We start from the raw sequence: 57,671 nt of genomic DNA on the forward strand, positions 1-57,671 counted from the left end.
TTGCAAAAAGATCAACTTGATAAAAGAAAACGCCGTACAGACTGCTGCTTAAAACCCACCAAGGCCAAGTGATTCTTTTTCCAGTTGTTCCTAAGTAAACGCCTACCAACGATGTGGTTGCTGCAATAAATTCCAGAATAGATACTTCATAGCCCCAGGCAGTAAACAAAGTGGATGACATAGTTAAATCCTTTCCGCATCCGCATTACCGGATGGGTCAATCGGTCGGTCTGAATTTCAGACCCTCTCAGCCTTGTGGGCTCCCGTAGCTGTTACTTTAGCGTGAAATCAGTTGGCGTTTGATGAAAGCGCCACCGGCAACACGAATCCTTCGTGCCTTTGAAGTCTTGGCACGGTGGTTAAAGATGTCGTATCCAATCTTTTCGACCTCATCAACGATTCCACAGTACAAAGTACTTGCCGCTTCAATGCATGGGCGACTAGAGGCTTCTAACATTGCGATTCCAGGAGCAGCTTCAGCTTGTAACTGGCGCACACGTGCGATTTGGAACTTTAGCGCTTCAATAATTTCAGGAGTAAGTACACGCTCTTCCAGCATTTCACGGGTAACGCCAAACTGACCTAACTCTTTCAGCGGCAGGTATACACGGCCACGATCCAAGTCTTCATCCACATCTCTAATGAAGTTGGCTAACTGAAAAGCAATACCTAACTTTTTAGCTGCTTCAAATGCATCATTGTGAAGAGGTCCAAGAATTGGAACCATTTCAAGACCGATAACCGCAGCCGACCCATAAACGTACTCAGTTAAATCTTCGTAACTTTCATATTCCTGAACAGTTAGATCCATCGTCATTGAATGCAAGAAAGCTTCAAAATGTTCGTGGGGGATATCAAAACGATTGACGGTATCGATCAGTGCTCGACCAACATGATCCTGACTTGTTCCCTTCTTTAAATCCGCCAGAACCCCATTGCCCCAATTGCTAAGGACTTCAGCTTTTTCTTCAACACTTAATTCTGAAGCTAAATCATCAACGATTTCATCGGCATACCGCGCAAAACCGTACAGCGCATGTACAAATGGACGCTTTGCTTTTGGCAACAGCAAAGTCGCCAAGTAATAAGTCTTTCCATGCAAAGCATTGAGCCGCTTGCACTCTTCGTATGATGCACGAAGATCGGGATCGGTAATCCCTGCAGCGGTAAGTTCATCCATTTACTTAACCGGACCCACAATTCGTTCTGCAGCAAGGCGACCAGAAATCAAAACCATTGGTACACCAACACCTGGTTGTGTTCCAGATCCGGCAAAGACAACATTTTCAATTCCAGCAGCCATGTTGCGGGGTCTAAATGGACCGGTCTGGAAGAAAGTATGTGCGCTAGCAAATGGTGCACCTGCTTCCATACCTTGGTTTTTCCAATCAAGTGGCGTTGTTACAACTTCGGTTTCGATTGCATCTCCGAAACCTGTGTACCCACGCTGTTCAAGAGTTTCAACCATGTGATCACGATATGGCTTGGTCTGCTTAGTCCAATCAATATCTGCGGTCAGGTTTGGGGTAGGGAAGAGAACATAGTAAGAAGTCTTACCTGCAGGAGCTAAAGCTGGATCATCTAGTGAAGGAATTGTTACAAGCACACTTGGATCGCTCATCAACTGCTTCTTCTTGATCAATTCATCAAAGACGCCATCCCATGATTCGCCGAAGTGAATATTGTGATGTGCGGCAAAGTCATACTTCTTGGAAGAGCCCACCAACATAGTCACACATGATGGGGAATAGTTAAGGCGCTTTACATTCAGCGGGGTCTTACCCAATAGATCGCGCCAAGCTACAGGTAGATCTGGGTTCAGAATGATTGCATCGCATTCGATTCGCTGACCATCTTCTGTAATGACCGCCTTTGCGCGACCATTTTGTACATCTACCTTTGAAACTGTTGTGCTGTACTTGAATTCAACACCGTGCTTTTGAGCAGCTGCCGCCATTGCGCGCGGAACTGCGTGCATTCCACCCTTAGGGAAGAACACGCCATTGACTGAATCCATGTAAGCGATAACCGCATAAATAGCTAATGCTTGCTGCGGGCTAACACCGGCATACATTGCCTGGAATGAGTACACCTTCTGTAAACGTGGGTCTTTCATAAACTGATTGACCTTCGGAGAAAGTCTGCGGAAACCACCAAGTGCAATCAATCGTGCAAGGTTGGGAGTTAAAAGATTAAAAGGTGAATCAATATTGCGATCAATGAAATCATTCATTTCATACTTGTATAGCTTGGTCACAAAATCTACATAGCGTGCATAACCTGCGGCTTCTTCAGGGCTGATCTTGTGTGCAATTTCAGCTTCCATTTGCGCGGTATTTGCATGAACATCTAATTGAGAACCATCTGCATAGAAGGCGCGGTACAAAGGAGAAACGGGCATCAGTTCAACCCAGTCCTTCATATCTTCACCGACGCAACTAAATGCATCTTGAATCAATGAAGGCATTGTTAGAACAGAAGGACCGGTATCAAATGAGTAACCATCTTTTTGTAGCAAGCCACTTCGACCACCAGGAACCGCTTCACGTTCAATCACAGTTACTTTGCGTCCGGCACCTGCAAGTCGCAGGGCAGCACTTAAGCCGGCATAGCCAGCTCCAACGATGACAACGTGATCAGTAGGACCTTTGACGCGAGCAGGCATTTACGCACTCCTTTTTGTTGCGATGTTAGCTAGCTCTACGAGCAAAGCCTTTCCATCGGTGGTGAAAAGTGAAGATTCCGCTGCTGCTAAAGCGGCATCGGTAAGTGTTTCAATCGTTGATTCAAGTTCAGCGCGAGCACCTGTTGATTCAATAATTTCTTGCAAGATAGCAACACCCTGAGCATCAAGATCCGGGCGGCCAAAGTACTTTTTGCATTCTTCGGCTTGGGCCGCAGTTTGGCGTTCATGAGTCATAGCGATCAATACGGTTCGCTTTCCTTCACGTAAATCATCTCCAGCAGGCTTACCTGTTACAGATGGATCTCCAAAGACTCCCAAAAGATCATCACGTAATTGGAACGCTTCTCCTAACGGCAACCCATATGCAGATAACGCCGGAAGAATTTCATTACTGTATTTTGAACTTAACGCTGCGCCCATATGGAGGGGACGCTCAATTGTGTATTTTCCAGACTTGTATCGTGCGATCTTCATAGATCGTTCAGTATCGGTGTCTTTTTGAGTCTGCTCGTGAATATCTAAAAATTGTCCGGCCATTAACTCAACTCGCATCTCGTTGTACAACGGAATCATGCGCGCGTATTGCTCAGCCGGCAACCCTGCGCTGTTAAGCATTTGATCCGACCAAACAAGAGCTAAATCTCCGAGCAGTACTGCGGCAGATAATCCATATTGAGGCGCAAAACCATCTAATTCATCTTGGACATGCATAGTTTCAAAGTGGCGATGTATTGATGGTTTACCGCGACGAGTATCAGAACCATCCATCAAATCATCATGTATCAGTGCACACGCTTGCAAGAGTTCTAATGCAGCCATTGCACGAGTTGTAGATTTTTCAATAGAACCACCCGCGGCGGCATAGCCGGCATAAGCAAACAGGGGGCGAAGTCGCTTTCCACTATCTAGTAAGAAGGATGTCAACGCATCTGAAACCGGTGACAAATCCAATGAGATCGAATTCAGATAAGCGCTTTCGCGGTTCAGGAAGATGCTTAACTCTTCCTCAACGGCACTTCGCACGCTCTTTAATGTCGCCTTTGGCTCTGAACTCACTCGGTAACGATATCCTCACACCGTGGTTCTTCGCACTTCGTATTCATTCGAGTTCTTCCCTCCAAAGGATGTTGAGGGTGAAGATCGTCTCTGGGCTGCCATCGATGGGCTTAAATCAATCGCCCCAGACTTTGTATCAGTGACTTATGGGGCCGGTGGTTCCACCCGTGATCGTTCGATTCGGATTGCTCAAGAAATTACAAAGCGGACAGGTATTTCAACCGTTGCTCACCTGACATGTGTTGGATCTACACGTGATGAATTGATCGCAATTTTGCACAGCTATAAAGAAGCCGGCATCACAAGTATTTTGGCACTTCGCGGAGATCCAACTGGGGGACCAAGTGCGCCGTGGACTCCAACACCAGGTGGTTTCAATCATGCTGATGAGTTAGTGCAATTGGCCGATGAATTCGGTGGATTCACAATCGGAGTTGCTGCATTTCCTGATGGTCACCCTGCATCTAACGGAGATTTTGCTAAAGATGTAGATGTATTAATTCGAAAAGAACAACTAGGTGCAACTTTTGCCACCACGCAGTTTTTCTTTGAAGCACAGCAGTACACCCGATTAGTTGAAGCTCTGGCTGCTCGAGGTTCGAAGTTGGTAATTATTCCAGGAATTTTGCCGGTCACCAATGTGAAGTTATTGCATCGCATGGCTGAACTTGGTGGAACGCCCATTCCGCCACAGATCGCAGACGCCTTTGCAAAAGTAGAAAACGATCCGCATGCGGTGCGCCAACTTGGCGTAGAGATAGCAACATCACTGTGCCAAGAGCTATTGGAAGCAGGAGCTCCAGGCTTACACTTCTACACAATGAATAGTTCGACAGCCACACAAGAGATCTATAGAAAGCTAAACAATGTTAAGTAAGCAAGAGTTCAAGGCAAAGTGGAGTTCTTTGCATAGTGACGCCGAAACTAAAGGCATTGTTGGTGCGTGGCTCAACATCTCTTACCGCTTTGGCTTGATTTGTACATTGCTTCGCATTTCTCCTAATGCGCTTACCTACTTAGGTTTATTGGGTGCGGTCGGAACCGCACTAACTGCACAAACCTGGTGGTCAATTCTCTTCCTTGTTTTCTCATTGTTTTGCGATGGAATTGATGGAAGCGTTGCCATATTTCAGCAGCGAGATAGCAAGTGGGGCGCGACCCTTGATTCGGTTGTAGATCGCATCAGCGAAGCGCTTTGGTTCTATACCTTGTATGCGATCGGTGTACCTGCTTGGATTCCTATTACTTTATGGAGCGTTGCAGCTTTCCAAGAGTATGCACGTACAAAGTTGATCTCATTAGGAGTCAGCGACATCGGCGTTGTAACTCCGGCAGAGCGTCCAATGCGTGCAAGTTACATATTTATCATTTTGGTAATGGGATTACTTGATTTCCCTGGCCTGACAGTTGTTTCAATAATTTTCCTTGCAATTCAGTGCTACAGCTTTATCAGTGTCGTGCGTTTTTCTCGTAGCCAATTGCTTCCGTAACTAAATCACCGCTGATTCCGACAAGGGGCAGCCCGCCACCTGGATGAGCAGAACCTCCAACTAGATACAAGCCTTTAATTGGCGAACGGTTCTTAGCGCGCATAAAGGCGGCGCGCGCACCATTACTTGAAGTTCCATAGATAGCACCGCCTGGAGCAAGAACTGCAGCTTCCAAATCTGCCGGTGTTCTAACTGTTAAGGATTCCAAACGATCACGCACTGAAATGCCACGTGCTTCGATTTGATCAATAATTGTGTTGGCATAGTTTCGAGCAAACTCTTTATCGTTCCAATCGAACTGTCCATGTGTTGGAGCATTGACTAAAACAAACCAACCTTCAAGGGTTTCATCTTTGCTCATCAATGGATCTTGCGGGGCACAGATGTAAATCGTTGGCTTTTCAACCGGCTTTCCATCGGTAAAAATGGCATCAAATTCAGCATCATAATTTTCTGGAAACAAAATTGTATGGTGGTTAAGTACCTGATCTGGGTCCTTACGCATCCCAAGTAACAAAGAAAAACCAGCCACAGAAACATCAGCACTTGCAATGTTTTTTCGCACCTTCTTCAAAGTTCGCTTATGTCCTGAAATCAGTTTGTTGTACACAAGTGATGCATCAGCATTTGCAACAACAGCATCTGCCTGTACAAAAGTTCCATCTGCCAGAACAATCCCTGTCACCTTCTTGCCCTCAGTAGCAATTGATGCAACTGGGGTGCTCAAATGAAACTTAACCCCAACATCTAAAGCCCGCTGATAAACAGTGGCGGTCAGTTGGCCCAAGCCACCCTTTACATGCCAAGCACCAAAGCTTTCTTCCACGAATGCAATAGTAGAAAGCACGGCTGGCGCTTTGCGTGGATCGGATCCACTGTAAGTGGCGTAGCGATCCATGATGTAACGCAGGCGTTGATCTTTAACAATCTCATCTGCGTGCGTGCGTAATGTTTTCCACGGCGCAATGATTTTCATGTCCCGCAAAAAAGTGAAGGGCTTCATCAGCGAGATAGGGGATTTCAGTTCGGATTCAATAAAGGGTCCACGGCTGACATCCCACATACGTTCTGCGCGTTTCATAATGCGATCCCACTGGGCGGCGCTTTCTGGACCAAAAGATTGAGTAATCGAATCCAGGGTTTCTTTTCTAGAAAGATTGGCAAATTTCACATTGCTGCCATCTGCAAAGCGATAATCAAAAGATGGATTTACTGATTCGATAGGGCAGACCAAGCCCATTGGTTTGCCAGTTCGCTGAAAGAAATCTTTGTAGACCGCTGGCAACGTTAGTAACGAAGGTCCAGTATCAAAGGCAACTTTTCCAATCCATTCAGTGCGACATTTTCCGCCAACTTGATCAGATGCTTCATACAGATCAACTTGGTGTCCTCCGCGTGAAAGACGTGCAGCAGCGGTCATGCCACCCATTCCTGCGCCAATCACCACGATCTTCATACTGTGCGACCTTTCCATGTCACTGACTTGCGCACTAAGTATGAGTAAACAATCAGGTAAATCAGCGCAGCGATTGATATCGGATGCAACACACTATCTAGAACACTGCCACGACTCTTGATTGCACTTAGTACCCGGGTTGCAACCATGGCGGCAAAACCAAGCCAACCGTATGGATTTCCTGCAAGCCCCACAATCAATGTTCCGATACTTGTCGCAAACAGAAATGCCACTGCACATACGGCACCAACCACAGATCCAAAAGCCTTGTTTAACGACTTTCCATATCCAGCCTTAATCTCTTTCCAGGATGCATACATTCGAGTCTCGGCAATATCCGCACCGTTTATGACCGTTCCAGCTGATCCACTGGCAATCAATTCACGAGCTAAGAAAACATCATCGATAACTGAGTGTTTAACGGATTTGTATCCACCAATTGCATCAAGAGCCGAACGACGCACGACAAAGAACTGCCCGTTGGCCACAGCCATAGATTTGCGTCCTGAACTTTCTGCATAACGCAGCGGAACAGTTGTAAGCCACGACCACTGAAGCAAAGGCTGAATCAAACGCTCAGCAAAAGTTTGTGCAATCTGGCGGGGATACGGTGAAACAAAATCCAATCGTGCACCATGCAGAAGCGTGACCGCCTTATTGATCGCATCATTGCTCAGGCGAACATCTGCATCAATTGAAACAAGCACATCTTCATTGCTTGCTTCGTACAACTGCTGCAAAGCCCAGGTCTTACCTATCCAGCCATCAGCAAGTTGTGCACCTTTAATTACTGTAAAGCGTGAATCACCCGCAGTTAGTCTTTGCAGAAGCTCATACGTTGAATCTTCTGAGTTGTCATCAAGTAAGTAATAGTGAAAAGGGCCGTCTTGAGCCGAAAGAGTCGTAACAATGCCTTCAACATTTTCTGCCTCATTGCGCATCGGAACCACAACACCGACAGAGTCCAACAATTGTGAAGTGGCTCTAGGTGTGCGAATTTGGACAAAGTTAACCGCTGCAATTGTGAGCAGAATTAATGGAATTAAAGATAAGAGGATCATCAAAAGGCTAGGGTCTTCCGACCCATCGATTAAAGAAGTAAGGAGCTAGTAGCACTCCAAGGATTGCACCAGAAAACAGTGCGACTCCGGGACGACCAAAGAAGAACAAGTTGCCAACAACGCCTGAAAACCAAGTCCAGAAAAGTAGAACATCTGCAGCAAGTAAAGATCCGCCAACCTTGCGACGATCACGTGGTGTAGCAAAGTGCAGAATAGTTATCAGCGTCATTCCAGACAACAGCCAACCAAAAGTGTTGGACAATGGAATTTCAGGTTGAAAGGGAACATGTGCACCATTAACAACCCATGTCCAGCGACCAGCAGTAACCATTAGAGGATCCAAGAATAAATCCCAAGCCATCATCAATAATCCGCCATACAAAAACACCCATGATTTACCAATGCGTCGTGCAGCAACTAAACATGGGTGAGCGATCATGACCCAAGCAAAAGGCACAACTAAAGGCACATCAAATAACTTTGGACCTAATGTTGATGAATACGAATACTCACCAAAAGGCCAACTTGTTGAAACACCTAGTTGTTCAATGAAGTATCCAAAGGGAAGCGTGATTGCCAACAAGCTCCAGCCGTAGCGCGCACCAAAAGCTGCAACTCCGTGGAGAAACATGGCAAAGGCGGCGGTTAAAACAGATGTGATTGTGATGAATTGCAATACATCGCCATCAACTAATGGATAAGCAATCTGCATCAAAATTGTTAAGCCAAGTGCAACACCCATGATCTTGATTAGCAGGGGAGATGCGCCACCTCTAGCCCTGCGACGGGGTGTGTAATGGCGGATGGACATAGGTATAAGTCTGCCTTATTCCATTTATTTAAGACAGTTACTGCAAAGATCCGCGCACTTCACGCACAGCAAAGCGCGCGAAAAGCTCTTCTGAATACCAGTTATAGGCCGATGTATCTGCAATCGCCTTTTGATGCGCAGCCCCTTTGTATGCAAAGTCGCGAATCGCGGCGGCAGATTCCCACAGTGAAAAAGTTCCCTGTAATCCAATGGGAGCTTCACCAATTCCGATGGCTGCAACTAAGCCGGGTGCTGCTTTTAGCGAAACGGTAACGGGTGGGACTGAACTCCAAAATCTAAAGTTCTGGCTCCATTTAATTCGCGCACGTGTAATTGCTGCGACCTGTCCATCCCAATCTTTAACTGTTGCAACAAAAGGTTCTGTGCCCGCCCATTTTCCGTGTGAAGAAATTGGATCTAATACTGCACGAAATTCAGTTACTGAATTTTTACGCCAGCGCTTGATTACTGTTGAAGAATCAAACTTTTCAATGTCCTCAACGACCGCAACTAAACCCCATTGCAAAGCATGAGCATCACTGGGGGTAAAGGTTTCACCTTTGCCGGTTCCTAAAGATTTATGAAAAGAAACATTCTTATCTGCCCATAATGAAAAGCGATCAAAGCCCATTGCTGTAATCGCGAAAGGTAGTTTCGACGGTTTGATCTTCCAGAAGTAAGCAACGATCAATTCTCACCAACAATCATTGGCTTTGCGCCAGTGCATTCAAGAAGTTCGGTAAAGGTAGTTGGATACACCGCATGTGGGTGGCCAGCAGCTGCCCAAATAACCTGGTAATCATTGAGCGCTTGATCAATAAGAATTGTTGCGGGGGACACCCAGCCAATTGGAGCTACGCCACCAATTGAAAACCCTGATTTTTCCTTTACATAATCGGCATCTACTCGGCCAAGCTTTTCAATCCCCAAGTGCTTTGCAACTAATTCTGTATCAACTCGGTGGCGACCGCTTGTAATAACAAGCAGGGGAGAATCATCCGGAAGTTTGAATATAAGTGAGGACGCAATCTGTCCGACTTCAATACCTAATGCAGAAGCAGCTTCTTGCGCGGTGCGGGCGCTATCTGACAGCACGTGAACTTCTCCAGTTAAACCGTGTTCGGCAAGGGCGGCAATGACTCGCTTGACCGCTGCTTTTTCCTTTACGCCTTCCACCTTCGTAGATTATCGAACTATTCAAGTACTCTCAGCACAAGATGAATACAGATTTGTACGCAATGGGTATGCGCGCCCGCAACGCTATCTATAGCTGCTTCTTTCTTTTAGGCTTTTTGGGACTTGCATGGATTCCACGTATTCCAGAGATTAAAGACTCTCTGAATTTAAGTGATGGTCAGTTTGGGCTAGTTCTATTGGCAAGCACCGTTGGCTCAATTCCTGGCGCACAAATTGCCGGGCGAGCAGTGCACTCGTATTCATCAAAGTTAGTTGTTCGAATATCTGGAGTCTTGTTACCAGTTGGTGTTTTTGTGATTGGCATGGCTGACACTGTCCAGATCTTGTTACTTGGGCTCTTTATAACAGGTTTCAATGTTGCATTTATGGATATTGCAATTAACGGCCAAGCTGTTGAGATCGAAAAACACACTAAAGGTCGATGGATGTCTAGTTTCCATGGCTTCTGGAGTATCGGAGCTTTTGCTGCAACTCTAGTCGGGGGACTAATCGCTAACTTTGTTTCACCTCGTGACAACCTGATTGGCATAGCCGTGATTGGCTTACTTACATTTCAGTTTGTGGCTAACTTCATGTTGCCTGCCGAACATGATGGTCACTTAGGTGAACCCGGAAAAGATGACGCTGGCAAAGTAAAACTTGTTGGTAAAGAGTCACTTATTTTATGGGCCCTTGGAATTGGATTGATGTGTTCCTTGATTCCCGAAGGTGGTGCTTACGAATGGAGCGGAATTCTTCTGCAAGACCATATGGGCATTGGTAAAGGTTTAAATGCCGCGGCAGCCACAACTTTCTCCTTAGCCATGATTGCTAGTCGTCTATTGGGTGATCGTGCATTTGAAAAGTGGGGCCATGTAAACACGGTTAAATATGGTGGTTACTTTGGTGGTGGCTTATGGGGTCTTGGACTTTTTGTAGGAATGAGTATCTCAGATTCAAATCCAACAGCAGGTTTGATAATTGTGTGCCTAGGTTTTGGTGCAGCGGGGTTTGGAATGGGGCCATTCTTCCCAGCATTTAATTTAGCGGCTGCATCTATTCCAGGAATCGCGCCATCAGTCGGATTAGCTCGAGTTGGATTGATTGCGATTGCTGCTTATTTTGGCGGCCCAACATTGATCGGTTTACTTGCTGAAGTAACCTCTTTGCCAGTTGCCTTTGCTTTTCCTGTGGTGCTCTACATGATTGTTGGGTTGCAATCTAAATACATCAAAGTTCGTGAGATTAAGCAATAACCCACGTCTGTAGCAAGGTAAAAACTGCAATCATGTACAAAAGGATCGCAAAGCCCTTTTTCATCAGCACAGGGTTTAGCTGACCACTTTTTATAGAAGCCATGCGGGCAATAGTTACAGCAGCAATCGCCATTACTAGTGGAATCTTCCAGTCGACATCATTCCAACTTTGATAGTGCCCAAAGAAAGCAGTAATCGAGTTAATTGCGATAATTGCAAGGGAGGTCCCTGCAGCTTTACCTTGTGGCACTTTAAAGAATAAGACCAAGATTGGAATTGCAAGAAATCCGCCACCGATTCCAAACAACCCTGTGATCATTCCAATTACTAAAGAGATGAGAATTAACCATAAGAGAGGAACTCTCTTTTCTGTTCCAGCAATTGGTTTGATGAGCATGGAAGTTCCAGCAATAGTCAACACCAAGGCTAATCCTGTCGTCAGTACCGAATCACTTAAGCGGTAGGCCAAGATTGAAAAAGTAATATTTGTAGTTAAGCCAAGTGCCCAAATTATTAAGGTCTCTCGAAAGAGAACTTCTTTACTTTTTATCTTAGGTAATAGTCCAGATATCGCAGCGGTTAGGACCACTGCCAATGCAGCAGTGGTCGCAGTCTGTGGTGTGAAATCAAAAATATAAAGCAGAATAGGAACAGTGATCATCGCTCCACCTGCACCGATGAATCCCAGAACTGCCCCGATGAAACCACCTGCAATTATTCCAGCGACGATTTCCATTGGCTAATCATGGTACAAAAAAGCCCGCCGGCAATAAACCGACGGGCTAATTTGTTTTTTAATTACAGGCTAAGCATCCTTTTTATAGGTTGAAAAAGGCCCCTGTTATTGATGGACCGAAATCTGTACCAGTTGAAACTAGTGCGAAGATGATCAAAGCAGCACCTGCAAGTGAGAGGTTCTTGAAGAACCCGACTGTCTCATTTTGCTTAGCTGTTGCATCTGTTTCCTTCCAGAATGCGTGCATCAAGAATGATGTTGGGATCAAAAATAGCGCGATAAGTAGTGCGCCTAGATCTGCGTACACGCCGAATGCGATGTAAAGACCACCGATAAGGATCATCAGACCTGATAGGACCACACTGAACTTTGCCGCTGGAACCTTCTTGTACTGGGCGTAGCCAGTCATTGCCTCAAGCTTTGTCAGATGTGAAACGCCAGATGAGATGAAGAGCAGTGCGAAAAGCACGCGACCGATGATGAGGACGATGTCCATTGAGACTCCTTGAAATATTGGGTGATTGAGAACTTACTGGGTAATAGTAGTTGAAATTTCAACTAATTTTGACCACGACACGCTCACGCACTTGCCATTTGTCGGTGGTGAGGGCTATTTTTCGAACATCTGTTCGAATACCCACAGCTTTGAAAGGTCTCCTCAAAAATGTCAGCCACACAGGTTAACTCCGCCCTCGATGTCACTATCGATGGGGCAACAACTCCTATCGAGTTCACCTATAAAGGAAAACGCTTTCGCATCCATGCCGTTCTATCTCGTTGGTGTGAAGCAGGTGGTTGGTGGAATCGAATCAGCGATGGAAAGTATCGCCCTGATGATCAAGCACGAGCTGTGTGGCGGGTAGAGGCGGCGCCTATAGGTGCGTTAACAACCTTTGAACTAGAGCGTGATGAAGTAACAGGTCAGTGGATTATTCGTAACGTATGAGTTTTATTCATCTCAATGTTGCCAGTGGGTATTCATTGAAATACGGAACAACGCACCCTCATGATCTAGTCCAACGCGCAGCCGAATTTGAAATGCCAGCGCTGGCGTTAACAGATCGTGATGGGTTAGCTGGCGCGATCCGTTTTACGCAAAGTTGTGTTGATTACGGGATCGCACCGATCATCGGTGTTAATTGTGCAATCAACCTGGGTAACGCAAAGGGACGCATCACATTGCTGGCACATAGCGATGGGGGATGGCGCTCGCTGTGCAGATTAATGACATCGCTAACCATGACAAGTGATACCCGCGTCCCAGTTTTAACTTTAGATTTTCTGCAACAGTTCAGTCAGTACAGCACCAATGTCTATGCGATGCATGGCCCTGAATCACCGATCAGCGATGCGATAAACAATCATCGCTTTGATCAAGCGTTATCCATCTTTAATCAAACCCGTGATCTATTTGCTAATAATGCAATTGAATGTGTTTCACACCTTGTTGCAGGTCGTGGCCCACGATCGACTGAACATGCTGCTCGGTCCTTAATCTTTGCCCGCGATAACGATATTGATGCTGTTATCACTAACGCGGCGCGGATGAAAGATCGCAGCGATGGGCCAGTGGCAGATGTTTTAGATTGCGTGCGCCAGCTAGTGCCTTTGCATGATCGTCATATTGAACGCCGTAACGCTGAAGGCTTTTTGAAATCCAGCGATGAAATGATTTCACTGGCCGCTGAAATTGCACGCGCTGCAGGCGAGCGAACACCACGAGCATTGCTAAAGACAACTCGCGAATGGGCTGAACGTTCTTTGCTATCGCCCCAACGCGATATTGGTTTAGGGGGAGCCCACCTGCCAGAACCGCATGTTGTGGGCGTAAATACCGCACAAGAGATGCGGACATTGCTACGCAGCCGCAGCGAAGCTGGAATCAATTGGCGCTACAGCAGCAGCGATCAAATCAGTAAGGCCCGTGCGCGTTTAGATGATGAACTAGCAACCGTTGCAACCCTTGGCTTTGAATCATATTTTTTAACCGTTGCAGATATTGCAGACATGGCAAGGGATGCTGGTATCCGAGTTGCAGCACGTGGCAGCGGTGCAGGTTCCTTGATTTGCCACCTACTTGGAATCTCAGGTGTTGATCCGATGCAGCACGGTTTATTGATGGAGCGTTTTTGTTCTCCCTTGCGCCGTGCTCTGCCAGATATTGATATCGATGTGGAATCTGCACGACGTCTAGAAATCTATGACATGGTCTTTAAAAGATATGGCGATAACGATTGGACATCATCTACTAATCAATCACGATGCGCAGTTGTTTCGATGGTCGATACATACCGCGCACGACATGCAATCCGTGATGCCGGAGCCGCACTTGGTTTGCCGGGTATGGAGATCGATATGTTGGCTAAATCCATGCCACATGTGCGTGCACGCAATATTGCAGCAACCCTTGAATCTTTGCCTGAACTACGGCGTATAAATACTTCAACCCCCTTGATGGCCGCGACAATTGAAATGGCTCAGCGCCTAGATGGTTTGCCACGACACCTTGCAATGCACCCATGTGCAATTGTTTTATCAGATGGTGGTTTTCTAGATCGTGCGCCGCTCATGAGCAGCGCAGGCGGTTATCCCATGGTGGCCTTTGATAAAGATGATGTCGAAGCGGTGGGATTGTTAAAGCTAGATGTCTTAGGTGTTCGGATGCAATCGACTATTGCTTATTCAATGAAAGAGATTCAACGAGTTCACAAAGAAGTAGTTGATATTGATACCGTGCCACTAGATGACACCGCGACCTATGAATTAATTCAATCAACGCGGACCCTTGGAATCTTTCAGGTGGAAAGCCCAGGACAGCGCGAACTTGTTGGAAAACTTGCACCTAAAACCTTTACCGATTTAATTATTGATATCTCTTTGTTTAGACCAGGTCCGGTTAAAAGCGACATGATCACGCCGTTTCTTAAGGCTCGTCATGGGTGGAGTCCAGCACAGATAATTCACCCTGATTTATATGAGATTTTGGCCCACACCGAAGGCGTTGTTGTCTTCCACGAACAAGTTATTCAGATCATCGCAACGATGACCGGGGTTTCATTGGCAACGGCTGATGAAAAGCGCAGATCGTTAGGCGATCGTGCGGGTCAGCAAGAGGTCTGTGATTGGTTCTTTCCGGCGGCAACTGCCAAAGGGTATGAGCCACCAATTATTCAAGAGATCTGGGATGTACTGCGCGCCTTTGCATCCTTTGGTTTTTGCAAAGCACATGCTGCAGCTTTCGCCCTGCCTACATATCAATCTGCTTGGCTTAAGACCCATTACCCAGCAGCTTTTCTTGCAGCGGTTTTAACCCATGACCCAGGCATGTATCCCAAACGTTTGATTGTTGATGAAGCCAGACAAATGGGAATCACTATTGCGCCCATTGATGTCAACGCATCTGATTCGCTCTACCGAGTAGAAGATCACGGCAATGCAATCCGTATCGCCTTATCAACTGTTGCTGGAATCAGCGACGGCGAAGTCCAATCAATTATCGCTGGCCGTCCCTACATTGATTTAAATGATTTTGTCCGCAGATCTGGTTGCAGTACACCGGTTACTGAAAGCTTGATTCTGACGGGTGGCTTTGATTCTTTGCACGCCGATGTTAATCGCAGGGACCTGCTACTTCATTTTTCTGATCTACAAAAGTCGCCAAGTGCTGCGGTTTCTGGTGCCCAAATGAACTTAGGCTTTGACCCACCTGCGTTAATAAGTAGCGGGTTGCCAGCGATGTCGGCGGCCGAGAGTGTGAAATACGAGGTCGATCGATTAGGAATCGATATGTCCCGTCACATGATTGAATTTTACGGAGATTTTCTTAATGCAATCGGTGCGGTTCGATCTAGTGATTTACTAAAGCAGCGATCCCAGTCATCGGTATTGGTTGCAGGGATCAAGGTTGCGATGCAGACACCGCCGGTGCGTTCGGGTAAACGTGTAATTTTCTTAACGTTAGATGATGGATATGGGCTGAGCGATTCAACATTTTTTACCGATGTTCAGGGCGAGTACGCCAATGTTTTGTATTCAACATCGCTGTTACTTGTTAGGGGCGTAACCCGCAGAACTGGGGCCAGAGGCATATCCATAAGAGCCACTGGGGCATGGGATTTACGCGCCGCTTACGAAAGTTGGAGCGCTAAACAAAGTACGCTCGCAATATGACAACGGATGACGAGCCAACCCAGGCAACGATTCTGCATGTCGATATGGATGCATTCTTTGCATCGGTGGCTGAAAAAGATAACCCATCACTAAAGGGCAAGGCCGTTGTTATTGGAATGGGCACTCGCGGTGTTGTATCTGCCGCCAACTATGAAGCTCGCAAGTTCGGAATTCACTCTGCCATGCCAGTGGGACAAGCCAGGCGATTGGCTCCACATGCAATCTTTCTGCCCGTCGATATGGCCCGCTATCAAGAGGTCTCTGGCCACATCATGGAGATCTTTGAAAGCTTTACTCCAAATGTTGAACCAGTATCAGTTGATGAAGCTTTTCTTGATGTAACTGGTGCAAAGAAGTTATTGGGCACAGGTCGCGAAATCGCTGCTGCAATCCGCGCGAAGGTAGAAGCACAAGAAGGCATTACTTGTTCAGTTGGAATCGCGCCTTCAAAGTTCATCGCAAAGTTAGCATCCACACATTGCAAACCCAATGGCATGCTAGAAATCACTAGCGATCGAATTCTGGAATTCCTACACCCACTGCCAATTTCTGCGATGTGGGGAGTAGGCCCAAAGACTGCCGAAGTTCTAGAACGCCTAGGGCTTCGCACTATCGAAGATATTGCAAAATTGCCCCGCACAACTTTGATCCGCGCAGTAGGTGAAGCAGCTGGCGCCACCTTGCATGAACTTGCATGGGGCCGCGATTACCGAGATGTTGCGCCGCAAGATGCGGAAAAAAGCATTAGCGCTGCAGAAACCTTTGCAACTGATCTCGATAACCCTGAAGAAATTCTGCGCGAATACTTACGGTTGTGCGAGCGCGCAACATCAAGGCTGCGTGACAAGGGTTTGTTTGCCAAGACGATTTCTATCAAGGTTCGCTTCGGAGATTTTTCTACGATCAATCGTTCGAAGACTTTGCCACTTCCAATAGATAGCACTCACGATGTGTACGAAGTCGTAAAAGGGCTATACGAAGCGTTACGTATTGAACGCGCTCGATTGCGATTGGTAGGTGTATCGCTAGAGAACTTAAGTGAAGGTGCACCCGTGCAAATGATTCTGGGGGAGCGCGAAAAGGGTTGGCGCGAAGCCGAAGGGGCCATGGATAAAGCCCGCGAGCGTTTTGGCCACGGTTCGGTGCGGCCAGCGCGTTTGATCAACCCTTCCTCCGAAGAAGATGATTAGAAGATGCTGAAGAATAAGTAAAGAAGTAGCGGGCAAGCAGAATCTGTTCTATTGTGGGCCCGTGCCACTATCAGATCGTGAAAAGCGCCTCCTGGAAGAGATGGAGGCTGCCCTTTTAACTGAGGATCCACGCCTTGTTTCAGCTCTGACCTCAAAAGCGCCAGTTTCACCTTCGCGTAACCGCATCATGGTTGGCGCCGGACTAGTGCTTCTTGGCTTGATTACCCTCTTCGGTGGTCTGATTTCCCAGGTAACACCGATCGGAATCCTGGGCTTTGTCATCGCACTTAGCGGCGTAATCACCGCAATCTCTTCGATCTCACCTATGGTCGGTCGCGGCCCACGCAAGCCATCTTCACGCTCAAATTTAAGCGCTCGCCTTGAGCAGCGCTGGGACAACAGAAATCAGGATGAGCGGTAACCAAGAGTAAGACGGCGCTTTAGCTCCTCTTAAGCCCCTCCTTGTGAGGGGCTTTTTTCATGCTCGCAACCTTTTTCAGGCTCAGCTTTCGGTGGGGTGGAATGGGGGCCAAAAGGGATAAAAGTGGCAAAAGGTGGTTGAAAAAGGGGAAAAGTGGAGTAAAGTGGGGAATTAAGCGGGCACGAAAGCTCGCGGCGAACCTGGGGAAGGGGGCGTCAAAGAAATGTTTCTAGGCACCCACGAGCCACGTCTTGATGACAAAGGTCGCTTAATACTTCCCGCGAAATTCCGCGAAGAACTTGCTGCAGGTTTAGTTATTACTAAAGGACAAGAACGTTGTCTTTATGTTTTTCCATCTAATGAATTTTCAGTAATTACAGAGACGCTAAAACAAGCGCCAGTCACTGCGAAATCAGCACGTGATTACAGCCGTGTGATGTTTGCTGGCGCACACGATGAAATTCCTGATCGTCAAGGTCGCGTAACAATTCCACAATCACTTCGCACATATGCAGGATTAGAAAAAGAGTGTGTTGTTATTGGTGCAAATACTCGCGTTGAAATTTGGGATGCAACTTCTTGGAATGAATATTTAGCAGATCGCGAAAAGAGCTTCGCTGATGTTTCAGAGGAGGTCTTTCCAGGTTTGTTCTAACTCTCATTTGTGGCCACTGCCGACCCTTCGAACGCAGCGACACCCCTTCCCCGGTGCCGTTGCTAAACCAAGATCCGTCGGCCGGCAGTGACCAGAGGTGAGAGTTGAAAAGTTAGTTCTATCAATACACGAGAGGGGGAAGAGATGACAAGTACGACTGAACATATATCGGTAATGCGCGATCGTTGCGTTGATCTCTTGTCCCCGCTAATTGCAACTTCCAGCAACCCAGTCGTTGTTGATGCAACCTTGGGTCTTGGGGGACACACAGAAGCTTTGCTACAAAAGTTCCCACACTTAACTGTTATCGGAATCGATCGCGACCTAGATGCAATTGCAAAAGCAACAGCGCGCCTTGCGCCATTTGCAGATCGCCTAAAGACTGCGCATTCAACTTTTGATGGCATTGCCGATGTAGTTGCAAGTTTTGGATACGAGCACATCGATGGCGCTTTGTTTGACTTAGGTGTTTCTTCCATGCAACTTGATCAGACCGAGCGTGGTTTTTCTTACTCACAGGATGCACCCCTTGATATGCGTATGGACCGCACACAGTCACTGACTGCGGGGGAGATCATCAATACTTACGAGCCAGGGCAATTAGTGCGCATTCTTCGCACCTATGGTGAAGAAAAGTTTGCTACACGAATCGTTGAATCAATTGTAAAACAGCGCGCAATCGCACCCATGAATTCAACGGCTCAACTTGCAACATTAGTTAAGGAAGCAATTCCAGCTGCTACTCGTCGCACCGGTGGAAACCCTGCAAAGCGCACTTTCCAGGCACTTCGCATCGAAACCAATGACGAACTTGGCACCATTACACGCGCACTTCCGGCAGCACTAGACCTGCTTAATGTTGGCGCACGTTTAGTTGTGATGTCTTTCCAATCCCTTGAAGATCGCATTGTTAAGCAGTTATTTGTTGCATCTACAACATCTGGCACACCGCGCGATCTTCCATTTGATCTTCCTGAATTAGCGGCAAAGTTTTCAATGATTACTCGCGGCAGTGAAACACCAACCGATGCCGAACTAGAAGAGAACTCACGTTCTCAGTCTGTGCGTCTTCGCGCGATCGAAAGGTTGGCCGCATAATGGCTATGACCGCGCTGGCGCCAGCGATTACTCGCTCAAAAGAAATTTTCGCCGAAAAGACATCACAAGTTGCACTCAAAATTGTTCCCAATGTCTCCGACGGAAAGCAAGCCGATCGTAAATTCTTCGCAATCTTTGTATCAATTGTTGGCGGTATTGGTCTAATGCTTCTTCTCCTGATCAATACCTTGTTAGCACAAGATGCATTTGAATTAACTAACCTCAAGTTAGAGGCGAAATTAGTTAGTGATGAGCGAGAAGCTATTGCACGACAGATTGACAAGCTCTCTTCCCCAGAGGCTCTTGCAAAATCTGCAACAGCATTAGGCATGAAGCCTTCAGAAAATCCAACTTTCTTATCTCTCGATAAGCCAGTTATTGAGGTACCGGTTAAAAATGGGTAATTTTTCATTAGCGCATAAAAGAATCAGAGGTCTGGTTCTAATCCTTGCACTTGTCATGTTTATGTTTGGTCTTCGTTTAGTTCAAGTTCAAGCTCTACAAGCGGGGGACTATCGTGAACGTGCCGTTAATGAAATGGAAAAGGTAAGAACTCTTCAAGCACCTCGTGGAGACATCACCGACATTAATGGAGTTACCTTCGCTCGTAGTGTTGCCGCAACAAGCATTGTCGTAGATCAAACCCAAATCACTGACCCGGCCAAGGTTGCAGCATTTGTTGCCCCTATTCTGGGAATGAAAGTTGAAGAAGTTCAAGAGTCTCTCACCGGTACTCGTAAGTGGAACATGGTTGCCCGCAATGCAAAACCTGCAACCTGGCTCAAGCTTTCGGGCGCGCTAGACCAGTACAACTCACGATTTAAGGCCATGAGCCCTGATCGAATCATCGGTTTCTTTCCAGAGCGCAGTTATGTACGCGAGTATCCATCTGGAAATTTAATTGCATCTTTAATTGGCTTCGTAAATCACGACGGTGTTGGTGCCACGGGACTTGAATCAAGTATGAACTCTATGATCAAAGGTGTCGATGGTAAGTATTCATATGCCAATGGTTACAAGGCTGAAATTCCTGGTTCACAATCCGAAATTATCCCAGCACAATCAGGTACTTCAGTTCGCTTAACTGTAGACCGAGATATTCAGTGGGTAGCCTCAAAGGCAATTGCAGATGTTGTTAAATCTACGCGCGCTCTCAGTGGAACTGTAATTGTCATGGATCCAAAGACCGGCCACATTTTGGCACACGCTACTGCTCCAACATTTGATCCAAATGACACAACCAAGGTTTCTCTTATTGCTATGCGTAACCCATCGGTCCTTGATGTTTACGAGCCAGGTTCAACTGGAAAAGTTATGACGGTTGCCGCAGCCATGGATGAAAAGAAAATTACTCCTGAAACAGTATTAACGATTCCAGACAAGTTAAAGCGTTCGACTAAAGTATTTAAAGATCATGAGCCACATCCAACGCAGCGTTTAACAACAGCTGGGATTCTTGCGGTATCAAGTAACACAGGATCTATCAAAATTGGTGAAATGATTTCTAATGACAAGCTGTACGAATATTTAACAAAGTTTGGAATTGGCACAAAGACTGGCTCAGGACTACCTGGCGAATCACGTGGAATTCTTCCAAAGGTTGCAGATTGGTCTGGCACTACTGCGCCAACTGTGGCTTTCGGACAGGGCTATTCAGTAACTGCGATGCAGGCAACAAGTGTATTTGCAACACTTGCAAATGACGGCGTTCGTGTTTCTCCAACTGTAATTGCAGGAACAAGTGATTCCAGCGGAAACTACACACCATCTGCAACTCGCGAGAGCGTTCGAGTGATTAGTCCAGAAACTGCGGCAAAAATGCGTTTGATGATGGAGAGCGTAGTTTCTGCAAATGGAACCGCACCATCTGCAGCGATTCCTGGATACCGCGTTGCTGGAAAGACTGGAACAGCACAACGCATTGATGACACATGTGGCTGCTACCGTGGATACACAGCATCCTTTATTGGCTTTGCGCCAGCTGACAAGCCGGCATACGTAATTTCAGTAACTATTCAAGATCCAAAGGGAATGCACTGGGGCGGATACCTAGGCGGTCCAGTCTTTAAAAAGGTAATGTCATTTGTCCTTCAATCAAAGGGAATCGCACCAACAGGTGCCGTGGCTGATTCAATTCCATTGACTGAAAAAGCACTTCTTGCTGAAAGAAAATTGATTGCAGATAAGAAGGCAGCAAGTGACAAGACCAATTGAAGAGTTCAAAAGAACGCTTGAATCAGTTGCAGCAGTTGCTAATGCCCAATTAACTGGAGATTCAGCAACAGTTGTAACTGGCATAACGCTTTCAAGTAATAGCGTTCAAGAAGGTGACCTTTTTGTGGCATTGCCAGGTGAAAAGACACACGGCGCCGAATATGTAAAAGATGCAATCGCACGTGGTGCTATCGGGGTACTGACGGATGAAGTCGGAGCAGCCAAGGTTTCTGGCGTTCCAGTCATTGTTAGCAGCAATCCACGTCGCGCAGCGGGAGTAATCAGTGCCTGGTTTTATAGCGAACCGATGCGCGATCTGTATAGCGTTGGAGTGACAGGAACTAATGGCAAGACAACCGTTACAACTTTGCTGCACCAGATCATGTCATTAGCTGGTCGCGAAAGCGGACTTATTGGAACTGTAGAAACGCGTATTGGCGACGAAGTTATCGCGAGCAAAAGAACCACACCTGAAAGTAGCGATTTGCAGGCATTATCGGCAATCATGCGCGAGCGTCATATGCGCAATCTAGTGATGGAAGTTTCTAGCCACGCAATAGCTTTAGAAAGAATTCGCGGTAGCCACTTTGCTGTAGTGGCATTTACAAACCTTTCGCAAGACCACCTTGATTTTCACAAAACGATGGAAGCTTATTTTGAAACCAAGGCCAAGTTGTTTTCCTTTGAATTCGCAGATTTAGCAGTCATCAATATCGACGATGCCTACGGAATCAAACTTAAAGAAATGACTGAGCTGCCAGTTATGACAGTTTCTCGTCACGATCAAAGTGCAAAGTGGCACTATGCATCAATAACTAAGGATTATGTTGGTGCGCATGTTGCAATTAGGGGTAGCGGGGGCATCCTGATTGAAGGAAAAGTTCATCTTCATGGTGGCTACAACTTTGACAATCTCTTGATGGCGGTAGCAATTGCTACTGAAAGTGGAATTGATCCGATAGATATTGCAGCGATCTTGCCTGCGCTAACTGGAGCGGCTGGGCGACTTGAATCAGTGCGCCTGGGGCAAAATTTCACGGCACTGGTTGATTACGCACACTCTCCAGATGCAGTAACGCGTGTTTTGGAAACAGCGCATGAAATCAGCGATGGTCGAGTTATTGCCGTGCTTGGCTGTGGCGGTGATCGCGATGCGTCTAAGAGGGCGCTGATGGGTAAGGCGCTGCATGAAGGCGCAGATGTGGCGATTTTTACTAGCGATAATCCGCGTTCAGAAAAAGCAGATGCGATTTTGGTACAGATGACACTTGGCTTAGATATTCAGGCACCAAGTGAGGTTATTGAGGATCGTTCAGCGGCAATTAGAGCTGCAGTCAATCAAGCTAATGATGGCGATCTAGTGATTGTTTTGGGCAAAGGCCACGAAAAGGGACAAGAGATGAACGGCGTCGTACATCCATTTGATGATCGCATCGAACTAGCTAAAGCGATTGAAGATAAGAAATGATCACATTAACAGCGGGTGAAATAGGTCTTTTAGTCGGCGGCGAAATGCACTGCGACAAAGACTTACTTGTTTCCAAGGCTCCAGTTTTTGATTCACGCAAAGCGGTTCCAGGATGCATCTTCTTAGCATTACAAGGTGAAGCTGTAGATGGACACGATTTTGCAGCCGATGCATATCGAGCCGGTGCGATGTTTTCATTGACAACTAAGCGCATCGATGGTCCCTGCATCGTCGTTGACGATGTCATCGAAGCCCTTTCGATACTGGCTACCTTTGTTCGCAAACGTTTAACTAACCTAACTGTCATCGGGATAACTGGTTCTCAAGGAAAGACAAGTACCAAAGATTTAATGTCACATATGTTGTCTGTAGCTGGCCCCACAGTGTCTCCAGCCGGTTCATTTAACAATGACCTTGGATTGCCGATCACATTGCTTGAATGCGATGAAAAAACTAGATTCTGTATCTTGGAAATGGGAGCTCGGCACTCGGGGGATATTGCGCGTTTGTGCGGTATCGCTGCGCCAAATATCGGAGTTGTTCTAACAGTTGGAACTGCCCACCTTGGAGAGTTTGGATCAGTTCAAGCGATCGCTGAAACTAAATCTGAACTTATCCAAAGTTTGTCTGAAGACGGAATTGCAGTTCTTGGTAACTATGACTTGTACACACCAGCGATGGAATCATTACATTCTGGACGAACAATCAGATTTGGTAGCGGTTGTGAAATCCGCGCGACCGAAGTCGAAATCCGCGAAGGTAGACCACACTTTGACTTAGTTACCCCAGCAGGTCGTGATGCAGTTGGAATGAGATTAGTTGGCGAGCATCACATAGCAAACGCTCTAGCGGTCGCTGCAGTTGGTACCGCCTTAGAACTTCCAATCGAACTAATCGCTAGCTCCTTATCAACTGCTGAGAACTCCAGTAAGTGGCGCATGGAAATTCATGATCTCTTTGGACTTTTACTGATCAATGATGCTTACAACGCCAATCCTGAATCTATGTCGGCGGCCCTGCGATCTCTGGTTCTTTTTGCGCAGGAACGTGGCGGCCAGTCCTGGGCTTTCCTCGGAAAAATGCATGAACTCGGCGAGTCAAGCACTTCACTTCACGCGGGGATTGGCACCCTTGCTCAGGAGCTCGGAATTGATCATTTAGTTGCGATTGGTGCTCCGGAATACGGAGACTTGTTAGGAGATATGGAAATTCACCATTACGCAAGTATTGATGAGTGCCTATCCATGACAGATCACTTTTCTGCAGGAGATGTAGTTTTAGTAAAAGCTTCTCGTTCCGAAGGTTTTGAAGTTTTGGCTCAGAAGCTAGAGAGCTTGTGGTTAGACAAGAGCGGAGTTGAAAGTTGAGACAGATCCTGATTGCTGGTGCTTTCGCACTGATCTTTTCGATCTTTGGAACTCGCGTTCTGATTGGCGCACTTGCGCGTAAAGGGTATGGGCAAATTATTCGTGAAGATGGTCCAAGCAGCCACCACATAAAACACGGAACCCCAACTATGGGTGGAATCATCTTTATTCTTGCTGCGATCCTTGGCTACCTGTTTGCACACCTTGTGACAGGAAACGCGGTGACCGTTTCTGCGATTTTGGTAATTGGTTTAGTAGTTGCTTTAGGTTTTATTGGTTTTCTTGACGATTGGCTCAAAGTTTCGCGTCAAAATTCACGTGGCTTACCTGGTCGCTACAAACTTCTTGGGCAAGCCATTGCTGCCGGAATTTTTGCTTACCTTGGATTGCAGTTTGCTGATAAAGATTCGCTGACACCGATTTCCGAATACTTGTCAGGTGTACGTGAAACAACAATTTACTTAGGACCAGCACTTGTAGTTATTTTTATCATTGTGATGGTGATGTCAGCTAGCAACGGAGTAAACCTGACAGATGGTCTAGATGGTTTAGCAACCGGTGCATCCATCATGACATTTTTAGCTTTTGTTTTAATTGGTGTGTGGGAGTTCGGCCAAAGTTGTGGGCTTAATGCAACCGCTGGTTGTTATGCAGTCCGCGATCCACTGGACCTTGCAGTTCTGGCTGCAGCATTTGCCGGCGGCTGTACTGGATTTTTATGGTGGAACACTCCGCCAGCCAAGATATTTATGGGAGATACAGGTTCCCTTGCTCTAGGTGGTGCAATCGCAGGATTAGCAGCAACTTTGCGCGTTGAATTGCTTCTAATTCCACTGGGTGGGCTCTTTGTCATCATCACCATGTCTGTATTGATTCAAACTGCCTACTTCAAGATCAGTGGCGGAAAGCGCGTCTTTAAAATGGCGCCACTGCATCACCACTTCGAGTTAATTGGTTGGGCTCAAATCACTGTCGTTATTCGTTTCTGGATCATCGCGGGATTATGTGTTGCGATGGGTCTTGGACTTTTCTACGCGCAATGGGTCGTCAAATAATTCATGTCTACCGACTTTGCTGATAAAAAGTTTCTGGTTCTAGGTGCCGGAGTAACTGGAATCTCAGTTGCTCGCTTCTTAAAATCGCAAGGCGCGGCAGTGACACTTACAGATGACAACACAGTTGGTGCCATTAAACCTGAAGCCGTCGATGTGCATGATTTTGATGCGGCAGTGATTTCCCCTGGATGGCGTCAAGATCACCCATTAGTTGTGAAGGTTCTCAATAGTTCGCTAGAACTTTTTAATGAAATTGACATTGCCTGGAACCTTCGTGCAGTGCGCGCACCGCACCAAAAGTGGATTGCAGTTACTGGCACCAATGGCAAGACAACTACAGTTGAAATGACCGCAGCAGTTTTAAAGGCAGCAGGAATCAACTCAACTGCCTGTGGCAATGTGGGTGACACTGTGATTGATGCAATCGATCGAGCTGATGCCTATGATGTTTTGGTTTTGGAACTTTCAAGTTTTCAACTGCACTGGGCCAGACAAGCACAATTTCAGGCTGCTGCAATTTTGAACATTGCTGATGATCACTTGGATTGGCATGGAAGCTTTGATGCCTACGCTGATGCCAAGTTTTCAATTCTAGATCGCACAGATGTTGCAATTCTTAACGCTGATGATGGGGCTGTAGTAACCCGGGCTAATCGCTTTACTGGGCGCAAGGTTTTCTTTTCACTTAACACCCCAGCTCCAGGTGAAATCGGAGTTGTCGAAGAGTTGCTGGTAGATCGCGCTTTTGTTACTGATCCGCAGCAAGCATCAATGATTTGCGAACTAGCCGACGTAGTTCCAATGGTTCCGCACAATGTGTCTAACGCTTTAGCAGCAGCCGGATTGGCACGCGCAATTAATGTTCCTCACGAAGTGATTCGAAAAGCGCTGCAAGCCTTTCGTCCAGGTCGCCACCGCATTGAAACAATTCATGAAGCAGATGGCATTACCTGGGTCGATGATTCCAAGGCCACTAATCCGCATGCAACCGCGGCCTCATTAATGTCGCACCTTTCAGTGGTGTGGATCGCAGGAGGATTGGCAAAAGGTGCGGATATGGATTCGCTGATTGAAAGATGCGCCCCAAGAATTAAGGCAGCAATTCTTGTTGGCCAAGATCGTGGGTTGATTGAAGCCGCTTTGATCAAGTACGCGCCTAATATTCCTAGAGTCCTTATTGATTCTCCAAATGACTACACCCGCGGAGCGGATTCAAATTTATTGATGGAATCAGTTGTTACTGCAGCTTCACAGCACGCAAAGTCAGGGGATGCGGTTTTGTTGGCACCAGCATGCGCATCCATGGATCAATTCCTTTCCTACGCAGATCGCGGAGATAGATTTGCTGCGGCGGTCAGAAAGGTAATTGCTCATGAAGAGTAAGGAAACTCTTTTCACTAAGCCGGTAAATCTTTATTACATGCTGCTGGGGAGCACCTTGGCTTTAAGTCTTTTAGGTTTGATTATGGTTTTTTCTGCTTCATCGATTTATTCATTGGGCTCGCGCGGCACAACGTACGGAGTCGTGATCCGACAATTTCTCTTTCTGCTGATTTCGCTACCAATGGCATGGGTCTTATCGCGGTTGTCACTTCGTCAATGGAAAGTCATCGCACGCTTTGGTGTCTTGATTTCAGTCGTTCTTTTAGTGCTTGTCCAACTTATCGGAAAGAGCGTCAACGGTAATCACAACTGGATCAGTCTTGGAATTGTCGATGTTCAACCCAGTGAGATCGCAAAGTTCTTGATGATTTTGTGGGCAGGACACATGCTGGCAATTCGAGAACGTGCTGGTGCGATTCATAGCAATGTTCTTGTTTTGATTGGGCCAGCCTTCTTGCTGTGCATGGTTTTGGTGATGGCAGGTCGCGACTTGGGCACTGCGTCGGTGTTTGCCTTTATCTTGGCTGGTTTGTTGTGGGTTTCAGGTTTGCGCATCGGCCTATTTGGAATTGGTATAGCTGCAGGTTTGGCAGCACTGGCAGTTTTGATTTTGACATCTCCATATCGCGCAGAACGTTTTGCAGTTTTCCTTAATCCATTTGCTGAAGATCAATACAAATTCTCGGGTTGGCAGCCGGCACATAGTTTGTTGGGCCTAGCCAGTGGTGGCCTTTTCGGTGTGGGTCTTGGCGCAAGTCGCCAAAAATGGGGAAATCTTGCAGAAGCTCACACGGATTTTATATTCTCGGTAATTGGTGAAGAGCTTGGTTTATTTGGAACGTTAGCCACCTTACTTTTGTTAGCTCTGCTGTTGTTTTCAATCTTTAAATTAGCATTACGCGCAAGTGATCCTATGGTGCGATATGTATCTGCAGGTCTTGGTTGTTGGTTTGCAATTCAAATAGTCCTTAACGTCGGTTCTGCGATAAGTGTCTTGCCGGTAGTTGGTGTAACCCTGCCACTTGTTTCTTATGGTGGTTCTGCGTTGGTTGCGACATACATGGGAATCGGGTTTGTTTTAGGTGCAGCGCGTAGAGACCCAGTAATCTATAAAGGATTACAAGAGACGGGAATCAAATGGCTACGGTAGTTCTAGCTGGTGGAGGCACCGCAGGACATATCGAACCGGCACTTGCTGTTGCACGTCAATGGATGAAAACGTATCCGAGCGATACCTGCATTTTTTTGGGAACAAAGAGCGGACTTGAAAACACACTTGTGCCGGCCGCAGGTTTTGAACTACGCGTTATCCCTAAAGTCACAATATCTAGAAAGCCTTCTGCGTCATGGCTACGAATACCATTTGATTTAGTTTCATCAGTGCTTTCAGCAATGAAGGTGGCAAAAAAGGCCGATGTTCTTATTGGTTTTGGCGGTTATGTCAGCGCACCGGCATATTTGGCTGCAACTCTTTCACGTACTCCAATTGTGATTCATGAAGCCAACGCAAAGCCAGGTTGGGCCAATCGACTAGGCGCAGCCTTTACTTCACATCTTGCAGTTGCTCATCCGGTGGAATCAGGAAAGTTTTCAGATGCCCTGCTGGCAGGTTTACCGCTTCGCTCAGATGTTGCCAACGCTTGTGCTGCTTCGGCAAGTAACTGGGCGAGTGCACGAAGGGCTGCCAAGTCGCGCTTGGGCTTTCCTGCAGATCGGCCACTTGTTTTCATTATGGGCGGTTCTCAAGGTTCAATGGCAATAAATGCAATTGTCAGTAACAGCGTTGCAATATTTAATCAAAAGGAAATCTCAGTACTTCACTCAGTTGGAAAACTTAATGCCTTGCCAGAGTCACAAGGTGGCTACAAGCCAGTTGCCTATGTTGATGCAATGGCAGATGCCTATTTAGCAGCTGATTTAATTATTGCCCGAAGCGGCGCGGTGACCTGTAGCGAATTTAGGGCTTTGGGTCGATACGCTCTTTTTGTGCCGCTGCCCATTGGAAATGGAGAACAGTTCGTCAACGCTGCATCATTGGTCGCAGAAGGTCGGGCTGAAGTCATCACTCAAAAAGAGTTCACTGCGGAATTTATTGCTGCCCATGTCGATAGATTGTTAGTCGCTGCCGCTAACGCGCCAATTGATGGAGATGATCAAGACCTTGACGCCGCACAAAAAATTGTTGCCCTGACCGAGTTTGCCTTGAAATCATGAAGCCACAACTGACATCACTTATCGGTAAGCGTGTGCATTTCATCGGAATCGGTGGAGCTGGCATGAGCGGTCTGGCGCGAATCGCTTTGTCTCACGGAATAACTGTCAGCGGCTCAGATGCTAAAGATTCCTCTGTCGTAACCGCCTTGTCTGCACTCGGTGCAACGGTTTCGACATCACATAGCGCAGAAAATGTTGATGGTTCTGATCTTGTGGTGTATTCAAATGCAATTTCAGATTCCAATTCAGAACGTTTACGTGCCCTGGAGTTAAAACTTCCTATTTTGACGAGAGCAGGCGCGTTATCGGTTTTGATGTCGCTATCAAAGAGTGTTGCCGTTGCTGGTACTCATGGCAAGACAACTACTTCATCGATGCTTGCTGTCGCGCTGCAAGCATGTGGGGCAGATCCATCCTTTGCTATCGGCGGAACAATTACCGCTTCCGGATCAAATGCCCATCGTGGAACGGGTGAAATCTTTGTTGCAGAAGCCGATGAATCTGATGGTTCCTTCATTGAATATCACCCATTTGCTGCCATAGTTACAAATGTTGAACATGATCATGTTGATTTCTTTGAAACCGCCGAATCAGTTGCCCAAGCCTTTAGAGATTTTGCCGCCACCATTCAAAGCGGCGGATTCCTTACTTACTGCGCAGATGATGTAGGCGCAGTTGCACTGGCTGACACCCTTTCTTCAATCGAATTGATTTCCTACGGCGTCAATGAAACTGCCGATTTACACATTGATCAGATAGAACTGCTCACTATGGGCTCGCGCGCTAGAGCGATTTGGAAGGGTAAGAGCGTTGGTCACATCGAACTGCAAGTACCCGGCCATCACAATTTATTAAATGCGGCCGGCGTTTTAGCAACAGGTTTAAAACTGGGCTTCCCGCCAGCAGAGCTATTGACTGGTTTGGGAAGCTTTAGAGGGACAGGTCGTAGATTTGAAGTAAAGGGAACTGTTCACGGTATCCGAGTGATCGATGATTATGGCCATCATCCGACTGAAATACATGTGACCCTTGAAGCCGCGCGACGTTTTGCAGATGCTGGCCGATTAATCGTAATTTTCCAGCCACATCGCTACTCCAGGACTAAAGCATTTGCCGAGCAGTTTGCCGCCGAATTAAATGTTGCTGACCGAGCAATTCTGCTTGAAGTGTATGCAGCAAGTGAAAAGCCAATCGAAGGCGTTAACTCGAAGATTATTGCCTCAAAGATGACCAAGGGTGAATACATCCCTAACTTTGTAGAGGTAACAGATTCAGTTATCGCAGATGCCCAACCTGGTGATGTCATAATGACGTTAGGTGCGGGAGATGTGAGTTCGCTAGCCCCAATCATTGTTGAAGGCTTAACAAGGCGTTTTGCTTAAATGAAGCGCTCTTTGATTGCTGCGATAGTCATAGCTCTACTGGCGGGATCCACCTATGTGTTGGGCTATTCAACTTTATTCACAGTTTCGTCAGTAGAAGTAATTGGCAGTACCAAACCTTTGAGTACGGGAATTATCAAGGGGCAGAAGTTGGCACGAGTTGAACCACGAGCGATAGCCACTCAATTGGAAAAACTTGATTGGGTTAAGTCAGCTGACGTTTCACGTAACTGGATCAATGGGAAAGTTGTAGTGGAACTTACATCGCGCACTCCTATCGCAACTTTTGAAAATCAAGTTATCGACTCAACCGCTGCAAGTTTTGTGCCACAAGGCAACCGGCCAGAGGGATTGATTCAGATTGAAGCGGCAAATCTTGAAGATGCTAAAAAGGCTGTTAACTTCTTAACGCAATTACCTGATGAGCTCAAGTCATCCTTGACGGTTGTTAAGGTTCGCAGAACTGGGGCCCTGGTTTTGTTAACCCAAAACAATGGCAAAGATATTCAAATTCGATGGGGAAGTGACTCAGAAAATGAGTTAAAACTAAAGGTTTATAGGGCCCTGATTGCGCTTCCGGAAAATGCAGACATTAAGAGGGTCGATGTTTCGGCACCACGTGCACCAATCGTTAAGTGATTTTTTAAAAACCAATTTTTGCGACACGTTAATCAATTCATGTCGGTGTTTGATAATCACCCTCATGCACTTTAAGTTCGCCTTATCGAAAAGTAGTGAATTGTAAGCCTCAACTTGAGGTTTATGGTTCATAAGGAGGATTAACGTGGCTTCACCACAGAATTATTTAGCGGTCATCAAAGTCGTCGGCATTGGTGGCGGTGGAGTTAACGCTATTAATCGAATGATCGATGTCGGTTTAAAGGGCGTCGAGTTCATTGCGATAAACACAGATGCACAACATTTGCTAATGAGTGATGCAGATGTGAAATTAGATATTGGTCGTAAGACAACGCGCGGTCTTGGTGCGGGAATGGATCCAGACAAGGGACGCGAAGCTGCACTAGATCATGCAGATGACATTGAAGAAATTTTGCGCGGTGCAGATATGGTTTTTGTAACTGCAGGTGAAGGTGGCGGAACAGGAACAGGTGCAGCACCTGTTGTTGCAAAGATTGCAAAAGATATTGGTGCCTTAACTATTGGTGTAGTAACCCGACCATTTTCTTTTGAAGCAAAACTTCGTTCAGCGCAAGCAGATGTTGGTATTGAAGCTTTGCGTGCAGAAGTAGATACATTAATTGTTATTCCTAATGATCGCTTGCTTGCAATTTCAGATCGCACAATTACTTTGGCCGATGCATTCAAGAGTGCAGATCAAGTATTGCTTTCTGGCGTGCAGGGAATCACTGAGATCATTACCCAACCTGGTTTGATTAACTTGGACTTTGCAGATGTTAAGGCTGTTATGTCTGGAGCAGGTTCGGCGTTGATGGGTATTGGTTCTGCCCGTGGCGAAAATCGTGCACTTCGTGCAGCCGAACTAGCGATTTCAAGTCCACTCCTTGAAGCCTCAATTGATGGAGCTATGGGAGTACTTCTTTCAGTCTCTGGCGGATCAGATCTAGGTCTCTTTGAAGTTAATGAAGCGTGCGAGCTGGTTCAGTCAGCGGTTCATCCAAACGCTAAGTTCATTTTCGGAACAACAATTGATGATGCACTAGGTGACGAGGTTCGCATCACCGTTGTAGCTGCAGGATTTGAAGGTGGAGCACCAAAGAAGGTAGCCACACCCGTAATCGATGCAGCAACCCTGGGCGGCGTGGCCGATCCAATTGCTTCAAATGATCCGCTTTCTGTCGCACTCGATCTAGGCAATGAAACTCCAAAGCGTCGCGTGACCTTTGAAGAGTTAGTTGCAGAGGACGAAATCGACGTGCCTGACTTCATGAAGTAAGGCTTTGCCTCACTTCTTTACCGATCGACGCGGAGGCGAAAGCCTTGGCGTCTATGAATCATTGAATTTAGCGCTGCATGTTGGTGACGATCCAGTAATAGTTGATTCCAATCGAAAAAAGATTGGCGCGGCGCAGTTCATGAATCAAGTTCATGGTGACCACATTGAAGTGGTGGAAACGATTACGGCGCAGAAACTTACATGTGATGGTTTGATCACCACCACACCAAATCTTTCTTTGGCAGTCATGGTTGCCGATTGCATTCCTTTGCTGCTGGTTTCCAAAGAAGTTGTCGGTGCAATTCATGTTGGCCGGGCAGGGTTGGTCAAACGCATTGCGATTAAGGCCATACACACAATGAGATCACTTGGTGCAATAGAACTTCATGCCATTTTAGGGCCGTCAATTTGTGGCAGTTGTTATGAAGTGCCTTTTGCGATGCAGCAAGATGTAATTGCCGAACACCCTCGTGCATTTGCGACGACTCGAAAAGGAACTCCTGGACTAGATCTACCGAAAGCATTGATTGCAGATTTAGTAGCAGTGGGTGTTTCATATGAAGCTTCGACGGTCTGCACCTTTGAAGATGAGCTGTATTTTTCTCATCGTCGCCAAAATCCAACGGGAAGATTTGCTGGGGTAGTTGCACTATGAGTCGAAAAGAAGAAATTGCACACAACCTTGAAACGGTTCGTGCAAACATTGCAGCCGTTGCCGCCCATCCAGTTACCTTGATCGCCGTTACTAAGACCTTTCCGGCTAGTGATGTTCAGATTCTCAAAGAGTTAGGAGTCAAAGATTTTGGTGAAAACCGGGACTCTGAAGGCGTAGAAAAGTCTGCAGTTGTGCCGGGTACTTGGCACTTTCAAGGACAAATTCAGAGCAATAAATTAAAGTCGATAACATCCTGGGCCTCGGTGATTCACTCATTAGATGATCCCCGCCATTTTGAAATTATTAAAAAAGTTGCGCCACATCCCTTAAGTATTTTTCTGCAGGTTTCCCTGGATGGGGCCCACAATCGAGGGGGAGCAGGGGTAGATCAGCTATACCGTTTGGCCGAATTAGTGTCGGAATCAAAGGTTCATACCTTGGTGGGCCTGATGTCCGTCCCGCCGGTAGAAATGGATCCGGATAAGGCATATTCGCAATTAGCAGTGATTCGTAATGAGTTTTTACTCAGATTTCCTAAGGCGGATTCTTTATCTGCGGGGATGAGTGGTGATTACCAATCAGCTATTTCACATGGTGCGACACATGCGCGCGTAGGCTCATCAATCCTCGGTTCTCGCTCACCCCACAGGTAACCTTTAACCATGTCTAACGCAATGCGCCGTGTCGCTAATTACCTTGGCTTGATGGATGATCCTGAATTTGATACTCCACAAGCAGCAACTACTAGTACTCCAGCAATCGCATCAACAGGAGATGTTCGCATTAAAACTCGCGAACCACGTTCTGTTGGTTCATTGCGTCACTCATCAGTTGTAGAGATTGCACCACAGCTTGATCTTCCAGCGATGGATCGCATCGTTACTTTGCATCCACGTTATTACAACGAGGCTCGTACGATCGGTGAGCATTTCCGTCAAGGAAATCCAGTGATCATCAACCTGACTGAAATGGATGAATCAGAGCACAAGCGTTTAGTTGATTTTGCAAGTGGTCTAGCTTTTGGTTTACACGGAACTATTGAACGTGTAACAAAGAAGGTGTTCCTGCTTTCGCCTGCAAATGTTTCAGTTAGCTCTGAAGATAAGTCTGCAGCTGCTCAAGCAAGTTTCTTTAACCAGAGCTGATCATGTTGAACGTGGGCTCACTGCTTGCCAGTGTTCTTCAAATCTTTCTGCTGGCACTTTTGGGGCGTTTGATTTTTGATTACGTCCAAATGTTTTCCAGAAGCTGGCGCCCTAAAGGCATCCTGCTTTACTTCGTAGAGGCTATCTACACAATTACTGATCCACCGATGAAGTTTGTTGGTCGTTTCGTGCCACCACTTCGCTTAGGTGCAATCAGTTTGGACATGAGTTTCATCGTGCTCTTCTTCGGAACACAATTGCTAATGGGGCTACTGCGCGGTCTGTAGTTATTGCTTAACTAGCACGACCTCAACACCAATCTCTGAATCCGTGATTGCTAAACCAGGATCACGTGTCATGGATAGCGCTAGAACTTCATCGCCAATATGACCCAGATCAGTTTCGATTGCCGCTGCCATTTCATCAGTGGCATTCCAGGTCACGTTTATACGATCTGAAATTTCCAGCCCATCACTCTTTCGACGCTCCTGGATAAATCTAATTACCTCACGCACATTTCCGGCCGCAATCAGCGCAGGGGTGAGCTCTAGATCCAGCGCAACGCTTTCGCCATCGTGTGAAGAAACGCTCCAACCACTCTTTGGAACTTCGGTAACGACTAGATCATCCAGCGCGATTTCCCAGGTACCAACAGTTGTTGTTCCGGCTGAACGTAGCGTCTTAACTAACGAAGTTGCATCGGTTGCGGCAATGGCTTTTGCGATTTCCTGCACCGCTCCGCCAAATTTTGCACCAAGTGATTTGAAGTTAGCTTTGACGCTGATATCGACAAGGTCGCCATCGGCGGTTGCAATGTCTTGCAAGGTTTGTACATTCAATTCATCGGCAATTTGCTCACGCATAGCCTCAGGCAAAGTTGCCCAGCCACTTGCAGCAATAAGTGCGCGACCTAACGGCTGACGGATTTTGATTCCTGATTCGGCGCGAGTTGCTCGACCTAATTCAACAATTCTTCGGGTCAAGGCAACTTGTGATCCTAACTCTGAATCAATTGCGGCTTCATTGACCAAAGGCCAGTTGGAAAGATGAACCGATGCTGGTTGTGTTGCATCAGCAGGAAGAACCAACTCTTGCCAAACTTGCTCAGTAATAAATGGAACTAGGGGAGCAAGCAGCTGGGTAAGTGTCACTAAGCATTCATGCAATGTGCCAAGGGCGGCCGTATCACCATCCCAGAAACGTCGACGAGATCGTCGCACATACCAGTTAGATAAATCATCAATAAATCGCGCAAGTGCGCGACCTGCAATTTGTGAATCAAAGTCTTCTAGCGCCGCGTCAACTTCCTTTACCAAGATGTTCAGCTCAGAGATGATCCAACGATCCATAAGTGGACGCTGCGATAGGGCTGGGGTTTGGGAAATTTCAAAGTTTGATGCATTGGCATAAAGCGCATGGAAAGAAACAGTGTTCCAGTAGGTCAACAAAGTCTTACGAACAACCTCATTGATACTGTCATGGCCAACACGACGTGCAGCCCATGGAGAACCTGCAGCCAACATGTACCAACGAATCGCATCAGCGCCATGTTGATCCATCAACGCCATTGGCTCTAGAACATTTCCAAGATGTTTACTCATTTTGCGCCCATCTTTATCCAAGATATGGCCCAGACACAGAACTGTTTTATATGAAGATTTATCAAAGACCAATGTTCCGATAGTCATCAAGGTATAGAACCAGCCGCGAGTTTGATCAATCGCTTCACAAATGAAGTCGGCAGGGTATGAAGCCTTGAACTTTTCTACTGAACCTTCCTTGTGCGGGTAACCCCATTGCGCAAAAGGCATCGCACCTGAGTCATACCAGCAGTCAATAACTTCAGGGACGCGTGTCATAGTCGATGAGCACTCTGCGCAAGCAAAAGTGATGTCATCAACAAATGGACGATGTGGATCCAGACTAGAAAGCTCTTGGCCTGCCAAAGCGCCAAGTTCCTTCAGCGAATCAACACAAATCTCGTGCTTGTTTTCGCAGCGCCAAATTGGCAAAGGCGTTCCCCAGTAGCGATTACGAGAAAGCGCCCAGTCAATATTGTTATTGAGCCAATCGCCATAACGACCTTCTTTGATTGTCTCTGGATGCCAATCCGTTGCCGCGTTTTCGCGAAGCAGAGCATCCTTAATTGAAGTAGTGCGGATGTACCACGATGGTTGCGCGTAATACATCAGCGCAGTGTGGCAACGCCAGCAGTGCGGATACGAGTGCTCATATTGTTGATGCTTGTATAAAGCACCACTTGCCTTTAACTCTTTGACTAGCGGCTTGTCGGCATCTTTGAAAAAGATTCCACCAACAACGGCCACCTCAGCCAAGAAGTGACCATCAGGTGCAATTGGATTTACAACTGGCAGGCCGTAGCTACGGCAAACCGCTAAGTCATCTGCGCCAAAAGCCGGGGCTTGGTGTACTAATCCTGACCCATCTTCAGTTGTTACATAGGTCGCAAGAACAACAAAGTGAGCATCTGGAATCTCAATGTAATCAAATGGTCGCTTATAGGTGGTGCGTTCCAACGCTTTACCCAGCATGGTTTTCAGAATCTTCTTTTCACCCTTGACCGCTTCAATTAAATTCTTAGCCACAACTAAAACTTCAGTTGTTTCTTCATGGGTAACTTCGACCGCTACATATTCAACATCTGGGTGAACCGCAATCGCCGTGTTTGAAACTAAAGTCCATGGGGTAGTAGTCCACACCAATAACGATGCATTGAGTTGAGCTAGCTCACCTGAAGTAACCGGAAAGCGAACAAAGACCGATGGATCCGTAACTGTTTCATATCCTTGGGCTAATTCGTGATCTGATAATCCAGTTCCGCAGCGCGGGCAATATGGTGCCACGCGATGGTCTTGCACAAGCAAACCCTTTTTCCAGATTTCCTTAAGTGACCACCAGACTGATTCCACATATTCAGGAGACATAGTCCAATACGCTTCATCAAAATCAACCCAGAAACCCATGCGATCTGTCATGTCGGTAAATGCACTTACGTGACGCTGAACAGATTCACGACACTTGTCATTAAATGGCGCGATACCAAATTTTTCAATATCGCCTTTTCCAGAAAAACCAAGCTCTTTTTCTACAGCGATTTCAACTGGCAAACCGTGACAATCCCAACCCGCTTTACGAGTTACTTGCTTGCCTTTCATTGTGTGAAAACGTGGAAACAAATCCTTAAATACGCGGGCTTCAATGTGGTGGGTTCCAGGCATGCCATTTGCTGTTGGGGGACCTTCATAAAAAGTCCACGCTGGTGCACCTTCACGTGCTGCAACAGTCTTTTCAAAGATTGAGTTTTCGCGCCAGAACTTCAGGATTGAATGTTCGACGGCAGGCAGATCAACAGCTGCTGGAATGGCGCGAAATGACATAAAAAAATCCTCCAGAAAACAAACTCTGGAGGGACGATCGCTGCGTTCACAGCTTTCGCGGTACCACCCGCCTTGCACACTGTGGTGTGCCACTTGTAATCCCGCGTGCCGGTTCTACATGGACCAAGGCCCATTTCTTCCTGCCAGCTCGTGAGGTGATAGCCCCGTCAACGCCCTTTACGCGAGGTTCTAAGTGTAGTTGATTGATTCGTTAAAAATTCACCGTGGCGAACTTGGTCAGGGCGGGTGCGAAGGCATAAGGTTCGCGACATGCCTAAGAAGCCTGTAAAGAAAGTAGTCGCTAAGAAGGCGGCTGCTAAGAAGGCTCCAGCAAAGAAGGTTGCCAAGAAAGCCACTGCGAAGAAGGCTCCAGCGAAGAAGGCTCCAGCAAAGAAGGTTGCCAAGAAAGCAGCACCTGCTAAAAAAGCGGTAGCAAAAAAAGTTGCTAAGAAAGCAGCTCCAGCAAAAAAGGCAGCGGTAAAGAGCATTCCCGTAAAGAAAGCTCCAGGAAAGCCATTTCCATCCAAGACCACTCTGACGGTCGATGAGAAATCCCAAACAGTTTCAGTCTCAACAATTACTGCACCCGTTGTAGCACCGGTTGTAGAAGAGCGTCGTTTAGTGATGCCGCCTCCACCACGTCCGGTAAAGAGTGGCAAGAAGATCGCACCGCTAAAGCCAATCAAAGTCGCACCTACGCCGGTTGTTGTCAGCGAGAACGAATCTCCATGGACTGCTGCCGAAATCAAAGCGATTAAAGGTGAAATTTCAAAGGAGTTAGATCGTTTGCGCAGCGAACTTGCAGTTGTTGAGCAAGAGATGGATGCATTGATTCAAGAATCTGGCGAAGGCGCTGGCGATGATCAAGCCGATGCTGGAACCAAGACTTTTGAACGCGAGCATGAAATGTCACTTGTGATTAACGCGCGCGACATGGTTTTGCAGACTGAACGAGCACTTGAGCGAATTGAAAACAAGACATACGGAAATTGTGAAGAGTGTGGCTCACCAATCGGTAAGGCTCGCTTACAAGTATTTCCTCGCGCAACTCTCTGCATGCTGTGCAAGCAGAAGGAAGAACGGCGCTAACGGTGCGCACGTGGCGCACACTCTTTAGTGTTGCCTGGGCAGTTTGGATTCTTGATTTAGCAACCAAGATCTGGGCGGTCAATAATCTTTCCTATAAATCAAATATCAAAGTAATTGGTGAGTTCTTACAACTTACCTTTGTTCGAAACCCTGGGGCTGCTTTTTCTTTTGCCGCAGGTGCAACGATATTTTTATCACTCTTTAGTTTGGTGGTGATGATCGTAGTTTTGTATTACTCGCCAAAAATTACTTCCCGTGGGTGGGCAGTGGTTTTGGGATTAGTTTTAGGCGGAATCTTGGGAAACATGGTCGATCGCATCTTCCGCGAGCCCGGCATCTTGCGAGGTCATGTAATTGATTGGTTGCAACTTCCCAATTGGCCAGTGTTTAACATCGCTGACATGGCAATAGTTTCTGCTGCTCTGCTTTCTATGGTTTTAACCGTGAGAAACATCCCGCCCATAACAAAGGTAGGCTCACAGCTATGAGTAACCGCGAATTGCGCACCTTGTCGGTGCCAGAAGGAGTCGCGGGAGAGCGCATTGATAGCGCGCTAACTCGTGTGCTGGGTCTATCCCGAACCGCTGTTGTAAAGCTGCTAGAAGATGGAGACATCACAACTGGCGGTAAAGCGATGCCTAAGTCTGATCGTGTGACAGCGGGTCAAGTTATTGATGTCTTAATGCCTGCGCCAGTTAATACCGATCCAATTCCGCTGACACCTTTAGAGGGTCTGACGATTGTTTACGATGATCAAGACATTGTTGTTATAGATAAACCAATTGGATGTGCGGCGCACCCAAGTCCAGGGTGGACAGGTCCAACAGTTGTTGGAGCGTTGATGGCGGCTGGTTATTCGGTCAGCACTTCTGGTCCAGCAGAACGTCAGGGAATTGTTCATAGATTAGATGTCGGCACCAGCGGATTAATGATCGTGGCAAAAAGTGATACCGCTTTTCATGTTTTGAAAGATGCATTTCGCAATCGCACCGTTGAAAAGATTTATCATGCGATGGTGCAAGGTCATTTGGATCCGACAACTGGAACAATTGATGCACCGATTGATCGACATCCCAAGGAAGATCATCGCTTTGCAGTAGTTGCAACTGGAAAAGAATCAATTACTCATTACGAAGTAATTGAATTTTATCGCGGGGTATCCATGGTGAAAGTGGAACTTGAAACTGGTCGCACACACCAAATCCGTGTTCACTTTTCAGCACTGCACCACCCGCTTGTTGGCGACACAACATATGGAGCCGATCCTGTTTTGGCCAAAAGTTTGCAAATGTCTAGACCGTGGCTCCACGCAGCAGAACTTCGCTTTGCTCACCCTGTTACAGGCCAAGTTTTGCACTTCAACGCCCCATATCCTGCCGATCTCACACGCTCGCTGGCGTTGCTTTCCGACGCCGTTCTGCCGTAGCCACTAATCTCGCCAATCATGCCTAAAGACAATTTCGTTCATCTTCACGTCCATACCGAGTATTCGATGCTCGATGGTGCTGCGCGCGTTGGCGATTTAATGTCTGAAGTCAAAGCCCAGGGCATGCCGGCAATTGCAATGACAGATCACGGAAATGTTTTTGGTGCTTTTGAATTTTATAAAGCGGCCAAAAATGCCGATGTAAAGCCAATCATTGGTATTGAAGCCTACGTTGCACCGGAATCACGTTTTGATAAGAAGCGTGTCCAGTGGGCAGATGGCGGAGAAGATGATGTCTCTGGTGGTGGCGCATATACCCACATGACAATCTTGGCCGAAAACAATGAAGGGCTAGGCAATCTTTTTAGGTTGTCATCACTTGCATCTCTTGAAGGTTATTACTACAAGCCTCGTATGGATCGCGAACTTCTTGCACAGTATTCAAGGGGCTTGATCGCAACAACTGGGTGCCCAGGTGGAGAAATTCAAACTCGTTTGCGCATGGGTGCTTACAAAGAAGCGATCAAGGCAGCAAGTGCTTATCGAGACATTTTCGGGAAAGAGAATTTTTTCCTTGAAGTAATGGATCACGGAATTGAAATCGAATCCCGGGTTAAAGCTGATCTGATGAAGTTGGGTAAAGAACTTGGACTACCTCTTCTTGCAACTAACGATCTGCACTACACACGCCAAGCCGATGCTGGTGCACATGAAGCGCTGCTCTGCGTTCAGTCTGGCTCAACTTTGGCAGATCCAAAGCGATTTAAATTTGATAATGACTCTTTCTATGTGAAGACCGCCGCACAAATGCGCGAACTCTTTAAGGATATTCCTGAAAGTTGCGATAACACTTTGTTGATCGCAGAGCGCTGCAACATTACTTTGCGAGAGGGAGAAAATCTGCTTCCTCAATTCGAAGTTCCTGCCGGAGAAACCGAAGATTCCTGGTTGAAAAAAGAGGCAGAGCGGGGATTAACAGAGCGTCTGGGAGCTCGCATTACTCCAGAACATGTTGAGCGTTTGAAGTATGAACTTGGCGTTATGGAGAAAATGGGTTTTCCTGGCTACTTCCTTGTAGTTGCAGACCTAGTTGGTCACGCTAAAAAAGTTGGTATTCGTGTTGGTCCAGGTCGCGGATCTGCAGCAGGTTCACTTGTTGCCTACTCATTGGGAATTACCGGACTTGATCCACTCGAGCATGGTTTGTTGTTTGAGCGCTTTCTAAATCCAGAACGTATTTCTATGCCTGATATCGACTTGGACTTCGATGAACGCCGACGCAGCGAAATGATTCGATATGCAACCAATAAATATGGTGAAGATCGCGTTGCTCAGATCATCACTTACGGAACGATTAAATCTAAGCAAGCGATTAAGGATTCGACCCGAGTTCTTGGTTATCCCTACGTTGTTGGTGAAAAGCTGACTAAAGCGCTTCCACCATCGGTTATGGGTAAGGACATTTCGCTCAGCGGAGTTTTTGATCCAAAAGATGATCGCTATGGCGAAGCCGGCGAATTCCGTTCGCTATATAACGCAGATCCAGATTCAAAACGCGTTGTAGATACTGCACGAGGTCTTGAAGGATTGAAGCGCCAATGGGGTGTGCATGCGGCCGGTGTGATTCTTTCCAGAGAACCGTTGCTAGATGTAATTCCAATTCATCGTCGCGAAGCAGATGGAGCGATCATTACCCAATTTGATATGGGTGCATGCGAAGCAACTGGCCTGCTCAAGATGGACTTTTTGGGGCTGCGAAACCTTTCGGTACTTGATGATTGCTTGCTCAACATTAAAGCGAACCAAGGTAAAGATGTTGTGCTTGAAGATTTAACTCTTGATGATCCGAAAACTTATGAACTCTTAAGTCGCGGCGATACTTTGGGCGTATTCCAGCTCGACGGTGGGCCAATGCGCGCGCTGCTAAAGAGCATGTCGCCAGATTCATTTGAAGATATTTCGGCAGTTATCGCGCTGTATCGCCCAGGTCCAATGGGTGAAAATGCGCACAACAACTATGCAGATCGTAAGAATGGTCGAAAGCCCGTAGAACCTATTCACCCAGAACTATCTGTTCCGCTGCATGAAATCTTGGGTGATACCTACGGCTTAATTGTTTATCAAGAGCAAGTTATGGCGATTGCACAAAAGGTTGCGGGCTTTACTTTGGGTCGCGCAGATCTTTTGCGAAAAGCGATGGGTAAGAAGAACAAAGAAATTCTGGATAAAGAGTACGTTCCTTTTGAAGCAGGTATGAAGGAAAACGGTTTCTCGACAGCTGCAATCAAACGTTTATGGGAAGTTTTGATTCCCTTCTCTGACTATGCCTTTAACCGTGCTCACTCTGCAGGTTACGGTGTCGTTTCCTACTGGACTGCATATCTGAAGGCTAATTACCCAACTGAATACATGGCAGCGCTTTTGACTTCTGTGCGAGATGACAAAGATAAGTCAGCGTTATATTTATCAGAATGTCGTCGCATGGGAATTAAGGTTTTGCCACCTGATGTCAACGAATCAGATGCTGAATACACCCCACGAGGTGTAGATATTCGTTTCGGTTTAGCTGCGATTCGAAATGTTGGAGAAGGCGTCGTTGCATCAATCAAGAATGCGCGTGATTCAAAAGGCCGCTACACATCCTTCGGAGATTTCCTTGCCAAGGTTGATGCCCAAGTGTGCAATAAAAAGACAATTGAATCCCTTATCAAAGCTGGAGCTTTTGGTTCGCTGGGTTCCACACGTAAGGGATTAATTGCCGTCCACCTTGAAGCAATTGACTCTGTTATCGAATCAAAGCGAGCCGAAGCAATTGGTCAGTTTGATCTCTTCGGGGGAGAAGCGGTTACTGCGGTTTCTGGTTTAGATATTGAAGTACCAACTGGCGAGTGGGATAAAGCGATGTTGCTTTCTTACGAGCGTGAGATGTTGGGACTGTATGTCTCTGATCATCCTTTGCTCGGCGTTGAACATGTTTTGCGTTCCAATACAGATATGTCAATTAGCGAACTTGCTGATCATGGCGCACAACATGAATCAATCGTGACTATCGGTGGCTTGATTACAAGTGTTACGCGCAAGGTTTCACGACAAGGTGCATCATGGGCGGTAGTTACTGTTGAAGATTTAGAGGGTGCGCTAGAAGTGCTCTTCTTTGCAAATACTTATAACCAATATTCAATGTCTTTGACTGAAGATCGAATCGTCACAATTAGAGGCCGAGTAGATCGTCGTGAAGATGCTTTGCGATTTACCGCACTCGAAATGTCTATGCCAGATATAAGTGCCGGCCCAACTGGCCCACTGATTATTTCGCTTCCGATACAGCAGTGCACGCCACCGGTTGTCGATCGAATAAAAGAGATTTTGCGATCACATCCGGGAAAGCGCGAAGTTCATTTGCAGCTGGTAGACAATGGAAGTAGCACTGTGATGAAGGTTGATGCATTGATCACATCTTCACCAAGCCTGAGCGCTGATTTGAAATCAATTCTTGGGCCTAACTGCCTGGTTTAAATTAATGGGCATCCCCTGCCGCCTTGCCGTTATAATTGCCTAATGATTCGTACCGTTGACCTGCGCGGACGATCGCTATCTAAAGCTCAATACAACAATGAATTACCGCGGGCAACGCTCAATGTCCAAGATGCGATGGTGCTCATCCAACCTATTCTAGAAAAAGTAAAGAATGGAACAGAAGCAGATCTGATCGCATTAGCCGAAGAGTTTGATGGAGTGAAGCCCGCTAGCATCAAGGTTGCACAGAGCGCGTTGGATTTAGCCCTTGCACAATTGGATCCAGCGATTCGCACGGCACTTGAAATATCCATCCAGCGAATTACAAAAGTTCACAACGATCAATTGCGAGCCGAGAAGACCACAACTGTGGTTGATGGTGGAACAGTTACCGAAAAATGGATTCCCGTAGATCGCGTTGGTTTATATGTTCCTGGTGGTCGCGCGGTGTATCCAAGTAGCGTCATGATGAATGTTATTCCGGCACAAATTGCTAAGGTGCAATCAATCGCCGTTGCATCGCCTCCTCAAAAAGAATTTGGCGGATTGCCGCACCCTACAATTCTTGCAACCTGTGCGTTACTTGGAATCACCGAGGTTTATGCCGTTGGGGGAGCCCAAGCGATTGCACTTTTTGCTTACGGAATGGATGGGGTCTGCGAAAAGGCTGATCTAGTAACAGGACCTGGAAATATTTATGTTGCGGCAGCAAAGCGCGCATTGCGCGGAGTTATCGGAATTGATTCCGAAGCTGGACCAACTGAGATTGCAATCTTGGCAGACTCTTCAGCAATCGCGGCAGATGTTGCAGCAGATTTAATTAGCCAAGCAGAGCACGATGTAATTGCAGCAGCGGTGTTGGTTACAGATTCACCCGAACTAGCAGCAGCGGTAGAAGCAGAGCTCAAAGTTCGCGTAGCTGCGACAAAGCATGCAGATCGAATCAAGTCAGCGCTGTCTGGAATTCAATCTGCCATTGCATTAGTTGATGACATCGCACAAGGTTTAGCTGTTGTTAACGCTTACGCCGCCGAGCACCTAGAAATCCAAACCAGAAATGCGCGCAGTGATGCGGCAAAGATTCGAAATGCTGGCGCAGTATTTATCGGAAGATTCTCACCAGTTTCATTAGGTGATTACTCTGCCGGCTCTAATCACGTACTGCCTACAGGTGGTTGCGCATGTCATTCAAGTGGGCTTTCAGTGCAAACCTTTTTGCGTGGATTGCACTTTATTGAATACGACCAAAAAGCATTTACTGACATTGTTGATACTGTCGTAGTTTTAGCTAACTCTGAAGATTTGCCGGCACATGGTGAAGCAATGACTGTGCGTCTGGAGAACCTGTCATGAGTTGGCCAACGTGGTTGCCTCTGCGTGAAGCTTTGCGTCCATTGTCACCGTATGGCGCTCCGCAGGTTCCAGCAATAGCTGCGCTTAATACAAATGAGAATCCATATGCACCTTCACCTGCGCTGCAAAAGGCGATTACCGATGCGGTAGCAAAGGTTGCCGCTGATCTGAATCGTTATCCAGATCGTGATGCCACGATTCTTCGGGAAAAACTTGCTCAGTACATCAATGAACAAAGTGCAACTAAGTTTTCATTGGACAATATTTGGGCAGCAAATGGTTCCAATGAAATCATCCAATCAATTTTCTTAGCTTTTGGACAAGGTCCTGTTTTAGGATTCATTCCTTCGTATTCGATGCACCCCTTGATTGCAAAGGTCACCGGTTCAACCTGGATTGATGGAAAGCGCAATGCTGACTTTTCGCTAAATACCGGGGATGCGGTTGCTCAAATCTTGGCGAACAAGCCAACGCTGACCTTTATAACAACGCCAAATAATCCAACTGGTGGAGCAGTAACAATTGATTCCATTCAAAAGCTAGCTGATGCGTCAAAACAAGTGGGTGGGTTATTGGTTGTCGATGAAGCCTATGCCGAATTTTCCCAAGAAAAATCTGCAGTCACTTTGATTGCGAACAATCCTCATGTGATTGTTATTCGCACCATGAGCAAAGCATTTGCTTTTGCGGGTGCGCGACTTGGGTATTTAGTAAGTGATGGTGCGGTCAAAGATGCCATGATGATTGTTCGACTTCCGTATCACCTGAGCGCACTTACTCAAGCTGCAGCACAGGTAGCAATTGATCATCGATCAGAACTTTTAAGCGGTGTAGCAACCTTGATAAGTGCCAGAGGTCAGGTTGTACAAGCACTTCACGATATGGGACTGACCACTATTGAAAGTAGTGCCAACTTTGTTCTCTTCACAGGTTTCAAGCAGGATGCGCCACAACTGTGGGCAGCCTTGCTAGAAAAGGGTGTTCTGATTAGAGATGTGGGATTATCAGGGTACTTAAGAGTCACAATTGGCAATGAAGCCGAGAATCAATTGTTTGTTTCAGCCCTCAAAGAGCTCATTTAAAGGAGATAGCCATGAGAACAGCACGCGTCGAAAGAAAGACTCACGAGTCACACGTACTGGTTGAGATCAATCTAGATGGCCAAGGCATTATCGATGTTGCTACTGGTGTTCCATTCTTTGATCACATGATGTCGCAATTAGGCAAGCACTCAGGTTTTGATTTAACAATAAAGACAACTGGGGATGTCGATGTGGATTCTCATCACACAGTTGAAGATACATCGCTTGCTTTTGGACAGGCATTGCGTGAAGCACTGGGGGACAAGGCAGGTATTCGTCGTTTCGGTGATTCGATGGTTCCACTCGATGAAGTCCTAGTTCAAGCTGCAGTTGATCTTTCCGGACGTCCATACCTTGTGCACCGTCAACCAGAAATAGTTGAACTAATTGGAACTTTTGATACAACCCTTGGCAAGCACATTTGGGAGTCAATTGTTGCCGAAGCGCGCATTGCACTTCATATTCGGGTGCTTGAAGGCCGCAACGCACACCATGTATTTGAAGCGCAGTTTAAAGCTGTTGCACGCGCGCTTCGTGATGCAGTTTCACTAGATGGCAGAGTCGCCGGAATTCCTTCGACAAAAGGTTCTCTTTGATAGCAATTCTTGATTACGGCTCTGGCAATCTTCGATCTGCAGAGCGTGCCTTTGCAACTGCCGGTAAAGATGTAATTGTTACTTCAGATCGAAAAGTTGCACTAGAAGCCGAAGGTTTAGTTGTTCCAGGAGTTGGGGCCTTTGCAGCGTGCATGGATGGATTAAATGCAGTCGCTGGAGCAGAAATTGTTCGAGAACGTTTAGCTAAAGAACGTCCAACTTTGGGAATCTGTATCGGAATGCAAATCATGTTTAGTCAAGGCACGGAACATTCGCAAACCCAAGCCCATGCTGGTGTTGGAATCTGGGAAGGAACAGTTTCCAAGTTAAATGCACCAATCTTGCCGCACATGGGTTGGAACACTATAGAAACTAGCTCCGGCTCAGTTTTGTTTAAAGGCGTTGAAGGTGAATCTTTTTACTTTGTTCATTCATTTGCAGCAAAGGTTGCGGTTGGAAAAACACAGGCGTGGAGCACTCACGGAGAAAAATTTCTTGCGGGAGTTGAAGATGGGTACATCAGTGCTACCCAGTTTCATCCTGAAAAATCTGGTGCTGCAGGGCTAGCGCTTATAAAGAATTGGGTGGGATCGCTATGAGTTACCTAGAGCTATTGCCTGCAGTAGATGTAAAGGATGGTCGTGCGGTTCGTTTAGTTCAAGGCGAACTAGATAAAGAAAGCATTTATGGCGCACCACTAGATGTAGCACTTGAATTTCAAGCTGCAGGTGCCGAATGGTTGCACTTGGTAGATCTTGATGCAGCATTTGGTCGCGGCGAAAACTCAGCGCTATTAGCCGAAGTTGTTGGAAAGCTAGATATCAAGGTTGAACTTTCCGGCGGAATTCGTGACGATGAATCTTTACGTCGGGCACTTGCCACAGGATGTCGTCGCGTCAATCTTGGAACTGCTGCACTAGAAGATCCTGAATGGACCGCGCGAGTAATTGCCGAACATGGTGATCGAATCGCTGTTGGGTTAGATGTTCGCGGCCACACTTTGGCAGCACGTGGCTGGACTAAAGAAGGTGGAGATCTCTTTGAAACCTTAGCTCGACTAGATCGTGATGGCTGCGCGCGTTATGTCGTAACAGATGTTGCAAAAGATGGAACCTTAGGCGGTCCAAATTTAGAACTATTGAAATCAGTATGTGCGGCGACAACAAAGCCGGTTATTGCAAGTGGTGGAATCTCATCGCTAGCTGACATCGCTGCTCTGAACGCACTTGTTGGCACAGGTGTGGAAGGCGCAATTGTTGGTAAAGCTTTGTACGCCGGAAAATTTACTTTGCAAGAGGCGTTAGAGGTCAGCGGCAAATGAGCCTGTCAGTTCGAATCATCCCTTGTTTAGATGTCACTGATGGTCGAGTAGTAAAGGGTGTCAATTTTACAGATCTAGTCGATGCCGGTGATCCAGTTGAAATGGCTTCCCTGTACAACACTGAAGGCGCAGATGAATTAACTTTCTTAGATATTTCAGCAAGTGTGGCCGGCCGTGAGACAACCCTTGATGTTGTCCGACGCACCGCAGAGCAAGTTTTTATTCCATTGACTGTTGGTGGCGGAATAAGAAATGTCGACGATGTCGATCGTTTATTGCGTGCCGGAGCAGACAAAGTTTCAATTAATACTTCTGCGCTAGCCCGCCCACAATTAATCGCAGAGATTGCCGATCGCTTTGGCTCACAAGTGTTAGTGCTTTCCGTTGACGCACGTCGGGCTCGAACTGATTCAGGTTTTGAAGTGACAACACATGGGGGACGACAAAGTGCTGGTGTTGACGCACTTGCATGGGTAGAACAAGCGTGTGCTCTAGGAATCGGTGAAATCCTGCTTAACTCCATGGATGCAGATGGAACCCGTGCGGGTTATGACATAGGAATGATTACTGCAGTCCGCGCTGTTGCAAAGGTTCCATTGATTGCAAGTGGTGGGGCTGGATCGTTAGAAGATTTTTCTGCAGCCCTTGATGCTGGCGCAGATGCGCTACTTGCAGCAAGTGTCTTTCACTTCGGAGTCCACCGAATCGGGGATGTGAAGCGGTACCTGGGTAAGCACAATTATCCGGTGCGCGCCGTTGCGACTCGGTAAGGCAGAATAAGCACATGACAACTCTGGATCCACAGGTAGCTGCTCTTCTGAAGGATCCAAACCTTTTGATCCCTGCAGTTGTCCAAGATGTATCCAGTAAAGAAGTTTTGATGTTGGCGTACATGAACACTGAATCACTAGAACTGACCTTGACGACAGGCAAAGCAACATATTGGTCGCGCAGCCGCAGTGAGCTATGGGTAAAGGGTGAAACATCTGGCCATTATCAAGAAGTCCAATCAATCTCATTAGATTGTGATGGCGATGCTGTACTTCTTCAAGTCATTCAAACTGGAGCCGCTTGCCACACAGGAGAACGCACCTGTTTTCACACGCCGTTAGAGCTGCGATCGTAACGATGGATCTAGAACAGTTTCGTGCGTATGCAAAAGTTTCAAATGTCATACCTGTATCGCGAAAGCTGCTTGCAGATTCTGAAACCCCGCTTGGTGTTTACAAGAAGTTAGCAAAGAGTGCTGAAAACACATTTCTTTTAGAATCTGCTGAACATGGTGGGGTTTGGTCGCGTTACTCATTTATTGGTGTTCGCAGCGAGGCCACGTTAAGTGAAAAAGATGGTTTGGCGTATTGGCAGGGGACTGCGCCAGCTGGTGCGCCAACAGGAATCGATCCGCTGCAAGCTCTGCGTTTATCGGCGGCGCATTTACGTTCGCCAAAAATAGAAGGTCTACCACCATTAACTGGTGGCTTGGTTGGTTTCATGGGCTATGACGTTGTTCGAAGGCTAGAAAAACTTCCATCGCTTTCGCATAAAGATATTCCACTTCCAGAGCTTTCTTTCATGCTCACTAGTGACTTGGCTGTGATGGATCACAGCGAAGGAACGATCACATTGATTGCAAATGCGATCAATTGGGATGGCAGCGATGATCGCATCGATGAAGCTTTCGCATCATGCAACGAAAGACTAGATCGCATGCAAACTGATTTAGCACAATCAATACCGGGCGATGCCGCAACAATTCCAGAGTTCTCATTACCCGAATACACCGGAAACATTTCGGCAGATGCGTTTAAGAAAAACATCGCACATGTCAAAGAAGAAATCCTTGCTGGCGAAGCCTTTCAAGTAGTTTTATCGCAACGTTTTTCCATGCCTTGTGCTGCCGATGCTATTGATGTGTACCGCATGCTTCGACTGAACAATCCATCCCCATACATGTATTTATTCCGCTTTACAGATGGAATTGAAATTGTTGGTTCTAGTCCCGAAGCGCTGGTCAAGGTAAATCAAGAGGATGTAATGATTCATCCAATCGCTGGAACCCGTAAGCGTTCATCAAATCCGGAAGAAGATCATCGTTTGGGTGAAGAGCTGTTGGCAGACCCTAAAGAACGTGCAGAGCACTTAATGCTGGTAGATCTTGGCCGCAATGATTTAGGACGGGTATGCGCACCAGGTAGCGTTGAAGTAATTGATTTCATGCACATCGAACGCTATTCCCATGTCATGCATATTGTTTCGACAGTTATCGGCAAACTTGCTAAGAAATCATCGCCCGTTGATGCGCTTTTCTCTGTGTTCCCGGCCGGAACTTTGTCAGGTGCACCTAAGCCACGTGCCATGGAAATCATTGAAGAGTTAGAAACAACAAGACGCGGTGTGTACGGCGGAATTGTTGGGTACATCGATTTCACTGGAAATCTGGATACTTGCATCGCAATTCGAACCGCTTTGTTATACAAAGGAACCGCTTTTGTTCAAGCAGGTGCAGGGGTCGTAGCAGACTCTGATCCAGAGTCTGAAAATCAAGAGTGCCGCAATAAAGCTGCCGCGGTCCTCACTGCGGTGCATGCCGCAAATCGATTGGCGGATTTCAAATGAAAGAACTGTTGCCTGTTTTTATCTCTTTAGTGTGTGTGGTTGCTTTGGTCCTGGCTATTTCTAAACGTTTCAAACTTTCTTCCAGATACGAACGCAAGCCGCGCGAACTAAATACCTGGAGCGCGCTAGATCATGGAATAGACCCAACAGTGGATGACAAGTCATGAGCGTTTTAAATTCAATCATTGAAGGTGTGCGGGAAGATTTAGCGGCGAGACGTTTACCTATGGGGCAGTTACAAGAGGCGTTGGAAACCGCACCTGCCGTCCGCGATTGTTTGCCACATTTAATCTCCGATGAGATCTCAGTAATCGCAGAAGTTAAGCGTTCGTCACCAAGTAAAGGCGCGCTAGCGCCAATAACTGATCCAGCTGGTTTAGCTGCGCAGTATGAAGAAGCAGGTGCGCATGTAGTCAGTGTTTTGACCGAGCAACGACGATTTGGCGGATCGTTAGCAGATTTAGATGCAGTTCGTAAGGCAATTGATTTGCCGATTCTGCGAAAAGATTTCATGGTCGATGAGTATCAATTTTATGAGGCACGTGCACATGGGGCTGATGCTGTATTGCTGATCGTCGCTGCATTGAGTAAAAACCAGTTAGAGGATTATTTCCACCTAAGTACTGAACTAGGTATGCGTTCGTTGATTGAAGTACATACCCATGATGAATTAGAACGAGCACTTGAAATTTCACCAGAGATTGTTGGCGTGAACTCTCGTAATCTAAAAACTTTAGAAGTTGATTCACGTGCATTTGCCGAATTGATTCCACAGATTCCGGCAAATATCGCACGCGTTGCAGAATCAGGAATATCAACCCGCGAAGAGGTCGTGTTTGCACAAGAGTGTGGAGCAACTGCCATATTGGTTGGGGAAGCCCTGGTGCGCTCAGGATCTCCATCTGTTGCGATCAATCAATTGCTAGGTAGGCTTTGACAATGACTAGTGCGGGACATTTCGGTGAATATGGCGGGCGCTTTGTCCCAGAAGCTTTAATTGGCGCGCTTAATGAACTTGAAATCGCTCATAACACAGCGCAGAAAGACCCAGCGTTTTTAGCAGAACTTGCTGAGCTTCATAAAACTTACACAGGTCGCCCCAGCATCATCACTGAAGCAAAACGTTTCTCTGAGCACGCAGGTGGTGCGCGCATATTTTTAAAGCGTGAAGACCTTAACCACACCGGTTCACACAAGATCAATAATGTTTTAGGACAAGCCTTGCTTACAAAGCGCATGGGCAAGAAGCGCATCATCGCTGAAACTGGTGCAGGTCAGCACGGTGTTGCATCTGCAACGGCGGCTGCCTTGATGGGTCTTGATTGTGTTGTGTACATGGGCGAAGAAGACACTCGTCGCCAAGCATTAAATGTTGCACGTATGAAATTACTTGGGGCACAAGTTGTGCCTGTTACAACTGGTTCACGAACTCTAAAAGATGCCATTAATGAGGCAATGCGTGATTGGGTCACAAATGTTGCCGATACTCATTACATGCTTGGAACAGTTGCCGGACCACATCCATTTCCTACGATGGTTCGAGATTTTCATAAGATCATCGGAGAAGAATCTCGCGAACAGATGCTCGCATTAACAGGCAGACTTCCGGATGCAGTCTTGGCTTGTGTAGGTGGCGGATCAAATGCGATCGGAATCTTTAACGCATTTATTCCTGATACTGATGTAAGACTTATCGGATTTGAAGCTGGCGGGGATGGAGTCGAAACGGGACGCCATGCTGCAACAATCAGTGGTGGAACTCCCGGCGTTTTGCACGGAACTCGTTCCTACGTTTTACAAGATGCAAACGGCCAAACCATCGAATCGCACTCGATTTCTGCAGGTTTGGATTACCCAGGTGTAGGACCAGAGCATGCATATCTGCACGATGTTGGTAGAGCTGAATACCGTGCAATCAATGATGATGCAGCGATGTATGCATTTTCTTTGTTAAGCAAAACCGAAGGAATTATTCCAGCGATTGAAACTGCACATGCCTTGGCTGGAGCAATACTTGTTGGACAAGAATTAGGTCCACAGGCAAATCTGCTCATTAACCTTTCTGGTCGTGGTGATAAGGATGTGCAAACAGCGGCTGAATACTTTGGAATTCCGCTGTAATGACGCAATTAGATGAGGTAATGGCCAAGGTTCGTTCTGAAAATCGCGCGGCACTCATTGCATATATTCCAGCAGGCTTTCCTTCCCAAGAAGGATGTGCAAAAGCAATACACGCTTTAGCAGCAGCTGGCGTTGATGCAATTGAAATTGGTTTCCCATATAGCGATCCAGTGATGGATGGGCCGGTAATTCAGGAAGCTGCTGAGATCTCACTTAAGGGTGGAACAGGTGCGGCTGATGTTTTCGCAGCGCTAAAGGTGGCAACAGATACTGGGGTAGCCGCCGTTGTAATGACATATTGGAATCCGATCGAACGCTACGGTGTCGATCAATTTGCACAATCGATTGCCGACAATGGGGGATCCGGAGTTATCACTCCAGATTTAACAATTGAAGAATCTGACCGTTGGCTCGCAGCTGCAAGTAAAAACAAAATTAATCCGATTTATGTGGTTGCCCCTAGTACTAATGATTCTCGACTTGCTGATGTAACTGCCAAGACAGGTGGATTTGTCTACGCCGCAAGTTTGATGGGAGTTACAGGAACTCGTACTAGCGTTTCTGCCGATGCCAGCGATTTGGTATCGCGAGTACGCGGAGTGACAAACTTGCCGATCTCTGTTGGTCTTGGTGTATCAACCCGCGAACAAGCTAAATCCCTTGCGGCTTACGCAGATGGCGTGATCGTTGGTTCGGCATTTATCAAGTTACTGCTTGATGCAAAGAGTGAGCAGGAAGGGTTGGATGCGATTTCGCATTTAGCTCGAGAATTGGCGCTAGGAGTACGCGAAGGGCGCTAGTTTCCGCCTAATTCACAGAATTCAAGCCGAGTTTGGGCTTGGCGCTTTGCACTCTTTATCTATACTTTCCCCATACAACCAGGTAGGCAATGAGAAGCTAATTTTATTAATCGAGGAGCAATAATGGCCAAGCAAGCTGCAAAGAGCGCAGATAACACGACCCGTTGGATAGTTGTTGCGATGGTGGCACTTGTTGTCGTCACCGGAATTGTTTTCTCTCTCTTTGGACAAACCGATAAATCAACCGCCTCTCTTGCAGGCCTTGACGGAGTGAAGCTGAATCCAGCGGTTACTTCAACAATCGATGTTGCAAATGGTTCTTCAATCGCTTTCGACAATGGAGCCGCAACGACTATTGATGTTTGGGAAGACTCACAGTGTCCAGTGTGTAAGTTGTTTGCAGATGCTAATGGCCAGTATCTGGATTCACTTATTCGCGAAAAGAAGGCGAATGTCCGCTATCACATCCTGTCATTCCTCGGAGATGAATCTGTCCGTGCAGCTAACGCATCATTCTGCGCCGCAGATGAAGGACAGTTCTTAGATTTCCACAAGGCGATTTACACAGTTCAGTCATCGGTTGAAAATTCAGGTTTCTGGAGTAATGAAACGCTTGTCAATATTGGAAAGAAGATTGGTATTTCATCTACAACATTCGAAGACTGCGTCAATAAGGGTTCAAAGATTGATTTAGTTCAAGCTAATTCGGATTCCATGAGCAAGTATGGTGTTCAAGGAACTCCAACAGTGTTTATCAATGGCAAAAAGTGGGAGCGCACTCAAAACGGTTTCGTACTTGAAGAGTTCAAAGCAGCTGTTGAGGCTGGCTAAACTTTGAATGTAGCTTTTCCAACTCCAGCACAATCGGTGCTGGAGCTTGGCCCTTTAACCATTCACTATTACGCACTGTGCATCATCACTGGCATAGCGGTAGCCATTTGGTTAGGTGGCAAGCGTTTTCAATACAAAACAGTTCAAGGTCAATCAATTGTTTCAGAAGTAGCATTCGTCGCTGTGCCTTCGGGAATTATCGGAGGACGTATTTATCACGTGATCTCATCACCAAATGCTTACTTTGGAACTGGTGGAAATCCGGTAGATGCTTTCAAGATTTGGGAAGGTGGCTTAGGCATTTGGGGCGCAATTTCCATTGGACTACTGGGTGCCTACCTTCGATATAAGTCTTTAGCTAAAAAAGTAGATCTACCTTCATTTGCGGTGTTTGCTGACGCATTAGCCCCTGGAATTCTCTTTGCGCAAGCAATCGGGCGTTTTGGTAATTGGTTTAACGGGGAACTCTTTGGAAAACCGCTCGAGACCTGGTGGGCACTAGATATTCCGATGCGTTATCGGCCAAATGGTTACACCCAATTCGAATCATTTCATCCAACCTTTTTGTATGAAGCTTTGTGGTGCACGGCAATAGCCCTAATCATTCTTAAATTTGGAAAGAGTTTGAAAGCTGGACAATCTTTTGCGTTGTATGTCGCGACATATTGCTTAGGCCGCTTTTTCATTGAACTAATTCGTATCGATACGGCCAACACAATTGCAGGTTTACGCGTCAACGTATGGGTAAGTCTGCTCGTTGGACTAGGGGCTGCTCTCTCTTTTGCTCGCGCCTCTAAAAAGATTCAGTAACTCTCAGGTACTCTGTCTCTTATGAGTTTGGAAGAGGTCTATCAGAGAAATCTGGAACATCGCACCCATCGTGCAGGCTGGCTACGTGCCGCCGTCCTTGGTGCAAATGATGGCCTTGTTTCAACTGCTGCGTTGATGATTGGCGTAGCCGCAGCCGGTAAACAAGATTTTATTATTACGGCAGGTGTTGCAGGAATTACAGCAGGTGCGATGTCTATGGCAGTTGGTGAATACATTTCTGTTCGCTCACAAAATGACGTTGAAGAATCAGATCGCAACCTTGAAATTGCACATTTAGCCGCAGATCCAGAAGGTGAGTTACAAGAGCTTCAGCAAATTTATATTGGTCGTGGTTTATCGCCAGAGCTTGCGCTTCAAGTCGCACTTGAAATGCATCGCAAAGATCCGCTCGAAGCTCACTTGCGTGATGAACTAGGCCAACACCCAAGCACCAAGGCTCGTCCAATTCAGGCCGCTATTGCTTCGGCCATCTCATTTACTCTCGGCGGCTTGATTCCATTTGCTGGCGCCTTTGCTCCAACTCTTGGAACCAAGGCATGGAGCATCGTGATCTTTACCCTGGCTGGCTTGATTCTGACAGGCGTGGTTTCTGCGCGAACTGCAGGCTCGAAGCTGCTCTCACCAACTCTGCGGGTGCTCATTGGGGGTTCACTCGGAATGGCGATCACGGCAGGTATTGGAAAGATTGCTCATATCTCAGGGCTCTAATTAGCTCTCTTCTTGCTACGATTTCCCACTAAGCAATGAGCACCACGGGCCAAGGTTGTCCCTTTTTCATGTAAGGACAAATCTGTAGGAGCGCGCCCATGGCACTGGCATCCAACTATCCACAAGCACAGGGACTCTATGACCCTGCCGCAGAACATGATGCTTGTGGTGTTGCCATGGTTGCCACGCTCAACAAGGTTGCAACACACGAGATTGTTTCTCAAGCACTGACGGCGCTTCGCAATATGGAACACCGCGGAGCATCAGGAGCCGAACCAGATAGCGGTGATGGTGCAGGAATTCTTATTCGTATTCCAGATGCATACTTTCAAACGGTCGTAGATTTCAAACTTCCTGCCGCCGATGCCTATGCAACAGGAATTGCATTCATCGCCAAAGGCGCAGATGTAAAGGGCGAGATTGCACGGATAGCAGATGAAGAAGGTCTGATTGTTTTGGGTTGGCGTGAAGTTCCGATTAATTCATCGTCGCTGGGAAAGACTGCACTGTCAGTGATGCCAGAATTTCAGCAACTATTTATTGCGGGCGAGAAAGGCGAGAGCGGAATTGCTCTAGACCGCCTGGCATTTTGTCTTCGAAAGCGTGCCGAGCACACATTAGACCTGTACTTTCCTTCCTTGTCTTCACAGACCATTGTTTACAAGGGAATGCTTACAACCGGACAGTTAGAAGAATTTTTCCCAGAACTTTCTGATGAGCGTGTTGTTTCACCGCTTGCTTTGGTTCACTCGCGCTTTTCTACAAATACTTTTCCGTCATGGCCACTTGCTCACCCATATCGATTTATTGCTCACAACGGCGAGATCAATACGGTTAAGGGAAATCGCAATTGGATGCGCGCTCGCGAATCATTGCTAGCAAGTGATCTGATTCCTGGCGATCTCAAGCGCTTGTTTCCAATTGTTGAAATGTCGGGTTCGGATTCAGCATCTTTTGACGAAGTTCTAGAACTTTTGTATCTGGGCGGACGTTCACTTCATCATGCAGTGCTCATGATGATTCCAGAAGCATGGGAAAACCATGCAACGATGCCGCAGAACCGTCGTGATTTCTATGCATTCCATGCATCGATGATGGAGCCGTGGGATGGTCCTGCTTGTGTAACTTTTACAGATGGACATCAAGTAGGTGCGGTTCTAGATCGCAACGGTTTGCGCCCATCACGTTATTGGGTGACTAAAGATGGAATGGTTGTTCTTGCATCCGAAGTTGGCGTTTTAGATATTCCGGCAGAAAATGTAGAGCGTAAAGGTCGTTTACAACCTGGCAAGATGTTCTTAGTCGATATTGAACAAGGACGCATCATTGAAGATGGCGAAATTAAAGATGGTTTAGCAAGTGCCGCACCGTATGGCGATTGGCTGCATGCGGGAATAGTTAAGCTCAGCGATCTTCCTTCACGTGAACACATTGTGTACCCACACTCATCCGTTGTTCGTCGTCAAAGAGCTTTTGGTTACACCGAAGAAGATTTACGTATCCTGGTCACACCAATGGCAAAAAATGGCATGGAACCACTTGGATCAATGGGAACCGATACACCAATCGCTGCACTTTCTGAAAAGCCACGATTAATCTTTGATTATTTCTCACAACTTTTTGCCCAAGTTACAAACCCGCCACTAGATGCGATTCGTGAAGAGTTAGTAACAAGCCTTGGTACTTCCATGGGTCCAGAGCACAATCTTCTAGACCCTGGCCCAAGTAGTTGTCGCCAAATCTCCTTAGCGTTTCCCGTCATTGATAATGATGAACTAGCAAAGATTATTCACGTCAATGCTGATGGTGACTATCCAGGTTTATCTGCGCACGTAATCCGTGGCCTCTTTAGTATCGCTGATGGTGGAGACTCGTTGCGCGATCGCCTTAACGAGATCAAGGTAGAAGTTTCACAAGCAATTA

The 57,671-nt window shown here is 46.8% G+C and carries 56 protein-coding genes (2 of these 56 cut by a window edge); 44 read left to right on the top strand and 12 right to left on the bottom strand.

What is annotated here, in order from left to right:
• The 4 genes from pnuC to AC9UC2_RS04900 all read right to left on the bottom strand — a co-directional run.
• Positions 1–181: the 5' end (the start) of a nicotinamide riboside transporter PnuC gene (gene pnuC / locus AC9UC2_RS04885; RefSeq protein ID WP_509525902.1), read on the bottom strand. 395 nt of this gene lie to the left of the window's left edge; 181 of the gene's 576 nt are visible here — the first part of the coding sequence; its start codon is at positions 179–181; its stop codon lies off the left edge, out of view.
• Between the two features lie 96 nt (positions 182–277).
• Positions 278–1,180, bottom strand: coding sequence for a phytoene/squalene synthase family protein (locus tag AC9UC2_RS04890; protein WP_509525904.1), 903 nt, complete (start codon positions 1,178–1,180; stop codon positions 278–280).
• Positions 1,181–2,665 (bottom strand): phytoene desaturase family protein, encoded by a 1,485-nt coding sequence (gene crtI / locus AC9UC2_RS04895; protein ID WP_509525906.1) that lies wholly within the window; start codon positions 2,663–2,665, stop codon positions 1,181–1,183. It abuts the gene before it with no gap.
• Entirely contained in the window at positions 2,666–3,742 is a 1,077-nt protein-coding gene (locus AC9UC2_RS04900) for a polyprenyl synthetase family protein (RefSeq protein ID WP_509525909.1), read from the bottom strand. It lies immediately after the preceding gene.
• A gap of 22 nt (positions 3,743–3,764) precedes the next feature.
• Between AC9UC2_RS04900 and metF the strand changes: the two genes are divergently transcribed.
• Together metF and AC9UC2_RS04910 are read left to right on the top strand one after the other, a co-directional pair.
• Positions 3,765–4,619 carry a methylenetetrahydrofolate reductase [NAD(P)H] gene (gene metF, locus AC9UC2_RS04905; protein ID WP_509525912.1) on the top strand — a complete coding sequence of 285 codons (855 nt, stop codon included), beginning with the start codon at positions 3,765–3,767 and terminating at the stop codon, positions 4,617–4,619.
• Positions 4,609–5,232, top strand: a complete 624-nt coding sequence (locus tag AC9UC2_RS04910) for a CDP-alcohol phosphatidyltransferase family protein (protein ID WP_509525914.1) — start codon at positions 4,609–4,611, stop codon at positions 5,230–5,232. The genes metF and AC9UC2_RS04910 overlap by 11 nt, the downstream gene beginning before the upstream one ends.
• On the opposite strand, the gene AC9UC2_RS04915 is transcribed toward AC9UC2_RS04910, so the two are convergent.
• From AC9UC2_RS04915 to AC9UC2_RS04935, 5 genes are read right to left on the bottom strand one after another with little or no spacing between them, the layout of a single operon-like run.
• Positions 5,192–6,688, bottom strand: a complete 1,497-nt coding sequence (locus tag AC9UC2_RS04915) for a phytoene desaturase family protein (protein WP_509525917.1) — start codon at positions 6,686–6,688, stop codon at positions 5,192–5,194. The two genes, AC9UC2_RS04910 and AC9UC2_RS04915, sit on opposite strands and share 41 nt — an antisense overlap.
• Positions 6,685–7,749 carry a glycosyltransferase family 2 protein gene (locus AC9UC2_RS04920; protein WP_509525918.1) on the bottom strand — a complete coding sequence of 355 codons (1,065 nt, stop codon included), beginning with the start codon at positions 7,747–7,749 and terminating at the stop codon, positions 6,685–6,687. The genes AC9UC2_RS04915 and AC9UC2_RS04920 overlap by 4 nt, the downstream gene beginning before the upstream one ends.
• Before the next feature lie 7 nt (positions 7,750–7,756).
• Positions 7,757–8,560, bottom strand: a complete 804-nt coding sequence (locus AC9UC2_RS04925; protein ID WP_509525920.1) for a carotenoid biosynthesis protein — start codon at positions 8,558–8,560, stop codon at positions 7,757–7,759.
• Positions 8,561–8,597: 37 nt separating this feature from the next.
• Positions 8,598–9,191: a spheroidene monooxygenase gene (locus tag AC9UC2_RS04930; protein WP_509525922.1), complete on the bottom strand. Its 594-nt coding sequence runs from the start codon at positions 9,189–9,191 to the stop codon at positions 8,598–8,600.
• Positions 9,192–9,247: 56 nt separating this feature from the next.
• Positions 9,248–9,736 carry a YbaK/EbsC family protein gene (locus AC9UC2_RS04935; protein WP_509525924.1) on the bottom strand — a complete coding sequence of 163 codons (489 nt, stop codon included), beginning with the start codon at positions 9,734–9,736 and terminating at the stop codon, positions 9,248–9,250.
• A gap of 41 nt (positions 9,737–9,777) precedes the next feature.
• Here AC9UC2_RS04935 and AC9UC2_RS04940 point away from each other — a divergent pair, with 41 nt between their 5' ends.
• On the top strand, positions 9,778–10,992 hold the full coding sequence (locus AC9UC2_RS04940) for an MFS transporter (protein WP_509525926.1): 1,215 nt from the start codon (positions 9,778–9,780) through the stop codon (positions 10,990–10,992).
• Here the strand turns inward: AC9UC2_RS04940 and AC9UC2_RS04945 are convergent.
• A complete protein-coding gene (locus AC9UC2_RS04945) occupies positions 10,982–11,728 on the bottom strand; it encodes a sulfite exporter TauE/SafE family protein (protein WP_509525928.1) in 747 nt (248 codons plus the stop codon). The two genes, AC9UC2_RS04940 and AC9UC2_RS04945, sit on opposite strands and share 11 nt — an antisense overlap.
• A gap of 82 nt (positions 11,729–11,810) precedes the next feature.
• On the bottom strand, positions 11,811–12,224 hold the full coding sequence (locus tag AC9UC2_RS04950) for a DoxX family protein (RefSeq protein WP_509525930.1): 414 nt from the start codon (positions 12,222–12,224) through the stop codon (positions 11,811–11,813).
• A 168-nt stretch (positions 12,225–12,392) separates the two neighbouring features.
• Here AC9UC2_RS04950 and AC9UC2_RS04955 point away from each other — a divergent pair, with 168 nt between their 5' ends.
• The 21 genes from AC9UC2_RS04955 to AC9UC2_RS05055 all read left to right on the top strand — a co-directional run bounded on the left by AC9UC2_RS04955 (position 12,393) and on the right by AC9UC2_RS05055 (position 34,347).
• On the top strand, positions 12,393–12,674 hold the full coding sequence (locus AC9UC2_RS04955) for a DUF6504 family protein (protein ID WP_509525933.1): 282 nt from the start codon (positions 12,393–12,395) through the stop codon (positions 12,672–12,674).
• Positions 12,671–15,898 carry a DNA polymerase III subunit alpha gene (locus tag AC9UC2_RS04960; RefSeq protein ID WP_509525936.1) on the top strand — a complete coding sequence of 1,076 codons (3,228 nt, stop codon included), beginning with the start codon at positions 12,671–12,673 and terminating at the stop codon, positions 15,896–15,898. Before AC9UC2_RS04955 ends, AC9UC2_RS04960 begins: the two co-directional genes overlap by 4 nt.
• Positions 15,895–17,088, top strand: coding sequence for a DNA polymerase IV (gene dinB, locus AC9UC2_RS04965; protein WP_509525938.1), 1,194 nt, complete (start codon positions 15,895–15,897; stop codon positions 17,086–17,088). The genes AC9UC2_RS04960 and dinB overlap by 4 nt, the downstream gene beginning before the upstream one ends.
• Before the next feature lie 61 nt (positions 17,089–17,149).
• Positions 17,150–17,509, top strand: a complete 360-nt coding sequence (locus AC9UC2_RS04970) for a DUF3040 domain-containing protein (protein WP_509525941.1) — start codon at positions 17,150–17,152, stop codon at positions 17,507–17,509.
• 223 nt (positions 17,510–17,732) lie between these two features.
• Positions 17,733–18,164 carry a division/cell wall cluster transcriptional repressor MraZ gene (gene mraZ, locus AC9UC2_RS04975; protein WP_506627007.1) on the top strand — a complete coding sequence of 144 codons (432 nt, stop codon included), beginning with the start codon at positions 17,733–17,735 and terminating at the stop codon, positions 18,162–18,164.
• A gap of 144 nt (positions 18,165–18,308) precedes the next feature.
• Complete coding sequence (gene rsmH / locus AC9UC2_RS04980; protein ID WP_509525944.1) at positions 18,309–19,262, top strand: 16S rRNA (cytosine(1402)-N(4))-methyltransferase RsmH; 954 nt, start codon at positions 18,309–18,311, stop codon at positions 19,260–19,262.
• Positions 19,262–19,666: a cell division protein FtsL gene (ftsL, locus tag AC9UC2_RS04985; RefSeq protein WP_509525947.1), complete on the top strand. Its 405-nt coding sequence runs from the start codon at positions 19,262–19,264 to the stop codon at positions 19,664–19,666. Before rsmH ends, ftsL begins: the two co-directional genes overlap by 1 nt.
• The gene (locus AC9UC2_RS04990) at positions 19,659–21,476 is read left to right on the top strand and encodes a peptidoglycan D,D-transpeptidase FtsI family protein (RefSeq protein ID WP_509525949.1); all 1,818 of its coding nucleotides are present in this window, start codon (positions 19,659–19,661) and stop codon (positions 21,474–21,476) included. The genes ftsL and AC9UC2_RS04990 overlap by 8 nt, the downstream gene beginning before the upstream one ends.
• On the top strand, positions 21,460–22,944 hold the full coding sequence (locus AC9UC2_RS04995; protein WP_509525951.1) for a UDP-N-acetylmuramoyl-L-alanyl-D-glutamate--2,6-diaminopimelate ligase: 1,485 nt from the start codon (positions 21,460–21,462) through the stop codon (positions 22,942–22,944). The genes AC9UC2_RS04990 and AC9UC2_RS04995 overlap by 17 nt, the downstream gene beginning before the upstream one ends.
• Positions 22,941–24,311 (top strand): UDP-N-acetylmuramoyl-tripeptide--D-alanyl-D-alanine ligase, encoded by a 1,371-nt coding sequence (locus AC9UC2_RS05000; protein WP_509525953.1) that lies wholly within the window; start codon positions 22,941–22,943, stop codon positions 24,309–24,311. Before AC9UC2_RS04995 ends, AC9UC2_RS05000 begins: the two co-directional genes overlap by 4 nt.
• On the top strand, positions 24,308–25,366 hold the full coding sequence (gene mraY, locus AC9UC2_RS05005) for a phospho-N-acetylmuramoyl-pentapeptide-transferase (RefSeq protein WP_509525956.1): 1,059 nt from the start codon (positions 24,308–24,310) through the stop codon (positions 25,364–25,366). The genes AC9UC2_RS05000 and mraY overlap by 4 nt, the downstream gene beginning before the upstream one ends.
• Before the next feature lie 3 nt (positions 25,367–25,369).
• Positions 25,370–26,749: a UDP-N-acetylmuramoyl-L-alanine--D-glutamate ligase gene (murD, locus tag AC9UC2_RS05010; RefSeq protein WP_509525958.1), complete on the top strand. Its 1,380-nt coding sequence runs from the start codon at positions 25,370–25,372 to the stop codon at positions 26,747–26,749.
• Complete coding sequence (locus AC9UC2_RS05015; protein WP_509525961.1) at positions 26,739–27,899, top strand: FtsW/RodA/SpoVE family cell cycle protein; 1,161 nt, start codon at positions 26,739–26,741, stop codon at positions 27,897–27,899. Before murD ends, AC9UC2_RS05015 begins: the two co-directional genes overlap by 11 nt.
• The gene (locus tag AC9UC2_RS05020; RefSeq protein WP_509525963.1) at positions 27,887–28,963 is read left to right on the top strand and encodes a UDP-N-acetylglucosamine--N-acetylmuramyl-(pentapeptide) pyrophosphoryl-undecaprenol N-acetylglucosamine transferase; all 1,077 of its coding nucleotides are present in this window, start codon (positions 27,887–27,889) and stop codon (positions 28,961–28,963) included. The genes AC9UC2_RS05015 and AC9UC2_RS05020 overlap by 13 nt, the downstream gene beginning before the upstream one ends.
• Positions 28,960–30,345 (top strand): UDP-N-acetylmuramate--L-alanine ligase, encoded by a 1,386-nt coding sequence (murC, locus tag AC9UC2_RS05025; protein ID WP_509525965.1) that lies wholly within the window; start codon positions 28,960–28,962, stop codon positions 30,343–30,345. Before AC9UC2_RS05020 ends, murC begins: the two co-directional genes overlap by 4 nt.
• Entirely contained in the window at positions 30,346–30,984 is a 639-nt protein-coding gene (locus AC9UC2_RS05030) for a cell division protein FtsQ/DivIB (RefSeq protein WP_509525967.1), read from the top strand.
• Between the two features lie 145 nt (positions 30,985–31,129).
• Entirely contained in the window at positions 31,130–32,260 is a 1,131-nt protein-coding gene (gene ftsZ / locus AC9UC2_RS05035) for a cell division protein FtsZ (RefSeq protein ID WP_509525969.1), read from the top strand.
• Between the two features lie 4 nt (positions 32,261–32,264).
• Complete coding sequence (gene pgeF, locus AC9UC2_RS05040; protein WP_509525971.1) at positions 32,265–32,915, top strand: peptidoglycan editing factor PgeF; 651 nt, start codon at positions 32,265–32,267, stop codon at positions 32,913–32,915.
• Positions 32,912–33,568, top strand: a complete 657-nt coding sequence (locus AC9UC2_RS05045) for a YggS family pyridoxal phosphate enzyme (RefSeq protein ID WP_509525974.1) — start codon at positions 32,912–32,914, stop codon at positions 33,566–33,568. Before pgeF ends, AC9UC2_RS05045 begins: the two co-directional genes overlap by 4 nt.
• 9 nt (positions 33,569–33,577) lie before the next feature.
• Positions 33,578–34,060 carry a cell division protein SepF gene (locus AC9UC2_RS05050; RefSeq protein ID WP_509525976.1) on the top strand — a complete coding sequence of 161 codons (483 nt, stop codon included), beginning with the start codon at positions 33,578–33,580 and terminating at the stop codon, positions 34,058–34,060.
• A gap of 2 nt (positions 34,061–34,062) precedes the next feature.
• The gene (locus AC9UC2_RS05055; protein WP_509525979.1) at positions 34,063–34,347 is read left to right on the top strand and encodes a YggT family protein; all 285 of its coding nucleotides are present in this window, start codon (positions 34,063–34,065) and stop codon (positions 34,345–34,347) included.
• Here AC9UC2_RS05055 and ileS read toward each other — a convergent pair whose 3' ends face one another.
• Positions 34,348–37,458 (bottom strand): isoleucine--tRNA ligase, encoded by a 3,111-nt coding sequence (gene ileS, locus AC9UC2_RS05060; protein WP_509525982.1) that lies wholly within the window; start codon positions 37,456–37,458, stop codon positions 34,348–34,350.
• A 270-nt stretch (positions 37,459–37,728) separates the two neighbouring features.
• Here ileS and AC9UC2_RS05065 point away from each other — a divergent pair, with 270 nt between their 5' ends.
• From AC9UC2_RS05065 to gltB, 20 genes are all read left to right on the top strand, one after another.
• Entirely contained in the window at positions 37,729–38,547 is an 819-nt protein-coding gene (locus tag AC9UC2_RS05065) for a TraR/DksA family transcriptional regulator (protein WP_509525984.1), read from the top strand.
• A gap of 2 nt (positions 38,548–38,549) precedes the next feature.
• Positions 38,550–39,035 carry a signal peptidase II gene (gene lspA, locus AC9UC2_RS05070; RefSeq protein ID WP_509525986.1) on the top strand — a complete coding sequence of 162 codons (486 nt, stop codon included), beginning with the start codon at positions 38,550–38,552 and terminating at the stop codon, positions 39,033–39,035.
• Positions 39,032–39,973, top strand: a complete 942-nt coding sequence (locus tag AC9UC2_RS05075) for an RluA family pseudouridine synthase (protein ID WP_509525988.1) — start codon at positions 39,032–39,034, stop codon at positions 39,971–39,973. Before lspA ends, AC9UC2_RS05075 begins: the two co-directional genes overlap by 4 nt.
• Positions 39,974–39,991: 18 nt before the next feature.
• Positions 39,992–43,489, top strand: coding sequence for a DNA polymerase III subunit alpha (gene dnaE / locus AC9UC2_RS05080; protein ID WP_509525991.1), 3,498 nt, complete (start codon positions 39,992–39,994; stop codon positions 43,487–43,489).
• A 42-nt stretch (positions 43,490–43,531) separates the two neighbouring features.
• The gene (gene hisD, locus AC9UC2_RS05085; RefSeq protein ID WP_509525994.1) at positions 43,532–44,842 is read left to right on the top strand and encodes a histidinol dehydrogenase; all 1,311 of its coding nucleotides are present in this window, start codon (positions 43,532–43,534) and stop codon (positions 44,840–44,842) included.
• Positions 44,839–45,924 (top strand): histidinol-phosphate transaminase, encoded by a 1,086-nt coding sequence (locus AC9UC2_RS05090; RefSeq protein ID WP_509525996.1) that lies wholly within the window; start codon positions 44,839–44,841, stop codon positions 45,922–45,924. The genes hisD and AC9UC2_RS05090 overlap by 4 nt, the downstream gene beginning before the upstream one ends.
• Positions 45,925–45,935: 11 nt before the next feature.
• On the top strand, positions 45,936–46,520 hold the full coding sequence (gene hisB / locus AC9UC2_RS05095; protein WP_509525999.1) for an imidazoleglycerol-phosphate dehydratase HisB: 585 nt from the start codon (positions 45,936–45,938) through the stop codon (positions 46,518–46,520).
• The gene (hisH, locus tag AC9UC2_RS05100) at positions 46,517–47,119 is read left to right on the top strand and encodes an imidazole glycerol phosphate synthase subunit HisH (RefSeq protein ID WP_509526001.1); all 603 of its coding nucleotides are present in this window, start codon (positions 46,517–46,519) and stop codon (positions 47,117–47,119) included. Before hisB ends, hisH begins: the two co-directional genes overlap by 4 nt.
• Positions 47,116–47,841 (top strand): bifunctional 1-(5-phosphoribosyl)-5-((5-phosphoribosylamino)methylideneamino)imidazole-4-carboxamide isomerase/phosphoribosylanthranilate isomerase PriA, encoded by a 726-nt coding sequence (gene priA / locus AC9UC2_RS05105; protein WP_509526004.1) that lies wholly within the window; start codon positions 47,116–47,118, stop codon positions 47,839–47,841. Before hisH ends, priA begins: the two co-directional genes overlap by 4 nt.
• Entirely contained in the window at positions 47,838–48,611 is a 774-nt protein-coding gene (hisF, locus tag AC9UC2_RS05110) for an imidazole glycerol phosphate synthase subunit HisF (protein ID WP_509526007.1), read from the top strand. The genes priA and hisF overlap by 4 nt, the downstream gene beginning before the upstream one ends.
• A gap of 14 nt (positions 48,612–48,625) precedes the next feature.
• A complete protein-coding gene (hisI, locus tag AC9UC2_RS05115) occupies positions 48,626–48,967 on the top strand; it encodes a phosphoribosyl-AMP cyclohydrolase (protein ID WP_509526010.1) in 342 nt (113 codons plus the stop codon).
• A gap of 2 nt (positions 48,968–48,969) precedes the next feature.
• Complete coding sequence (locus AC9UC2_RS05120) at positions 48,970–50,457, top strand: anthranilate synthase component I (protein WP_509526012.1); 1,488 nt, start codon at positions 48,970–48,972, stop codon at positions 50,455–50,457.
• Entirely contained in the window at positions 50,454–50,624 is a 171-nt protein-coding gene (locus tag AC9UC2_RS05125) for a hypothetical protein (protein WP_509526014.1), read from the top strand. Before AC9UC2_RS05120 ends, AC9UC2_RS05125 begins: the two co-directional genes overlap by 4 nt.
• Entirely contained in the window at positions 50,621–51,394 is a 774-nt protein-coding gene (gene trpC, locus AC9UC2_RS05130) for an indole-3-glycerol phosphate synthase TrpC (protein ID WP_509526016.1), read from the top strand. Before AC9UC2_RS05125 ends, trpC begins: the two co-directional genes overlap by 4 nt.
• A 2-nt stretch (positions 51,395–51,396) precedes the next feature.
• Complete coding sequence (trpB, locus tag AC9UC2_RS05135; RefSeq protein ID WP_509526019.1) at positions 51,397–52,578, top strand: tryptophan synthase subunit beta; 1,182 nt, start codon at positions 51,397–51,399, stop codon at positions 52,576–52,578.
• A complete protein-coding gene (gene trpA, locus AC9UC2_RS05140) occupies positions 52,578–53,378 on the top strand; it encodes a tryptophan synthase subunit alpha (RefSeq protein WP_509526022.1) in 801 nt (266 codons plus the stop codon). The genes trpB and trpA overlap by 1 nt, the downstream gene beginning before the upstream one ends.
• 123 nt (positions 53,379–53,501) lie before the next feature.
• Complete coding sequence (locus tag AC9UC2_RS05145) at positions 53,502–54,209, top strand: DsbA family protein (protein ID WP_509526024.1); 708 nt, start codon at positions 53,502–53,504, stop codon at positions 54,207–54,209.
• A gap of 3 nt (positions 54,210–54,212) precedes the next feature.
• The gene (gene lgt, locus AC9UC2_RS05150) at positions 54,213–55,019 is read left to right on the top strand and encodes a prolipoprotein diacylglyceryl transferase (RefSeq protein WP_509526026.1); all 807 of its coding nucleotides are present in this window, start codon (positions 54,213–54,215) and stop codon (positions 55,017–55,019) included.
• A gap of 21 nt (positions 55,020–55,040) precedes the next feature.
• Complete coding sequence (locus AC9UC2_RS05155; protein ID WP_509526028.1) at positions 55,041–55,748, top strand: VIT1/CCC1 transporter family protein; 708 nt, start codon at positions 55,041–55,043, stop codon at positions 55,746–55,748.
• Positions 55,749–55,846: 98 nt separating this feature from the next.
• Positions 55,847–57,671: the 5' portion of a glutamate synthase large subunit gene (gene gltB / locus AC9UC2_RS05160; protein ID WP_509526031.1), read on the top strand. It continues 2,693 nt past the right edge of the window; only the first 1,825 of its 4,518 coding nucleotides appear in the window; it begins with the start codon at positions 55,847–55,849; the stop codon falls past the right edge of the window.

The sequence above is a fragment of the Candidatus Planktophila sp. genome, from assembly GCF_036734405.1.
Taxonomy (GTDB): Bacteria; Actinomycetota; Actinomycetes; order Nanopelagicales; family Nanopelagicaceae; genus Planktophila.

What these genes read in the sequence shown, in the direction of transcription:
- hisD (WP_509525994.1), top strand. Translation starts at nt 43,532, where the DNA reads ATGATTCGTACCGTTGACCTGCGCGGACGATCGCTATCTAAAGCTCAA.
- AC9UC2_RS04925 (WP_509525920.1), bottom strand. Translation starts at nt 8,560, where the DNA reads ATGTCCATCCGCCATTACACACCCCGTCGCAGGGCTAGAGGTGGCGCA.
- AC9UC2_RS05125 (WP_509526014.1), top strand. Translation starts at nt 50,454, where the DNA reads ATGAAAGAACTGTTGCCTGTTTTTATCTCTTTAGTGTGTGTGGTTGCT.
- AC9UC2_RS04955 (WP_509525933.1), top strand. Translation starts at nt 12,393, where the DNA reads ATGTCAGCCACACAGGTTAACTCCGCCCTCGATGTCACTATCGATGGG.
- trpA (WP_509526022.1), top strand. Translation starts at nt 52,578, where the DNA reads ATGACGCAATTAGATGAGGTAATGGCCAAGGTTCGTTCTGAAAATCGC.
- hisB (WP_509525999.1), top strand. Translation starts at nt 45,936, where the DNA reads ATGAGAACAGCACGCGTCGAAAGAAAGACTCACGAGTCACACGTACTG.
- AC9UC2_RS05045 (WP_509525974.1), top strand. Translation starts at nt 32,912, where the DNA reads ATGAGTCGAAAAGAAGAAATTGCACACAACCTTGAAACGGTTCGTGCA.
- AC9UC2_RS05055 (WP_509525979.1), top strand. Translation starts at nt 34,063, where the DNA reads ATGTTGAACGTGGGCTCACTGCTTGCCAGTGTTCTTCAAATCTTTCTG.
- hisF (WP_509526007.1), top strand. Translation starts at nt 47,838, where the DNA reads ATGAGCCTGTCAGTTCGAATCATCCCTTGTTTAGATGTCACTGATGGT.
- AC9UC2_RS05030 (WP_509525967.1), top strand. Translation starts at nt 30,346, where the DNA reads ATGAAGCGCTCTTTGATTGCTGCGATAGTCATAGCTCTACTGGCGGGA.
- mraZ (WP_506627007.1), top strand. Translation starts at nt 17,733, where the DNA reads ATGTTTCTAGGCACCCACGAGCCACGTCTTGATGACAAAGGTCGCTTA.
- murC (WP_509525965.1), top strand. Translation starts at nt 28,960, where the DNA reads ATGAAGCCACAACTGACATCACTTATCGGTAAGCGTGTGCATTTCATC.
- AC9UC2_RS04910 (WP_509525914.1), top strand. Translation starts at nt 4,609, where the DNA reads ATGTTAAGTAAGCAAGAGTTCAAGGCAAAGTGGAGTTCTTTGCATAGT.
- AC9UC2_RS04920 (WP_509525918.1), bottom strand. Translation starts at nt 7,749, where the DNA reads ATGATCCTCTTATCTTTAATTCCATTAATTCTGCTCACAATTGCAGCG.
- AC9UC2_RS05120 (WP_509526012.1), top strand. Translation starts at nt 48,970, where the DNA reads ATGGATCTAGAACAGTTTCGTGCGTATGCAAAAGTTTCAAATGTCATA.
- crtI (WP_509525906.1), bottom strand. Translation starts at nt 2,665, where the DNA reads ATGCCTGCTCGCGTCAAAGGTCCTACTGATCACGTTGTCATCGTTGGA.
- AC9UC2_RS04915 (WP_509525917.1), bottom strand. Translation starts at nt 6,688, where the DNA reads ATGAAGATCGTGGTGATTGGCGCAGGAATGGGTGGCATGACCGCTGCT.
- AC9UC2_RS04990 (WP_509525949.1), top strand. Translation starts at nt 19,659, where the DNA reads ATGGGTAATTTTTCATTAGCGCATAAAAGAATCAGAGGTCTGGTTCTA.
- murD (WP_509525958.1), top strand. Translation starts at nt 25,370, where the DNA reads ATGTCTACCGACTTTGCTGATAAAAAGTTTCTGGTTCTAGGTGCCGGA.
- ftsL (WP_509525947.1), top strand. Translation starts at nt 19,262, where the DNA reads ATGGCTATGACCGCGCTGGCGCCAGCGATTACTCGCTCAAAAGAAATT.
- AC9UC2_RS05065 (WP_509525984.1), top strand. Translation starts at nt 37,729, where the DNA reads ATGCCTAAGAAGCCTGTAAAGAAAGTAGTCGCTAAGAAGGCGGCTGCT.
- AC9UC2_RS05075 (WP_509525988.1), top strand. Translation starts at nt 39,032, where the DNA reads ATGAGTAACCGCGAATTGCGCACCTTGTCGGTGCCAGAAGGAGTCGCG.
- dinB (WP_509525938.1), top strand. Translation starts at nt 15,895, where the DNA reads ATGACAACGGATGACGAGCCAACCCAGGCAACGATTCTGCATGTCGAT.
- AC9UC2_RS04890 (WP_509525904.1), bottom strand. Translation starts at nt 1,180, where the DNA reads ATGGATGAACTTACCGCTGCAGGGATTACCGATCCCGATCTTCGTGCA.
- trpC (WP_509526016.1), top strand. Translation starts at nt 50,621, where the DNA reads ATGAGCGTTTTAAATTCAATCATTGAAGGTGTGCGGGAAGATTTAGCG.
- AC9UC2_RS05000 (WP_509525953.1), top strand. Translation starts at nt 22,941, where the DNA reads ATGATCACATTAACAGCGGGTGAAATAGGTCTTTTAGTCGGCGGCGAA.
- AC9UC2_RS04945 (WP_509525928.1), bottom strand. Translation starts at nt 11,728, where the DNA reads ATGGAAATCGTCGCTGGAATAATTGCAGGTGGTTTCATCGGGGCAGTT.
- rsmH (WP_509525944.1), top strand. Translation starts at nt 18,309, where the DNA reads ATGACAAGTACGACTGAACATATATCGGTAATGCGCGATCGTTGCGTT.
- AC9UC2_RS04960 (WP_509525936.1), top strand. Translation starts at nt 12,671, where the DNA reads ATGAGTTTTATTCATCTCAATGTTGCCAGTGGGTATTCATTGAAATAC.
- dnaE (WP_509525991.1), top strand. Translation starts at nt 39,992, where the DNA reads ATGCCTAAAGACAATTTCGTTCATCTTCACGTCCATACCGAGTATTCG.
- priA (WP_509526004.1), top strand. Translation starts at nt 47,116, where the DNA reads ATGAGTTACCTAGAGCTATTGCCTGCAGTAGATGTAAAGGATGGTCGT.
- AC9UC2_RS04930 (WP_509525922.1), bottom strand. Translation starts at nt 9,191, where the DNA reads ATGGGCTTTGATCGCTTTTCATTATGGGCAGATAAGAATGTTTCTTTT.
- ileS (WP_509525982.1), bottom strand. Translation starts at nt 37,458, where the DNA reads ATGTCATTTCGCGCCATTCCAGCAGCTGTTGATCTGCCTGCCGTCGAA.
- AC9UC2_RS05090 (WP_509525996.1), top strand. Translation starts at nt 44,839, where the DNA reads ATGAGTTGGCCAACGTGGTTGCCTCTGCGTGAAGCTTTGCGTCCATTG.
- AC9UC2_RS05015 (WP_509525961.1), top strand. Translation starts at nt 26,739, where the DNA reads ATGAAGAGTAAGGAAACTCTTTTCACTAAGCCGGTAAATCTTTATTAC.
- AC9UC2_RS05020 (WP_509525963.1), top strand. Translation starts at nt 27,887, where the DNA reads ATGGCTACGGTAGTTCTAGCTGGTGGAGGCACCGCAGGACATATCGAA.
- trpB (WP_509526019.1), top strand. Translation starts at nt 51,397, where the DNA reads ATGACTAGTGCGGGACATTTCGGTGAATATGGCGGGCGCTTTGTCCCA.
- AC9UC2_RS05050 (WP_509525976.1), top strand. Translation starts at nt 33,578, where the DNA reads ATGTCTAACGCAATGCGCCGTGTCGCTAATTACCTTGGCTTGATGGAT.
- AC9UC2_RS04940 (WP_509525926.1), top strand. Translation starts at nt 9,778, where the DNA reads ATGAATACAGATTTGTACGCAATGGGTATGCGCGCCCGCAACGCTATC.
- AC9UC2_RS05145 (WP_509526024.1), top strand. Translation starts at nt 53,502, where the DNA reads ATGGCCAAGCAAGCTGCAAAGAGCGCAGATAACACGACCCGTTGGATA.
- AC9UC2_RS05155 (WP_509526028.1), top strand. Translation starts at nt 55,041, where the DNA reads ATGAGTTTGGAAGAGGTCTATCAGAGAAATCTGGAACATCGCACCCAT.
- AC9UC2_RS04950 (WP_509525930.1), bottom strand. Translation starts at nt 12,224, where the DNA reads ATGGACATCGTCCTCATCATCGGTCGCGTGCTTTTCGCACTGCTCTTC.
- hisI (WP_509526010.1), top strand. Translation starts at nt 48,626, where the DNA reads ATGACAACTCTGGATCCACAGGTAGCTGCTCTTCTGAAGGATCCAAAC.